This is a genomic window from Amycolatopsis sp. NPDC102522, assembly GCF_055584485.1.
The window spans coordinates 1-51,615 of the sequence record NZ_JBVJLY010000024.1; the positions used below are offsets into that span (position 1 = coordinate 1).

A 51,615-nucleotide genomic window follows, 5' to 3' on the forward strand; every position below is an offset into this window, starting at 1 on the left:
ACCCGTGTTGTGGCACTCCACACACCACCCCCCCCGACCGGGGGGGGGGGGGGGGGGGGGGGGGGGGTTCGTGTGTGCCCTGTGTCTCAACCCCCCCCCCCCCCCCCCCCCCCACCACCCCTGCCTCACCTCATCGAGATGAACCCGGAATTGATTACCCCATCCGGGGGACATCGCGTGACGACTCGGCATGCGCGCGTGTCCTGGTCGGTGAGAGCGTAGGGACCGCCGCGCGCGCAGGTCGCGCGGCACAGGTGCGAGAAGGAGCGAACTTCATGGCACAGCCGAGCGCGAGCAAGCCCGACACCCCCGTCGCGGGGTCGTCGCTCAACGAGGAAGGAGCCGCCGGCAAGACCACGATCTCGTCGGTGGTGGTGCAGAAGGTGGCGGGTCTCGCCACCCGTGAAGTCACCGGGATCCACGCGCTGGGCGGCGGGGTCTCGCGGGCCTTCGGCGCGATCCGCGAGCGCATCCCCGGTTCCGGCACGGTCACCACGTCCGGTGTCTCGGTCGAGGTCGGCGAGAAGCAGGCGGCGATCGATCTCGACGTCGTCGTCGAGTACGGCGCGCGCATCGTCGACGTGGCGCGCGCGGTGCGCCGCAACGTGATCGGCCAGGTCGAGCAGATCACCGGCCTCGAGGTGATCGAGGTCAACATCGCGGTCAACGACATCCACCTGCCCGACGAGAACGGCGGCGAGACCGAGTCCTCGCGGGTCGAGTGATGAACGGGACCCAGACCGGCCTGCTCGCCGGCCTCATCCTCGGCCTCGCCGCGACCCAGGGCTTCACCGCGTTCCTGGTGACGCTGGCCGTCGGCGTCATCGGCCTCGTCCTCGGCCGCGTGCTCGACGGCGAACTCGACCTCGGCGACCTGTTCGGCCGGGGCCGCGACAAATGACCCTCCCGCCCGAACCGGAGGATCGCGGCACCCTCACCATCGCGCCGTCCGTGGTCCGCAAGATCGCGCAGCACGCCGCGGACCAGGTCGACGGGACCACGCGCGCCGAGCGCCGGATCGCCGGGCTCGGGCTGGGGACACACGGCGCGAGCGCGAAGGTCGGCGGTGAGGGCAACGACGTCGACCTCGTGCTCGACGTGGCTTTGCACTACCCGGCACCGGTGCGGCGGATCGTCGGCGATCTGCGCACCCGGGTCACCGAAGAGGTCGAGCGGATCACCTCGTACCAGGTCCGGGACATCTCGGTGACGGTTTCCGCGCTCCTGCCCGACCTCGCGCCCCGCGTCCGCTAGAAGGAGCAACTGGCATGCGTTTGTTCGTCCGCCTGCTGTCCGCCCTGATCGGGCTGGCGCTGGCCGCCGCCGGCGTCCTGCTGGCGCTGGAGGTCGGCTGGGGCTGGTGGCGGCCGGGGCGGGGGCCGCTGTTCCTCCCCTGGGACGACTGGCGCGACAGGCTCGCGGAGCTGTCCTGGAAGACCGACGAGGTCCGGTACCTCGCGATCGCCGTCGCGGTCGTGGGGCTGCTGCTGATCCTGGCGTCGGCCTCGGCCGGGCGGCGCGCCATCCGGCTGACCGATCCGGCGAACGAGGTCAGCGTGACCACGTCGCCGCGGTCGCTGGCGAGGCTGGTCGGGGTGACAGTGCGCGCTCAAGACAACGTCGCGGGCGCGAAGGTCACAGCCACCGCGAAGAAGATCCGTGTCCGCGCGACGAGCAGGCTGGAAACCGAAGGCGAGCTGCGGCCGCGGCTGCTGGAGACGGTCTCCGGCCTGCTCGACGACGTCCCCCTGGTGCGGCGGCCGAAGGTGTCCGTCGTCGTCGACTCCCCGAAGGACCGCCGATGACCCGTTCGGTCTCCGCCAAGGCACTCGGCCGGTCCACCGGCACGGAACGCACCCTGACCGTCCTCATCGGACTCCTCGCGGTACTCGGCGGGGCCGCGGCGATCGTGGTCGGAGCGGGCTGGCTCGGCACGTACCGCGCCGGACGTGCGCTCATCGACCCGATCGCGCTCGACTGGCTCGCCGCGAACGCCCTCGCCGCCCGGATCGGCGCGATCGTGCTCGGTGTCCTCCTGCTGTGGCTGGGTCTGTGGTGGTTCTTCCGGTCGCTGCGCCCGGAAGGCCGCCCGGACCTCGAACTCGACGACGACCTCGTGGTGACCTCCTCGGCCATCTCCGAAGCCGTCCGCCTCGACGCCGAAACGATCGACGGAGTCGGGCGCGCCAGGGTCCGCGCGGTCGGCGACAGCGAGAACCCGGCGCTGCGGGTCACGCTCTGGCTGAGCGAGGGCACCGACCTGAAACGGGTCTGGGAACAGCTCGATCTCACCGTGCTGGCCCGCGCGCGGGAATCGCTCGGGGTGACCGTGTTGCCCACCGCCGTCCGGATCGAACTCGACACGGCAGCACCGCAACGGGTGCGCTGACAGCGCCGATGAGGCAAGAATGGCCGTCATGTCGCTTCCCTTGACGCCGCCGGTCAAACCGATGCTCGCCAAACCGGCGAAGGCGATCCCCGACTCCGGCGGGTTGTTGTTCGAGCCGAAGTGGGACGGTTATCGCTGCCTGGTGTTCCGCGACGGTGACGAGCTGACCCTGCAGTCACGGTCGGAGAAGCCGCTCAACCGGTACTTCCCCGAGGTCGTCGAGCGGCTGAAGGCGACGCTGCCCGAGCGGATCGTGCTCGACGGTGAGCTGGTGGTCGGCCGGGACGGGAAACTGGACTTCGACGCGCTCACCGACCGGATCCACCCCGCCGAAAGCCGGATCAAGCTACTGGCGGCGCAGACCCCGGCGGAGTTCGTGGCGTTCGACCTGCTGGCGCTCGGCGACGAGTCCTATCTGGACGAGCCGACGTCGAGCCGTCGGGAGCGGCTGGAGAAGCTGGCCTCGGACGGCATCCACCTGACCCCGGCCACCTCGGATCCGGCGATCGCGCGGCACTGGTTCGAGCTGTTCGAGGGCGCCGGGCTCGACGGCGTGATCGGCAAACCGCTCGACGAGCCGTACACCCCTGGCAAACGCGTGCTGCTGAAGTACAAGCACTCGCGCACCGCCGACTGCGTGCTCGCGGGACTGCGCTGGCATGTCGACGGTGAAGAGGGCGAGATGGTCGGCTCGTTCCTGCTCGGGCTCTACGACGAGGACGGCGTGCTGCACCACCCCGGCGTCGTCGGGTCGTTCCCGGTCACCCGGCGGCGTGAACTGGCCGAGGAGCTGGCGCCGCTGATCACCGACGGAGCCGATCACCCCTGGCTGGGCGACAACGTGCGGGAGAAGCAGCGGATCCCCGGCGGGGTCACCCGGTGGAAGTCCAAGGAAGCCCCGTGGGTGCCGCTGAAGCTGGAAAAGGTGGTCGAAGTCGGCTACGAGCACACGGAGGGCGGATATCCGTCGCGGTTCCGCCACACCGCGCAGTTCAAGCGCTGGCGTCCCGACCGCGAGCCGGACTCCTGCACCTACGCCCAGCTCGACGAGGTCGCCCGCTACGACCTGGACGCGGTGTTCCGCGGCGAGGTGAAACGCACCCGCTAACCGGGGCCTGACACGTCACCTGCGAAGCTCACCACGAGCTTTTGTCATGCCCGGAAAGTGAGGACCAGCCCGTGCGCCCCGCCAGCACCGTCCGCCGCAGGCCACGGCTGATCCTGATGACGACCGTGGTCACGGCCGTGCTCGCGGGCTGCACCGCCGGACCGTCGGTACGACCGGCGGTGATCGACAACGACGGCAAGCCCGATCCCGGCTCGTCGACGACGGCCCAGCAGGTACCGCTGCCGCCGCTCACCGAACCGCAGTCGCCGTCGATCAAATGGGAGGACTGCGACGAGGCGACCCGGCAGCGGCTGGGCCAGCCGTCCGTGCCGGACACGCTGAAGTTCTCCTGCGCCAGGGTGCCCACGACGCTCGACGCGCCGGACCTGCCCGGCCGCGGGCTCTCGCGGCTGTCGGTGGTCAAGACCGGGGGCGGGCCGATCCCGCTCGTCGTGGTCAACGACGTCGACGGTGAGCCGGGCTCGCTGTACGCCGCGCGGCTGGCCGCGACGCTGCCTCCCGAGTTCCTGCAGAAGTTCTCGCTGATCGGCGTGGACCGGCGCGGGACCGGGTCCTCCGCGCCGGTGCAGTGCGTCCCGGCGGAGATCCGCACCGACCTGCTCGGCGGCGACCCGGCGGGCGGCGATCTCGAAAGCGTCGTCGACGCGGCGCGCAAGGCGGGCCAGCAGTGCGCCATCGAACTGGACGACTCGCAGGTCGCGATGGACAGCTGGCGGGCCGCGGGCGATCTCGAAGAACTCCGGAAGCAGCTGGGGCTGGACAAACTGCACGCGCTGGGGCGCGGTGACGGTTCGAAGGTCCTCGCCGAATACGCCGTGCGATTCCCGGCGCAGGTCGGCCGGGTCATGCTCGACGGCCTGCCCGACCCCGCGCCCGACGCCGCCGCCGTGCAGGAGTCCGTCGCCGCGAGCGCGCAGGCCACCCTCGACGCTTTCGGCGCCGACTGCATCGCCAGGGGCTGCCCGATCGGCGACGCCCGGTCTGCCGTGACAGCCGTCGCCGACAGGCTCCGCTCCGCCTCCGCGACGACCACCGACGGCGCGGAGATCACGCCGGGGATCGCGCTGTACGCCGTCTACTCCGGCCTCGCACAGCGCTCACGCTGGGTGGAACTGGCCGAAGCACTCAAGGCCGCGCAGACAGGCGACGTCACACCGCTGGCCGCGTTCGCCGAACCGGTGCTGAAGGACTCCCGGGCACGGCCGTCACGGCTGGACGGCACGCTCGCGACCAAGTGCAACGACAGCGCGACCCGGCTCTCGGCCGAAGAGCTCACGCGCGTGACCACGACCCTGCGCGACAAGTACCCGCAGTTCGGCGTGTTCGCCGCGCAGCAGCTGGCATGGTGCAGCCCGTGGCCCGTGCGCCGCGAACCGCTCCCGCCCGCAGGCGCCCCCGGTGCCCCGCCGATCCTCGTCGCGGGCACCGCGACCGACCCGGTCACGCCGGAACAGGGCACCGGCCGGGCCGCCGACCAGATGCCGAGCGCGGTGGCGATCACCTGGCAGGGCGCCGGGCACGGCGCGCTGAGCCTCTCCCCCTGCGTCGCCGACGCGACACGAGCTTTCCTGATCGACGGGAAGATCCCCGTCGACGGCACGCTCTGCCCGGCCTGAGGCTACTGCCGGTAGGACTCCACCTCGGAGATCGGCCGCGCCGAAGCCCCGTCCGGGTCCTCGTCGAACTCGACGCGCGCCCGCCGCTGCCGCAGCAGGTCCCAGCACTGGTCCAGGTGCTGCTCCACACTCGCGAGCCGGGACCTGTCGTCCGAGCTCAGCCCGGCGCCGATCGCCCGCGAACGGAGTTCGTGCTCCTCGCTGACCAGCTCGTCGATCCGGCTGAGAATGTCCCCGTCGGCCATGCGGACCTCCTTCTGGATTGCTCCATCCGAAACGCTACGCGCACTCGCGGGAATGTGCGTGGAACCCGATTCGTTACGCCGGGCATGAGCACAGTGGAGCTGACCGCCGCGAACTTCGACCAGGTCGTGTCCGAGAACGACTTCGTGATCATCGACTTCTGGGCGGGCTGGTGCATGCCGTGCCGTCAGTTCGCACCGACCTACGAAAAGGTGTCGGGCAACCACGACGACATCGTGTTCGCGAGCGTCGACACCGAGGCCGAGCAGCAGCTGGCCGCCGCCTTCGACGTGCGCTCGATCCCCACGCTCGCGGTGATCCGCGACAAGACGGTCATCTACGCGCAGCCCGGCGCGCTCCCGGAGAAGACGCTCGAAGACCTCATCCAGCAGGCGCGCGACATCGATATGGACAAGCTCAAGGAAGAGGCCCAAGAAGCCTGAGCCCCAAGAAGAAGGGGCCCTTCGAGACGGATTTCGTCTCGAAGGGCCCCTTTGTACTTCAGCGGAACCGTGCCACCAGGGACCGGGTCAGCCCCGGGTGGCGAGTCCGCGCAGGAAGAACGCCAGGTTCGCCGGGCGTTCCGCCAGCCTGCGCATGAAATAGCCGTACCATTCGTCGCCGTAGGGGACGTAGACGCGCATCGTCTTGCCGTCGCCCGCGATCCGGCGCTGCTCCTCGGGACGGATCCCGTACAGCATCTGGAATTCGTGGTCGCCGGGCTTGCGGTCCGCGTCCATGACGAGCTTCTCGGCGATCGCGATCATCCTCGGGTCGTGCGAGGCGACCATCGGATAACCCTTGCCCTGCATCAGGATCTTCAGGCAGCGCACGTAGGACTTGTCCACTTCGGACTTGTCCTGGAACGCGACCTCCTCGGGCTCGGCGTACGCGCCCTTGCACAGCCGGACGCGGGAGCCCTCGCCGGAGAGGTCGCGGCAGTCCTGTTCGGTCCGCCGCAGGTAGGCCTGCAGCACCGCGCCGACCCACGGGTACTCGGTGCGCAGCTCCCGCAGGATGCCCAGCGTCGAGTCGGTGGTGGTGTGGTCCTCCATGTCGAGGGTCACCGTGGCACCGACCGCTTCGGCCGCCGCGCAGATCTTGCGGGCGTTCTCCAGCGCGACCTTCTCGCCGTCGGCGGGCAGGAACTGGCCGACCGCGGACAGCTTCACCGAGACGTCCGCGCCGAACGCGAGGCCGTCGGCCGCCAACGCGGACAGCAGTTCCTCGTAGGCGCGGACGGTCGTCGCGGCCTGCTCGGCGTCGGTGGTGTCCTCACCGAGGTGGTCGAGGGTGACCCGGAGGCCGTCGTCGGCCAGCTCGCGGACCACCCGTGCGGCGTCGGGCGTCTTCGAACCGGCGACGAACCGGCTCACCACCGATCGGGTGGCGGGGACGACCTCGACCAGCTTGCGCATCCGCCGGGATCGGGCGGCGGCGAGCAACGGGGCACGCAACATCACGAACTCCTGATTCTCAGCCCTGGTGGGGATAACGGACGCTGGTGGGCGCTACGAACGTCTCCTTGATCGAGCGCGGGCTCGTCCAGCGGAGCAGGTTGAGCACCGAACCGGCCTTGTCGTTGGTGCCCGACGCGCGGGCGCCGCCGAACGGCTGCTGGCCGACGACCGCGCCGGTCGGCTTGTCGTTGACGTAGAAGTTGCCGGCGGCGAAGCGCAGCGCCTCGGACGCCTTCGCGACGGCGGTGCGGTCGTTGGCGATGACAGCGCCGGTGAGCGCGTAGTCGGCGGTCTCGTCGATCAGCTTCAAGACGTTGTCGAAGTCCGCGTCGGTGCCGTCTTCGTAGACGTGGATCGAGAGGATCGGGCCGAAGTATTCGGTGCGGAAGATCTCGTGCTTCGGGTTGTCCGAAACCAGGATCGTCGGGCGCACGAAGTAGCCGACGCTGTCGTCGGCGGTGCCACCGGCGATGACCTCGACCTCGGCGTCTTCAGCGGCGCTCTTCAGCACGGCGGCGTGCTTGTCGAACGCGCGGCGGTCGATCACGGCGCCACCGAAGTTGCTCAGGTCGTTGACGTCGCCATAGGTGATGGCTTCGGTCTCGGAGACCAGCTCGTCCTTCAGGCTCGCCCAGAGCGAGCGCGGGACGTAGGCGCGGGACGCGGCCGAGCACTTCTGGCCCTGGTACTCGAAGGCGCCGCGAATCAGCGCGGTGCGCAGGATGTCGACGTCGGCCGACGAGTGCGCGAGCACGAAGTCCTTGCCGCCGGTCTCGCCGACCAGGCGCGGGTACGTGCGGTAGCCGGAGATGTTGGCGCCGACGGTGCCCCACAGGTGCTGGAAGGTGGCGGTGGATCCGGTGAAGTGGATCCCGGCCAGGTCGCGGTGGGTCAAGGCCACGTCGGAGATGGCCTTGCCGTGCCCCGGCAGCAGGTTGATCACGCCCGGCGGCATACCGGCCTCTTCGAGCAGCCGCATCAGCAGGTGCGCGGCGAAGCTCTGCGACGGCGACGGCTTCCACAGCACGACGTTGCCCATCAGCGCGGGCGCGGTCGGCAGGTTGCCGGCGATCGCGGTGAAGTTGAACGGGGTGATGGCGTACACGAAGCCCTCGAGCGGGCGGTGCTCCATCCGGTTCCAGATACCGGGCGAGCTGACCGGCTGCTCGGCGAGGATCTGACGGCCGAAGGCGACGTTGAAGCGCCAGAAGTCGATCAGCTCGCAGGCGGAGTCGATCTCGGCCTGGAAGGCGGTCTTCGACTGGCCGAGCATGGTGGCGGCGTTCAGCCGGGCGCGCCACGGGCCCGCCAGCAGGTCGGCGGCACGCAGGATGATCGCGGCGCGGTCGTCGTAGGACAGCGCGCGCCAGCCGGGAGCGGCGGCCTTGGCCGCGGCGATCGCGTCGTGGGTGTCCTGCGCGGTCGCGCTGTGGATGACGCCCAGCACCGCCTTGTGGTTGTGCGGCTGGACGACCTCGATCTTCTCGCCGCCGCCCTTGCGCTGCTCACCACCGATCGTCGCGGTGATGTCGATGGGGTCGGCGCCACCCAGCGACTTGAGCGCGCCCTCGAGTTCAGCGCGCTCGGCGCTACCCGGTGCGTAGTTCAGCACCGGCTCGTTCTTCGGGGCGGGGGTCTGGGTCACGGCGTCCACTGACTGCTCCTGACTTCACTTCGCCGGGTAGAGGTCTCACCCCGAACGGTAGACCGGACGACTCCCCTGCGGCTTGTCCGACTGGCTAGAATCAGGGTGACCATCTTGTCCGATCGGCTTAACTCGGTGATGACTGCGACTACTGAAACAAGCACAGGCGCTTCCTTGCGGCATGTCCTCGCCACGCTCGGGGAACCGCTGGTCAGGGTGCTCGCGGCACCGGGCGGACTCGGCGTCCAGGTGGAGGACGTCGTCATCCACGATCCGGAGGATCCGCCCGACGCCCATCCGGGTGATCTCGTCCTGGTGATCGGAGCCCGCGGGCGGTCGGCCGCCGGGGCGATCCGGGCGGCGGGACGCTCCGGCGCGGCCGCCGTCGCGGTCAAGAACGGCATGGCCGTCGTGAACGTCGCGGCCGACGCCGGGATCGCGCTGATCGAGGTCGGCCACGAGGCCCGCTGGGAGCAGGTCGAAGCACTGGCCAGGGGTGTCGTCGACGCGGCGCGCGCGGGTGGCGAGGCGGACAGCGGCGAGGTGCTGGGCGACCTGTTCTCGCTCGCGCAGACCATCGCGACGCTCACCGGCGGCCTGGTCAGCATCGAGGACACCGCGAGCCGCGTACTGGCCTATTCGCGAGCGGGCGACGAGGTGGACGAACTGCGCAGGCTCTCGATCCTCGGCCGTGAAGGCCCGGAGCGGTACCTCGCGATGCTCCGTGAATGGGGTGTCTACCAGCGGCTTCGCGCCGGAGAAGGCATCGTCCGCATCGACGAGCGGCCCGATCTCGGCATCCGGCGGCGGATCGCGGCCGGGATCCACGCCGGATCGCAGCCGCTGGGCACGATCTGGGTCCAGGAGGGCGCGCATCCGCTCACCGAAAGCGCGGAAGTCGCGTTGCTCGGCGCGAGCCGGGCGCTCGCGCCGCAGCTGATCCGGCATCGGACCCTGCCCAGCCCCGAACTCCGGCTGCGCGAAGACCTGCTGGCGGGGCTGCTCGACGGCCGTCTCGACGTCGAATCCGTCGCCGACGACATCGGCGCGGATCCCGGGAAACCGGCCATGGTGCTGGCGTTCTCGCTCCCCCGCGACCGGGCGGCGACCGACCGGCAACTGCGCCGCGCGGAGCTGGTGCACCTGATCACCGTGCACACCGCCGCGTACCGGCGGAGCGCGCTGGTGAGCGTGATCGGCGGCCGGGTCTACGCGCTCCTTCCCGACCTTCCCGAGCACGCCGAGACGCGGATCCTGGCGCTGGCCAAGGAAATCGTCGGCACCGCGCAGCGGCATCTCGACGTCCGGGTGCGCGCGGCGCTGGGCGGTGTCGTGCCCCGTCTCTCCGACGCGGCGGCCTCGCGTGGCGACGCGGACCGGGTGCTGGCGACGATGGCGCGCGGGCACGGGACCGCGGACGTCGCCTCGCTGGCCGACGTCCGCGCCGAGGTCCTGCTCTCGGAAGTCCTCGCGTTCCTCGGGGAGCAGCCAAGGATCCGTGATCCTCGGCTGACCGCGCTGGTCGCGCACGACACCGAGCACGGCGGCATCCTGGTGCCCGCGGTGCTCGCCTACCTCGACGCTTTCGGCGATGTCCGGCGCGCGGCGCGCGAGCTGAACATCCATCCGAACACGGTGCGATACCGGGTGCGCCGCGCCGGCGAGGTGTCCGGGATCGACCTGGACGACCCCGCGCAGCGCGTCCTGACCCAGCTTCTGCTGCGACTCTGAGCCCGATGTCCAGCTTGTCCAGCCGCACGGCCACAGCCGCACCGGCGGTGAGCGGGCCGGTTCCGCCGACGGTCGGCAGCAGCCCCTCCATCCCTTGGGCCACTTCGACGAACGCGCCGAACGGCAGCACCCGCGTGACGACACCGTCCAAGACGCCGCCATCGACGTGGGCCACGACGAACTCACGCCAGTTTTCGTTGGGGGACATGCGATTCACCTCCTCTCCGCGCATGGTCCACAACAGGACACGCACGCGGAGGCGGGCTGCGGGCCCGCCCGGAGATCAAGCGGCGGCCGGGGAACCCGTCCGCTCACGGCACAAGGCCGACCCGGCAGTCATGGCCGTGACACTAGCAAAGTCACGACACCGCGGCGAAGGTCCGCAGTCCGGCGACCTCGGCCAGCCCGCGATAGGAGTCCAGCCGCTCGGCCTGGTCGAAGGTGCTGGTGGTCACCAGGATCTCGTCGGCGCCGGTTTTGGCGACGAGGTCGGCCAGCCTGCCGCCCACCTCGTCCGGGGTACCGGCGAACTGACCGTCGAGCGCCCGGTCCAGCCGCTCCCGGTCGCGTTCCGAAAGCGGTCCGGCGAGGATCTCCTCCACCGGCGACAGCGGCGGGAAGACGCCGTGCGCCCGTGAGTAGACCGTCGACCACGCCTCGGGGATCAGCAGCCGCCGGGCCCGTTCGGCCGTCTCGGCGACCGCGATCGCCGTGGACACCACGACGTACGGCCGCGAAGCCTGCGAGGAAGGACGGAAGCCGGTGCGATAACCCTCGATGGCTTCGAGCAGCGGGCCCTCACCGCGGACCGGCGCGATCACCAGCGGCAGTCCGAGTTCCGCCGCCAGCCGCGCGCCGGCACCGGTGGCCAGCAGGAACGCGGGCACGCTCAGCCCTTCCGCGGGGATGGCGTGCACGCCCGGATACGCCGTCTGCTCGCCCGCGAGGAAGCCCAGCAGCTCCCGGACCTGGTCGCCGAAGCGGTCGGCGTCGTCCTTCTCGTGCCCGAGCGCCTGCCGGACCCCGCCGGTGAACCCGACCGACCGGCCCAGTCCCATGTCGATCCGGCCGGGGAAGAGCGATTCGAGCACGCCGAACTGTTCCGCGACCACCAGCGGCCGGTGGTTCGGCAGCATCACACCGCCGGTGCCGACGCGGATCCGCTCGGTGGCCGAGGCGACAGCGGCCGCCAGCACCGTGGGCGCCGATCCGGCGACGCCGGGCACGCTGTGATGTTCGGAGACCCAGAACCGGTGATAGCCCAGCGCTTCGATGTCCCGCGCGAAGGCGACCGTGTCCCGCAGTGCGCGGGGCGCGCCGCCGCCGCGACGGGTCGGGGACCGGTCCAGTACCGAAAGCGTGATCACCTCCGGGTCAACGCGTGCGGACCCGGCGGGCATTCCCCGGTCAGGGGCGCCAGCGCTCGCTGTAGTCCGAGTGGTCGGCGAACGGCAGGGCCAGCAGCCGCAGGGTGAGGCACCAGTTCGTCCCGGCCTCGTCGGCGGGCACGTGGCACGTCTCGCACCAGTACTCGTTGCCGTACAAGGGGAACCCCGGGACCTTCTCCGAAACCGTGGTGCGGTGCGCCTGCAGGAGCCGCCGGGTCGCCTCGATCTCGTTGATCATCTGATTGATCGCGTCGAGTTCGATGTCGTTCAGCGAACGGATCTTCTTTTCGATGACGACCTTGGTCTCGCCACGATTGAGCGATTCACTGATCTCGGTTTTCTTGACCGCCTGCATGATCAACGCCTGACGTTGCCCCACACGCGCGGCGAGAAAGGCGATCAAGTCGTCCACAGGTACTCCTTCGTCTCCCCCAGCCTAGTGTTCGGAGGGAACTGTCGCTGGCAGGAAGCTTGCCGTTACGGCAAGGTCCCGTGCGTCACACAGTCTTGTATCGGTCCGCCGCGGAGCGGTAACAGGTTTCTAGATCGACACGAAAGCGCAATCACTCCGCGAGCAAAACGAAGAAGAGACGGATGCCGAGCACGAATTGGTCACCGATACCACACGCGTCGTCACGAAATGCGTTCCCGCTCGTGGCCGGGCTCGTCGTCGCGCTCACCTTGGGCGCGGGCGTCGGAGTGGTGGCGGCCACTTACCCGAGGGCGCTCGCGGCGCCGTCGGCCCCCGCGACGGTGACCGTCACGGCGGAAGCCGCGCCCGCGCCGACCGTGACCGTCCCGGCGCCCCCGGCCACTTCGGGACGCGCCGCCGTCGCCACCCCGGCGGACCGGTTCGCCGACGGGACCTACCTGGTCGGCACCGAGGTCGAAGCGGGCTCGTACCGCTCCCCCGGACCGGTGTCCGGCGGCAACGGGCACTGCTACTGGGCTCGGCTGCACGCCGACGGCGCGTCGAAGATCGTGGCCGACCAGCTGACCACCGGTGCCGCCCGGTTCACCACCCGCAAGGGCGAGTACGTGCAGGTCGCGGGCTGCGAGTTCGCCCGGAGCCGGTAGATATACAGTCTTGGTTGCGCAGTTTGAACTGCGGAAGTTAGCCTGCGGGCATGACCGAGAACGCCGCCGCGTCGAGCGCCCGCGCGGCCCACGAGATCCGCTTGGCCTTCAGCAGGCTCCGGCGCCGCCTGCGGGAGAACTACGGCAGCGGCGACCTCACGCCGTCCCAGACGTCCGTGCTCAGCAGGCTCGACAAGGACGGCGAAGCGTCGGTCAGCGACCTGGCGGCCATCGAAGGCATCCGGCACCAGTCGGTGGCGACCACGGTCGGTGTCCTGGTCGAGCGGGGGCTGGTCGCCCGCCGCCCCGACCCCGAGGACGGACGGCGCCAGTTGGTCTTCGTCACCGAGAGCGGCCACGCCTTCCTCGAAGAGCGCCGCCGCGCCGGGGAGGGCTGGCTCGCCCAGGTCCTGGAGACCCGGTGCACCGAGGCGGAACGCCGCACGTTGATCGAAGCGGCGGCGCTCCTGGAACGGGTCGTGCGCCGATGAGCACCGCGACGGAAACGGGCTTCGACCGGCGGCTCCTGCCCCCGATGATGCTGGGCGCAGCCCTCAACCCGGTCAATTCGTCGATCATCTCCGTGTCCCTGGTGCCGATCGGCGCGGCCTTCGGGGCCCCGCCCGCCGAAACCGCTTGGCTGGTCTCCGCCCTGTACCTGGCCACCGCGATCGGCCAGCCCGTGGTGGGACGGCTCATCGACCTCTTCGGCCCCCGCAACCTCTTCCTGGCGGGCGCCGCGCTGACCGGGATCTCCGGCGTCGTCGGCATGCTCGCCCCCGGCTTCGGCGTGCTCGTCGCCTCCCGGGTCCTCCTCGGTTTCGGCACCTGCGCCGGTTATCCGGCGGCGATGCACCTCATCCGGAGCGAGGCCCGGCGCACCGGGAAGGACAGCCCGGCCGGAGTCCTCACCGCGCTCGCCATCACCACGCAGACCATCGCCGTCGTCGGGCCCAGCCTCGGCGGCCTGCTGATCGGGATCGGCGGCTGGCGCGCCACCCTGGCGATCAACATCCCGCTCGCCTTGGCCGGCTCGTATCTGGGTTTCCGCCGTCTTCCCGCGACACCGGCCACCCGCCGCGACGGCCGCCTCGTCCGCGGACTCGACCTGCCCGGCATGGGCCTGTTCGCCGCGGCCCTCGTCTGCCTGCTGCTGTTCCTGATGGACGTGCGAAGCGGCGACTGGTGGCTGCTCGCCGTGACCGTCGCGGCCGGCGCCGGATTCACCTGGCGCGAACTGCGGACCCGGCAGCCGTTCATCGACGTGCGCCTGCTCGGCGGCAACCTGCCGCTGCTGGCCACCTACGGCCGGGCCCTGCTCAGCTTCGTCGTCAGCTACGCCTTCCTCTACGGCTACACGCAGTGGATGGAGCAGGGGCACGGGTTGTCCGCGTCGGAAGCCGGACTGGTGCTGCTTCCGCTGTTCGGCGTCGGGATCATCGCCTCAACCGTCACCGGACGCAGCAAGGCCGTCCGCGGGAAGCTGCTGATCGGCTCGCTCGGGCAGGTCGCCGCGTGTGCCCTGCTGCTGTTCCTGAACGACGGCAGTCCGGTGTGGATGCTGCTGGCCGTCGTGATCGTCCTCGGGGTGCCGCAGGGGCTGAACAACCTCGCGCTGCAGAACTCCGTGTACCACCAGGCCCACGCCGAACGCATGGGCTCGTCGGCCGGGTTGCTGCGCACCTTCGGCTACCTCGGCGCCATCGTCGCGTCCGCGGCCAACGGCGCCTTCTTCGGCCGGCGCGCCGACAGTGCCGGGCTGCACCACCTGGCCGCGTTCATGCTCGTGGTCAGCGTGCTGTTCCTCGCACTGACCGTCGCGGATCGCTCGCTGGGCCGCGTCGGGCGGGCCTGAAGCGCGGCTGGGCCGAGACCGCGCTTAAGTGTCGTCGCGCGCCTTGCTGGGCTGGACCCGCTTCGGCTCACCCGGCATCTTCGGGTTGCCACCCACCTCGACCTTGTGCTCACCTGCATATGTCGAGGCTGGTCAGAACCATAATGCGCCACATTGCCGGGCGAGTTTTCAAGGGCCGATTCCCCCAGAATCAGCCCGAGCGCGCCACCTGACCATACGGCCCCAACACGGCGTGAGCTTCACCACACGGACGCCTGAGGCCCCGATCGTGGGTGGTCTCCGATGACCGCCGTCGCCACCCGCCGAACCGCCTACCGCACCCCGCACACCGCCCGCCGGATCCAGGCCGCCCGCTACCCCGGCGACCCCGAACGCTGGCGAGTCTCCTTCCTGCCCGACCAGCTGCTCACCGCGGCCGACGCGCGCCTCGCCCTCGGACTCGCCGAACTGCTCTTCGACGGCGCGCCCCCGCTCCACTCCGCACGCCGGCGCCGCCTCGAGATCTTGGCGTCCGGACTGGACCTCACCCTCGACCGGGCCGCCGAGCTCGTCGCCGAGCCGCCGCACCAGTTGGACCGGCGGTTCCACACGATGTCGCTCGACTGCTGGTGTCGGCCGCGGCCGACCCTGGACGGCGCGGTTCACGTCGACCCGGTGGGCGTGCCGGTGTTCGCCGCCACCGACGCTGACCCCATCCTCCTCGACGGTTCAGCGATCGAGGATCACCGATGAGGCGCCGGACGCCGGCGCGGAGGCTCGCGGTCTACCGGGCGTGGCTGGCGGCGCTCGTCGCGTGCTCGGTCGTGCTGATCACGGTGGGTCCGGTGGCGGTCATCAACCGCGGCGAGCTCGGCCTGGACGCCGTGCACGATCCGTCGCTGGTGATCCCGGCGGTCGCGCTGCTGCTCGCCTGGTGGGGCAGTCTCGTCGGTGCCTGGACGAACTACGACCGGCTTCCCCGCGAGGCGTAACGCCCTGCGGGTCACGCGCGACGTGTCCTTTCGTCTCACCTTTCGTGAGACGTTGCCGACCGTGGGAGTACCGCACATGAAGCCGCGCATGATCGTCGTCCTCGTCGCTGCCGCCGCGGTCGTCGGCGCGCTGATCTGGCTACTGGTTCCCGTTTCGGCGGCGTCGCCGGGTGGCCGGGCCCTCGACTGCGGTAACGGTTTCGCTTCGGGTGACCTCGAAGGAGGCTGGGCTGAGCTGGTGACGAAGTCGATGCAGTCGAAGGAGGGAGAAGCGGCCCTCGTCGCGGAACTGCAGCAGGCGCAGAAGGACACGAGGTACTCGACGATGTTGGAGGGTTACCAGGCAGCGTGCGGCGATGCTCTGACTGTGCGGCGCAGCGTCGGTTTCGGGGTCGCCGGCGTCGGCGCGGTAGTTCTGCTCGGCGCGCTGCTGGTGCGGCGGTCGCCCCGTCAGTCTGGCGTTTCGAGTTCGCCTCCCCCTGCTGCCTGAGCCCGTTCGCCTGACTCACAGTGTCGCCCCGGTTTCCCTCGGTGCCGGGGCGTTCTGCTGTTCGAGGGCTGGCCGGTAGGCTGACACCTGTACCTCTTCGCAGAGGACCGCCCCCGGGTAGCTCCCGGGGGCATGCGGAGAGGCGACTCTGCGAATGAGGGTGGTCTTTGATGACCGATTTGCCTGCTGACGCGTCCATTGGTGCGCGCATCCGTTACTACCGCGACCGGCGTGGCATGTCCCGACCAGTGCTTGCCGGGCTCGTCGGCGGAAAGTCCGCTGAGTGGGTCAAGGCCATCGAGACCGGGAAACAGCACGCGCCGCGGCTGGCTCTCCTGCTCCGGATCGCGCAAGCCCTTGAGCTTCCCGACCTCGCCATGCTCACCGGCAACGGGCACGCGGTACCGGTGTCGGTGTTCGCGGGTCCGCGGCACGCCACGCTGTCGGAGGTTCAGGCAGCGCTCACCGAGTACCGGGTGTCTCTGCGCGCGGAACCGGTCTCGGTGCCTCACCTCGGCGAGCGCCTTCGGTTCGCGTGGGCGGTCCGGCATTCGTCTCCTGATCACCGGACGCAGCTGGGTTCGTTGCTGCCAGGCCTGATCCGCGATGCCCAGGTCGCTGTGCGGATGCTGCGCGGCGACGAGCGCCGTGCCGCGCGCCGGATTCTGGCGGGCGTGTACCAGCTCGCGGACTTCTACGTCGCCTACCAGCCCGCGCCGGAGCTGGTGTGGATGGTGGCCGACCGTGCGATCACCGAGGCGCAGGAGGCCGACGATCCGTACCTGATCGCGGGCGGGGCGTGGGCCATGGTGCAGGCGATGCGCGATGACACCCGCTGGCAAGAAGCCATCGAGCTGGCGACCGACGCGCGGGACGAGCTCGCCCGGTACCTCGACGACGCCCCAGACGATTGGCGCGGCATGGTGGGCGCGCTCAACGCGGAGATCGCCTACGTGTACGCGCGCCGCGGTCGGCACGGCCCGGCGTGGGCGCACTGGGAGCGGGCCGACGAGATCGCGCGCAGCCTCGGCCCCGACTACCGGCACACGCAAAGCAGCTTCTCGCAGAGCGTGATGTCCGCGCACGCGACCACGCTCGGTGTCGAGTTGCGCCGCACCGGCGAGGCCTTGCGCGCGGCGGCCGCGCTGGACCCGGTGACGATCCCGTCTCTTGCCCGGCGAAGCCGACACCTGATCGAGGTGGCGCGGGCGCACTCGCTCGACGGGGACCACGCCGCGGTGTTGTCGCTGCTCGACCGGTCGCAGCACGTGGCGCCGGAGACGATCAGCTACAACGGGTTCGCCAGGGACATGCTGATCGGCCTGCGGAAGAACCCGCCTGCAGGGAAACGAGCCGAGGTCCTTCAGCTGTGCAACCGGGTCGGAATCGCTGCTTAGCCTGATCGAGTGAGGGTAGGAATCGTACCCATCACCCCTGTCGATCACTCTTAGCTTCGTCCCCGTGACAAATCGGGGATGGCGGGACGCGCGGGTGATCCGCGTTGCGGATTCGAACGGTGAGGCCGTCGACCTTGTCGTCGGCCTGACAAAGGACCAGCACGGCAGACACCACCGTGCACTCGGCATCGGGGACGGGCCCACCGCGCTGCTCACCGCCGACGTCATCCTCCAGCTGAACGCCAACCTGGCCGATGCCGAACGGGACCTGCGTCGCGTCGAGGGGCTCCGGTGACGGCGGCCGTGCTCGCGATGACCGACGCCGACTACGAGCCGCAGTACTGCCCGAACCGGATCCTCGGCGGCGGTCAGGTGCACGACTTCCTGACGGTCGAGCTCGCCGACGACTCCCTCTCGTGGCTCATTCCGCGGTGCCAAACAAGCGCGTCGAAACCGGACCTGCAACCGCGCCTCCTGATGCGCACCGAGATTCCCGCGAAGGCCTGCATTTGCGACGCGTGCGCATCGTTGCGGCGCCGCGACCGGATCGTCCGCTGCCCGCTGATCTGGCGGCGATGACGATGGTCCTGCCCTACAACGACTCGCTGCCCCCGATCCCTGCCGTGGTCCTCAACGGCGGCCAGATGGTCAAGCAAGCCGGTGCCCTGTACGTACCGGTCCGGGGCGGCGACGGCCGCGCCCACTGGGCCTATGAACCGAAGCTCCGCGTGCAGCGCATCGACCTGTGGTGCCAGGAGGGTCGGTTCGCCGACGCGCCACGCGACGCGGCGTACGGCGTGACCACATCGCTCGGATTCGCGTCGGCGTGCGAGTGGTGCACCTGCCTGGCGCCGCTGCCCACTCGTGAAGCAAACGAAGGAACGGGGACCTGAGCATGGAGCCGTTGGAGTTCAACCGCGATCACCGGGCCGTCCTCGGGAAGCTGGCGCTCGGCCGGTTCCTGCTTCTGCCGTGGGAGCTGGCCGAAGACCACGACGACTGGGGTCTCGAACTGGTCGACCTGGGCATCGATCTTGGTGTCGACGTATGGCGGGAGCCGATCAACGCGAAGAGCCTCACCGTGATCCTCAACGGCGACAATCGACCGCCGGACGAAGCCATCCACACCGGGATCCGGCGAGTCGAGCACCGGCGGTTCATGCGCCGCGACGAGCGGAAGCTGATCGTGTCGGGCTACCGCGTCACTGCCGGCGGGATCGTGATCCCGCACACCTGACCCCCGGTCGGCGCGGGGGTCCCGATCCGTCGCGTCGACCGGGTCACCACACCGTCCGCCGTACCCCGCGCCCTGTACTTGGCCGGCCGGGTGCGCGGCCCCCTTGCGGTGGACGGGTCGGCCTCGCCGGTTCTCCCAGTGATCGCGGCGAGGCACCGGGGGGCGGGGATACAGGGCCCCGCCCCCCGGCTTCTACCAACCGAAAGCTCCCGGTCGATGTGCCTGTCCTCCCCCTCGCTGGCATGTCGGCCGGGTCTCAGAACTTCAGGCGTACGCGCGCCATTTCGGACGCACCATTCGCATGACCCTCATGCGGACCGACAACCCGTAGGGATCCGGCACCTGATTCCCGGGCTTCACCCCAGAACGAAAGGATCCATTGTGGCCGACCGAGTCGAACAGACCGAGGCGATGAAGAACGAAGCGCTGGAAAAGGGGAACCTCGGCGGCGCAATCGTTGCAGCGAACCTGCACAAGTGGGCGAAAGAGGCAGAGGCAGAGAAGGCCCCCGAGAAGGGCTAGCCGACAAGACCCCGCCTTTCGCTATCAGGCAACAGGAAACCCCTACCGATCATTGACCACTATGGACACAATTGAACAATAGTCGTTGCATCAGAAGGGAAACCTGTGCCTCCATTGGAAGTCATCCCCGGCCTGATTCTCACCGATGACATGTTCGAACTCGCAGCCGCCGGGGTCGCCGAGCACACACCCGATGTCGGCCCGCTGACCCGAGCACAGTGGACGGATCCGAGCAGATGGGTCCACGTTCCGGATCTCGACGGCGAGATCAGCAAGAGCGAGCTCACACTCGTGACCGGCCTCGACCGCACGGTGAAGCTGAACGTCTGGTTCAGACCGGACACACGCGGCGGCGACGAGGAGCAGATCCCGCACAACCACAGGTGGCTGTCCTTCACCGGGCACCTGTTGCGCGGCGCGTACGGCGAGATCAAGTGTCGACGCACGAACATCGACGACGAGACCGGCCGCGCGGACGTGGTGTTCGAACCGAGAGTGACGCACTCCAGCCCCGGCGCGAACGTCGTCACACACGACGATTTCCACGAGGTCGTCGCCGTGTACGAACCCGGGACCATGAGCCTCATGTCGTGCGGTTTCGGGAAGTTCGGCGACTGGTGCCACCTGGACGTGCACACAGGACGGACCCGGCGGGATCAGCCCGTCGCCGGGTTCGAGGCGATGTTCGCGAAGCTGAACCCGCACCGCCAGCCGAAGTAGTTGGCAGCGCAGCACTTCCATCACACGCAGAAAGGTCCCCGCACCGGTTGGTGCGGGGACCTCGCGCTGAGAACCCTGGTCGTCAGTCGACGTCGCCGCCGCGCGGCGGCGGTGCGGGCGGCAGGCTCGTCACCACCGGCGTCCCGTCCACGCTCACGCCGTAGCTCGGCGGCTGGTTCGAACCCAGCAGTACGCGGGTGAGCCACGGCGGGAGCTTCGCCTCGATGGCGCGCAGCGCCGGGTACACGATCGCGAGCGCGGCGGGGATCAGCACCATCTGGCCGAGCCCGTCCACCGCGCCGGTCACGGAGTCCGGCAGGCCGAGCCCGGCCAGCCACGCAATCCCCGCCGCCCACAAGCCGGGCACGATCGTGCGCAGCCACGACACCAGCCGATCACCGAGCTGCCCGCTCATACGGCACCTGCCTTCAGCTTGTCCGCAACCTTCGCGAGCACGCGGTCCGCGATCGCGTCGGCCTGCTCGGCGTTGTCGCCGTCGAGCGCGTCGGCGACCTCCTGCCGCACGACCGGGCCGATCTTCGCGACGAGCAGCCCTTCGAGCGCGGCCGCGAGGTTCGCCGGGGTGACGTCGTTCAGCTCGTTGTCGACGATCAGCTTCGTCTGCGCGTTGAGCGCGACCGTGAGGCCGTTGACCTGGCCGCCCATGTCCTTGATGAAGGCGGCGAAGTTCCGCTTCGTGGCGTCATCGAAGACGTTGCCCCACATGAAGCGGCTGAAGTCATCGGGCGTGAACATCTCGTCCTCCTCGGGTTGGCCGCCCATGCGGGCGGCGAGTTGTGCGCGGGTGCCGCGGAACGCGCTGGCGTCGAGCGGCTCGTAGCCCGCGATGCGGGCCGAGCTGGTGAACTGGAGCAGCGCGACGGGCAGCCCGCCGTAGCCGTCCCAGTAGTGGGCGGGCACCTCGGCCCATTCGGATGCGAGGGTGCCGACGCGGTTGTTCGGGTACCGCGAGGACCACAGCGGCGGCAGACCGACGAGAGACGGTGAACCGATCTGCTGCCAGTACCAGCGCGGGATATACAGCAGCGGCGTGCTGTAGCCCTCGGCGTTGAGGAGCCGGATGATGTCGCGGGTGAGCGCGACACCACCGGAGTTCGCCTCGACGTCGAGGATCACCGGCACGTCACGCGGAACCACCTGCGTGATCTTCGCGACGTGCGCGGCCGCCGACGCGTTCGCACGCTGATACCAGTACGCCCCAACCAGCTGGCCGGCCGCGCGGGCCTCGGCCAAATTCGACGCGAAGTCCTCGTCGACGAAGGTGCTGCCCTCCCCCGCTTTCATCAGGCAGAGCTCGCAGCCGTCACGGCGGGTCTGCGCGAGGTCGAGCCGCTTGTCCTGGTGGTGGGAGATGTCGATGACGAACGTGATCGGGTCAGCCATCACACACGCTCCGGCCAGTGCCAGGTGCCGCCCGCGTGCTCGTCTTCGCTCTGGCTCACGTGCTCGTTGAAGAACTGGCCGGTCGGGTTCAGCACGCACAGCGAGACGCACCCGTCGTGCTCCGGGTCGCTGTCAGGACATACCTCGGTGACGACCGCCGCGCGGCACTGCGAGGTGTACTCGCCGCCCGGCGTGCCGTAGCTGACGTAGTGGACGATCCGTCCGACGGACGGTTTCTGATCGGTCATGCTCATCCTCCGGGGATCGGGAGTGGTGGGTCGCTGCTCGGCGACGCCGAGCGGGTGCACTCGTAACGCGGGCTGGCCGGATCGAACGGAGTCGCACGCGTGCAGGTCTCGGTCGTGCCGTCCGGGTAGTCCGTCGTCCAGCCCGCCGGCGGCTGGCCGTCGGCGCCGCTCCGGCCGTCGGCGCCGCGGCACTGCGCGGACTCGGCGAGGCACGGCGGTGATTGGCCGTCCTGCCCGTTCGTGCCGTCGCGTCCGCGGCATGGGTCGCTGGGTTGTCCGCAGTAGGCGGCGACCGCCGCGACCGCATCGCCGTCGCGGCCGTCGGTCCCGTCCTTCGGCGGCGGGATCCGCGCGAGAACGGTGGTCACGATCGCGTTGTAGTCCGGGGCCGCACCGTCCGGGCCGCGGCATCCGTTGCGGCCCGTGCAGTAGTCGACGACCGCGCTGAACGCGGCCTGCCGGAGCGCGCCGTGGTCGATCTGCGGTGCATCGGCCGCGACCGCGGGCTGTTCCTTCACCTCGACGGCTTTCGCGCACGCCGTCCCGAGTTCGGCTGCGGCGTCGCCGCCTTTCGCGCACGCGTCGGCGACCTGGTCGGCGAGGCCCTTCGCCTGCGATTGCACGGCGGCTGCGTCCTGCCGCACGGTGTACGGCTCCCACACCGCGTATCCGGCGGCGAGGAGAGCGAATACGGCAATCCCCGTGGCGATCCAGTTAGTTCGGCTCATCTAGATCACCGGCCTTCCGGCGGGCGCGGGCTGCGGTGTCCTCGGCTTTCCAGCGGCGTTTGCGTTCGGCATCAACGAGTTCGGCGTTCCGGGCGCGTTCCTTGTCGAGCTGGTCCTGTAGCCGGGTCGCGCGTCGTTCGGCGCGGAGCCAGAACCAGCCGACCACGATGATGACGACGAGCAGCGCCGCCGAAGGACCAGCGGACTGTAGGAGTTGGCCGATGTCCAAAGCACCCACCGTCACCTCTTTTCTGATCGTGCACGTTGACTGTCCACTGTGGTCACGGGTTGATGTCCTCGACGAGCAGTTCCCGTTCGACGGTGCCGCCGTTGAACGTTTGGGTACCGGTGGATGCTGATGCTGATACGCCGATGGTCACCAGGCCGGAGAGTCCCGTGATGGTTTTGTATCCGCAGAATTCACCGTTGCCGCCGGTGGCGGGGAACGCGAAGCCGCGGATCAGGGTGCTCGACGTGGCGATCGGCCCGGCACCCGCGACCCATCGGAGGTTGCAGGCGACGGCGGATGGGGTGGTGGCGGTGCCGACGCTGTTGGAGTGCCGGGTGCTGTAGGAGATTTTGTAGCGGTGGGACGCGATCGCCATGAACGTGACCGTGTCGTCGGGGAGGACGGCGTGGGCGGTGAAGGTCGCGTTCGTGGACGGGTTCACGGACGTGACGTATTTGGTGAGCATCGCGGCGGTGAGGGTCTGGCCAGCGAGGTACGGCATCAGGTCCTCCTAGAGCGCGATGGCCGCGGGTCGGGCGAGCGACACGGGGGCGCCGATCGCGTGGGGTTTGACGATTCCGTTGGTGGAGCGGGTGACGGTCATGCGTTGCGCGTTGCCGTCGAGGACGATGACGGCGCCGCGGCTGATCGCGGAGGCGCCGCCGGTGACGGTGAAGCTGCCGGCCGCGATGTTGGCTGGGGTGGTTTGGATCCTGTAGTCCCAGACCATTCCGGCGTCGTCTCCGGCGGTGGAGGATGGTTCGCCGATTTCGGTGGCTCCGGCGATGGTGGCGACGCTGGTCCAGTCGTCTTGTTTCCAGCCGAGGTAGAGGACGACGCAGTTGAGGCAGGGCACGGTGACGGCGGGGTAGGCGATGTTCTGTGCGCTGCCGTTCAGTTGGGATTGGGAGTTGGTGAACACGCGCGGTGACACGCCACGGAATGCGGCCATCTGCGCGATGGTGTCGGCGTTCGCGGCGCCGTTGACGAACGTCACGGTTGGTGCGACGTCCCCGGTCTGGTGGATCCGCCACAGCAACGCGATGTTCCCGAACCCGAAGATCTGTTCCCACCCGGGCGGGAACGCCACGAACCCGGTGCCGGAGTTGCGGATGCTGACGAAGATGAGCTTGAGGTCACCGACCTGAAGTCCAGCGGGGTGGGTCGGGTTGAGCGACGCGTTGTTCCCCGTGACGGCAGCACTGGAGGCCACAAAGGACGGTGCGATCGCGGAGATCGCGGTGACGCTCATTTCCTCGCCGCCGACCACGATCGGGATCGGCATCTCGGCGGCGTCGCTCGTCCAGCCGGGGCCGGGGAAGTCGGAGACCAGCAGCTGTGTGTCTGCCGATCCGGCCGCGCCGAGCAGCACCGTGGTGTCGGTGTCGATCTTCCCTTTGGCGGTGTCGTCGAGCACGAGCACGTCATACGGGGACGCCGGGGTGCACTGGAACGTGATGTCGTGCGTGAGTCCGGTGATTTCCTCGGTGTAGCCGCGAACGAGCTGCGAGATGTCTTCCGGGGCGAGGATGACGGGTTTCGGGTTGTCGATGACGATGCGGTCGTCGAGGTTCACCATCAGCGTGTCGAGCGCGAGAGTGGGCGCGACCTTCGCGAGCTTCGCGACGTTGACCGCGATCGAGGGGTAACGGGCTTCGTCGACGACGCCGAGGTGTACCCGCCATGAGGCGGCGTCGGCTGTCTGTGCGTCGTAGGCGAGGTTGAGGGTGACGGCGGTGTCGTAGCGGCCGACGCCGACACCGGCCGAGGGTTCGGTGACGGCGAGCGGGCCGGTCGTCTGCTCGATCTGGGAGGAGCTGCCTCCCTTGCGGGTGACCGTGACGTCGTTCCGGAGCGCCTGGTCGTCCTCGACAGGACGGAATGGGGGTGCGAGGTGCCCGGCGTCGTAGTCGAGTGTGACGGCGGCACGCTGGTTGTAGAGGCTGTTCCCCAGCCGGTAGATCAGACCAAGAGCGTTCCGGCTTTCGGAGATGCTGCCCATGTCGGCGTCGGCTGCTTCGCTCATCAAAGTCAGGAACGAATCCCTGCCTTGCGCTCCAACACGGTTCGAAAGTGTTCCTTGTCCGTCGTTGTAATCCGCGAAGGAAACCGCGCTTTCGGAACAGACACGAGCCATTCTCGTCTGAGAAGTTTCGCCAGCGTAGCCGCGAAGCTGGGCCCCCAGGGGGGTCAGGTTCCCGTAGTAGTTGCGAACCATGACATGCCCGAACGCTGTGCCGACACACTGCCTGTATGGGTTGACCATAACGCCAAGACAGGACCCGATGGTGACACTTGGAATTGTGCCACTTCCCGAAACAAAAGGACCCACTAGTGGAATATTGACGATGGCCCAGTCGACGTTTGCGCCGTTCTGGACCAGTTCGACCGACACTTGCACTGGCCTGTCGTTGACGTCGAAACTGATGGGCGCAGACGTATAGATCGTCACTCGGTCTTGGTCATAGGCGCGAAGCTTCAGCGACCCACCCGTGCCGTAAATGAGGTCCCAGAATCCAGCCGTGCCCGAACTGTTGATCCGAAACAAGGTGTCTTGGTCGTCTTCGCCGGTGCTCGGAACGTGCATAAGGAACACGGCTTGCACCGTGCCTGTCGCAGGGCCCCACACGTCACCGACCCACTGACTCTGCTTGGAAACCGGGATCGGCGCCGAACCTGGAAAGGCAGAGTTCGTCGCAAAATCGGTCACGCCTGCGTTGACCTGCATCGGCAGGCCACCTATCCCAGACGCGATGGCAGTGGACTCACGTAGATCTTCGGCTGGCCAGTAGCCAAGGGGCGCCGGTGAGATCGTCGAGAACCCGCGATAGAGCGTTGACCGAAGCGACGCGTCACCCTGCCCAAGACGCCGAAGGATCCCCGCCGCTTCGATCTCGGTGTAGACGTCGTTCCCTGACGTGTCCCAACCGGACGGCCAGTTCGCCACCTCACCGAAGAACCTGTTCGACCGCACCTCGAAGTCGTCATACGAGAACACGACCGGAGTGTTCGTGTTGCCCGACCCGACACCCGAACGCACACCGACCCAGCCCGCCGCCCGATTCGCGAGCCGATCCGACCGGCCCTCCACGCTCCACGCGATCGGCTCCGCCGAGCTCGCCGCCCACACCTTCGCGCGCAACGTCTGCCCGTCCACCTGGAACCGGGTACGCAACTGCTGACCGGTGTACGTGAGCCCAGGGACGGTCGTGTCAGCCATGACGACGGTACCGTCAAAGTGAACAATCCCGAGCGTTACCACCTCGGCGGTAGAAATCTTCACCTGCGCAAGGAAATAGTCCGTTGTGGACAAGCCACCGGCAACGAGCGTTGCGGGCTCGACGTTCCCGCCCGTCACATTCGAGAACGGCATCGACACCGTCACCGAGACATCGACGTCTCGATACAACTGGGATCCCAGATAGTTCATGTGGTACAGGGGTGCCAAGGACAGCGAGTGCGTCGCCACGCCCGCTGCCACCGCGAAATCCGTCGACGGCGTACCGACCGTGGTCCATGCCCCGCCGACGTCCGCCGTCCCCCAGCCGTTCGACACCGTCCGCGTGAACGCGTCCTTCGCCGTCCGGATCCCGATTCGGATCGGCGTGTTCCGCCCCAACGACCCATACCACGGGCCGACAGGGTTCCGAGGCGAATACGTGCCACCCCGGTTGTTCAACGTCAACGTGCACGACGACGGCGCCACCGACGTCGCTTCATTCTGCCGACCACGCGTGATCCGGATCCCATCCCGCTGATACACGTGCGACGTGATATCCCGCCACCCGCTGTTCACATACAGCTCGACCGCCAAATCCCTAGGCGCATCAGGAAACACCGGTGCCGTCATGACCCCAACACCACCTGAACATTCCCACCCCGGACACGCACATACTTCCGGGCCACCTCCATAAACAAATCCTCCAACGGGGAACCGCCACCCGCGAACACCAGCTCCACACGCGCCACTGCCCCACCCTCGACCCGCGCACCACCAGCGGACTGCGCCACCGGAGCGGCATACGCCGAATCCACACCGACAGCACCACCGCCCGCGAACCCGTTCACACCAGCGTTGATGTCCTCCAACAGCGGCCGCCACTTCCGGGTCTGACTCGCCCGGATGACCATCTCCCCATCGGAACCCGCAATCGGCCCACGCGACGACAACGCGAGAATGCTGTCCGACGTCCCCGTCCCCGACCCGCGCATGACACCGCCACCGCGGATATCGAGCATGCCGCCCCCAGCAGCGAACCGCGGCACCGAACGGACTTCCCCGCCCGTGGCGTAGCCGACCAACCCACCCTTCGCATACCCCGGTGCCGGCCGGGCACCGTAGCCGGTGCCGCTGTTGAACTGGGCATTCACGGTGATCGTCGAGGTGCGGTTCCGGGCAGCCTGATTGATCTCCGCATTCGCGCGGGTCGTGTTCGCATCGACGATGATCCACGACACGGTGCCGTCGGCATTCCGCTTGGCCTCCAGCACCCGGTTCTTCGCGGCCTGGATGAACCCGTCGATCGTCAAGAACCCCTTGGCGCCATTGGCGTACTGGACAGCGGCCTCGATCTGGTTGTTCGCCGGGTTCCGTTGCGCATCAACAGTGACAACACCAGTCGAACCATCCGCGTACTGCACGACACTGGAGATCTGATTGGTGGCACGGTTAATATCCGCGGTCACCGACACCGCACCCTTGGTGTTCTGCGCAAACTCAGGGAGCGCCGCGATCGCGTCCTTCCCCTGCTTCGTATCAGCGGTGACGTAGGTAGTGATCTCCTTCGGGATCAGCCCGTACTTGTCGGCCAGGTCCTGCGCTGCCTGGCCCTGGATTCCCATCTTGTGCGCGATCTCGATGAACCGGTCCCGCTGTGTCTGCAGGCTGCCGTTGACCTTCTGCACGGCCTCGTCGAACGGCATGCCCTTCCGGACCATCTCGTCGATCGACGTGCCCGCCTTCGCGAACGACGACTGCAGCCCAGTCGCGAGATCCTGCAGCTGCGACCCGTTGGCAGTGAACGTATTCAGCGACCCGTCAGCGTTCAGCAACGACTTACCGAACCCATCGGCCTTGTCCATGCCGTCCTTCAGGCTGGTCTCCATCGCACGAAGCGAGTCATTCCCCGCCTGGACCGCCTCCTCGAACGTAGCGTTCCGCCCCTCCAGAATGTTGAGGACATCCACCAGCGCCGACAGCTTCTCCTCGCTGCCCGACGCGGCGTCCTTCATCCCGTCCATCGCCGACTCAAGAGCGGTCATGGACTTCGCGCTGGACTGCGACGCGACACCGAGCGCCTTGTTCGTCTCCGCCGCTTTCCCGAACTCGCCGCTGGAGCTCTCGACAATGTCAGCCAGCTGCTTCGCGGCGAACCCGGTGTCGTCCATCGCCGTGACCGTGCCGCCGACACCGATCCCGAGACGCTCGAACCTGGTCGTCAGCGCCTCCGCGCCACCAGCCACATGCGTGTGTGCTTCGGTGACGCCACGCAGCTGCGTCACGAGCTGCTTGCTCGCCTCCGCGTTCCCCAAATAGCCGGTCGTCAGCAACTGCACACCGCCCGCCCCAGCGAGCTTCTGCGTGTCGACGAGCAGGTTCCGGGTGCCGTCGTGCAGCTGGAAATTCGCGAGCTTGTCCGCAGCCTTCGCACGCACGGACTCGGTGATCGCACCCTTCGACTCCCGCAACGCCGACGCGAGATCACGCACCCGCGCCGCCTGCGCCGACGCGTCACCCGCCGCGTCCTGGTGCTCCTGCCCAAGGATCATCAGGCCCGCGCTCAACGCAGCAACCGCCAAGGTCGCAGGAGACAGCGCGGCCCCGGCCAGCGCACCCACCGCAGTGCCGGCCTTCGCGGCGCCCCGCTCAATCCCGCTGAGATCGTTACCGGCTGCCCGGACCTTGGCTCCGATACCTTCGAAGTTCCGTCCGATGTCGAGCCCGAACTTTGAAGCGATCATCGACACGGCCATCAGCGAGCCACCGAACTGGCTCACGCCCTGCGGCAACGCGTTCAGGACGGTGATCAAGGCCGAGAGCACCGACATCGCACCAGCGCCAGCCGACCCGAACCCGTTGAGGAATCCGATCGCGGCCCCGCCCTGGGAGGTCAGGTCGAGCAGCGAATTCGTCGCCAGGTCGAGGATCACGTGCAGCTGTGTCAGCGGCCCCGACGATCCGTTCGCGAGGTTCGCGAGCAGCGTCCCCAGCCGGGCCTCGACCATCCGGATCGTGCCGCCGAAGATCGCCATGCCCTGGCCGGCGCCCGCCGAGCCTTTCGACGCGTTCGCGAAGAATTCCCCAAGGCCCTGGCCTGCTTGCCCGGCGAACGATCGCACCCCGACGAGCGCCTGGTGCGAGTTCTTCAGCCCGATCACCATGCCCGGCAGCGCGCCCTCGGCGAGATCAGTGACCGTGCCGGTCAGGACCTTCACCTCGGCCGCGCTCGCGCCGAACGCCTCGTGTGCGAGCGGCTGCAGCCGGTCCCACGAATCGTGCAGGTCCGACGAAGCACTGACGAGCGGGCCGACCATGACCTGCGCCATGCGCGTCGAGTCGTCGACGATGTCGTTCGCGAGCTCGCTGTAGGAGCCGGACACCTTTTCGTTGGACCGAAGAATCAGCGCGCTGACGGCAACCATCGCCGCTCCCGGCAGAGCCAACGCGGTCGCCACCCCGGCGGCGCCGACCGCTGCCGCCGCGGGAAGCCCGATCGACAGACCAGTGAACAGCAAGGCATCGAATGCCTTGTTCGCACGGCTGGCCACACGGGACATCTCGCTATCGACAGCGGCGCCACCCCTCCGGGCGCCGCCGCGCATACCCTCTTCCAGCCCGCGCCCGGCTACCTGTCCGACGGCAGCCCCAGCCCGCTCGGCAGCGGCACCATCGACCTCGACGGGAACATGCGCCTTGACCCCGGCTTCAGCCCCGGCAACGAGGACCTCAAGCTCCTCACGGAACTTCGCCGCATCACCCGGCTCAACCGGGATCTCCGCATTCAGCAGACCAGCAGCACGGGAGAGCGACGCCTCGAGGTTCTTGCGGAACTCGGCGGTGTCCGGCGTGGCCGGGATCTTGATGGCGTCGGCCGCGGTGCGCTTGATCGACGCCTCAAGCTGCCTCCGCCACGCCGCGTCGATCGGGTTGGCGGCCTTGACCGGCAGCTTCGCCGGGCTCTTTTTCGTCTCCTTCTCGAAGCCCTCCGTGGCCTTTCTGGCCGCCTCTTCCCCGGCTTTGCCCAGCTTCCCGGAGAAGGATCCGGCGAACTCGTCACCGGCCGCGCTGCCAGCTTTCTTGGCCTTCGCCTTCTGGGCGGCGACGAACTTGTCGCCGTCGCTGTCGTTCCACCGAACGTTGATGGTGACGTCGTTCGACACCTAGCTCGCCTCCTCCCTGAACGCGTACTTCTCGATCTCCAGCAGCTGCAGCAGACGCTCGTCTGCGTCGAGCACGGCGGTCGGCGACATGCCGAACCGCTGCGCCGTCTGCAGCACCCATTGCACGAATTTCAGCTCGCGAGGGGCGCCATGGTCATCGAGGCCTCCAGCTCCGGATTCCTCGTCTCCGGCGGCGGCGCGGACTCGATGTCGCCACGCGTCGATGGCTGTTCTAAAGGGGCGGTCGGGCGGCGCGCCTCCATCCATGCCTGGAGGATCGGCAGCAGCACTGTGTCTTCCAGGCTGGTCATGCCCTCGACGGTCATCGGCACCGGAACACCGTCGAGCTCGACGTTCCACTCGACGAGGACGCTCACGAAGATGGCCAGGCGTTCCTGCCATTTCTCGGCGTCGTCGTAGTCGTTGCGCAGCTGGACAGAGCCGCGGCGTACACGAACCTTCAGGCCCTGAAGTTCGGGGTGGTCGAACTTCAGGGCGTAGATGGTGGGGCTTCCGTTGAATCCCATGTGGACGGTTCTCCGATCAGGACCAGGTGGGCACGGTGCCGTCGGCGAGTGCGAAGGGCACGGTGCAGGTGAGTTCGCCGGATGCGGCGCGTTTGGTCGAGTAGTCGGTGAGGACGCATTCGTTGTTGAGGGTGACCCCGTTGAGCGTCATCGCGACGGTGCGGACGACGGTGGTTGAGGACACGGTCTTGGCGATGTCGTGGAGCCGGTCGGTGGACGGGTTCATCACACCGTTGAGGGAGCCGGAGAAGTCGGCGAGCAGCAGCAGCCGCTCACGCGCCGACTTGTCCACACCGGTCACGTCCTGCTCCGCGCGCGGGGTCGCGAAGTCAAAGTCGGTGATGTCGTTCCTGATGTCCTTCGCGACGCCCGCCGCGTTGTCCACGGAGAACGTGGTCATCCCGAGTCCGCTGCTCTTGGCCATGGTGGTGCTCCTATCCTCGTTTGATCAGCTCGGCGAGCCGGGCCTGGTTGGTGTTGAGGTCGTCGACCCATGCGTCCGGGCCGGAGTGGCGGGTCACGGTCTGTCCGTAGGGGTTTTGGACGAGGTACAGCTCCGGCTTGTCGATCGGCACCCGGTGCTGCCGGAAACATTTCTGCCCGGCCTCGAACTTGAAGACCGTCTGGACGACACCGTCCACCAGTTCGCTGGTCTCCACGTACCGACGCGACTTGTCGCCGCGAATGTGCGCTGCCTGCTCCGCGCCGAGCGACGTGAACTCATTGCAGGTGGTGCGCCACCCGTTCAGGTACCACGGGCAGTGGTCCTCTTCGCACGTCCCGACCCGGAAGTGTGTGTCCAAAGGGGACGAGATCCGGTAGTGCTTGATGGTCATGGCGGGCTCCTAGAAGAAGGTGGGGGCGTCGTTGCGGTTGGCGACCACGGCGAACACGGCGTTGGAGAACGTGCCGACGGTGACCGCACGCAGGTAACGCTCGACGGTCTGGCCGCGCACCGTCTCGATCCGCTGCGTGGTGATCCCGGTAGCCGCGGTGAACCCGCCGCCGACGACGTCGGCCCACGCGTCGCCGACGCCGTTGTCGCTGGACTCCTGCAACTTGACCGTCACCGAGGTGCCGGTGAACGCGAACACATGCAGGTACGCCTGCAGCCCGTACACCGACGGGCCCGTGCCGGACGAGCCGACACCGAAGTCCACACCCGTACCGTTCGTCGCCGCGGTGTCGGTGCGCTGCCCGGCGGTGAGCTGATTCCCCCACTCCAGCCCGAATGCGTTCGCGACCGAGGACACGTCAAACGTGACTTCGCCCTCGGCGCCCCGCTTCGGGTCGTAGTTCAGCTGCTTCGACACCAGGCATGCGGCCGGCGCGCCGAGCGTGGTGCCGCGCCCGTAGGTGACGATCTGATCCGTGGTCGGGAGCAGCGACAGCCGCTCGTGCACGGACTTGAGCTGGCCGATTCCGTTGGTGGGGTTGAAGAACGTGGTGGCGTCGATCTTCCCGTCGCGGACGCCGAGGATCCGTTCCATCGCGCCCTTGTTGATGCCGGTGACGTCGATCGGCGCGGCGCCGCCCTGGATCTCGTTCAGCTGCTGGATGTCGCCGGACAGGTCGTAGCCGGAGATCCAGAGCGCGTCCCCGAGTCCGCTTTGCTTTGCCACGTCAGGCCTCCTGGTCCCACACGTCGTTGATGATGATCGGGACGAGCACGTCCATCGCCCGGTACTGCTTGCCGTCCTGTGGCACGTATCCCGACCGGGCGGAGAGCGGGATCCCGTGCGCGCCAAGGAGATCGACGAACCGGGCCTCCCCCTCGACCTCGAAGTCGGCGGACACCGACGCCATGAACTCTCCGGCCGCGCTCACGATGCGCGGGTCGATCCCGTCCTGCGGGTCGCCGAGCATGTCGGTGCGGATCCGGACCTTGATCCCGAGCCGCACTGAGGTCGCGGCGAGACCGGACCGCGCCGGGTCGATCGAATCGGTGAAGATCTCGCAGTGCACGCCCAAACCGGGACCGTTCTTCATCTCGTGCCCGGCGACCTTGTCGAACAAGCCAGTGCGCTTGGCGTGGTCGATCAGGCTCTCCTGGAACACGCCGTAGTCGAGGCCGCTCATCCGTTCAGCCTCCCCACGGCCATGTCGACCAGCGGCACCAGCAGCTGATCGGCCTGTGCCTCCAGCTGCTGCGTGGCGAGACGCCAGTGGTGGTAGCCCTTGAACCGGGTCGTCGCGTTCCGGGAACCGACGCCTTCCAGCCAGGGGCCGTAGTTGATGCCGCGGTCGTGGACGATCTGGTCGTCGCCCTGCCGTTCGGTCATCAGCTGGGTCTCGTAGTACGGCGTCGGGTTCCGCAGGGATGTGTCGAGCAGGGCATGGACGTTCGAGAGCGCCTGCCCGCCGAGCCTGTTCAGCCCGTCGTCCTCCAGCTGCCGCATCGCCGCCGGGTTCCGCTCGTCGAAGAACGGACCGGTGATCGTGACGGTGGCCATCAGCCCACCACCCTGATCCGGGCTTTGCGGCCGTGCGCGTCGTACACCTGGTCGCGCAGGTCCTGAATGGACTGCGCCATCTTCATCGCCGACTCCCCCGCGCGGATCTGCTGCCCGTAGCCGCCGGTCTCCTGGCTGAGAGTGAGGATCGCTTCGGCGATGTTGAGCTGCCGCACCAGCGGCGGCGCCACCCACGCCGACAGGGGCCCGGCGCTGTGCTCCGCTGCGATCGTGCCGACGACACCGCGGTCGACGACCAGCCGCCGCGGCGAGTAGATCGTGGCCCCGGTGAGGTGGCTGTCGAGGACGCTGCCGTCAACGGCGCGCGTCACGATCAGCGTGTTCCCGGCGATGTCGTCGATCCGGATCCGTTCGCCGCCGATAAGGATCAGCTCACCGGCCGCGAACCCGGCCCCGTTGGCCACTGTGACCGTGTTCGACTTGGACTTGTCCGTGAGGTCGACGGCGAGGGTCTGCCCGGTCGTGACGAGGATGCGGCCGGTCACCAGCAGCCGCTCCTCACCGGCGCGCAGCAGCGACCCGACACCCACCACCGAGCCGTCGGTCACGTCGATCGTGCGCAGCGTGGCGTCCACGCCGGACGCGAGCACGCCGGCGTCGGCCGCCTCGTCGCTGTAGCCGTACCAGCCGGTGGCGGAGATCGCGCGCTGCCGGGTCGCCCCAGCGCTGAAGCTCGCCGCGGTGCTGTCGTCGGTCTCCAGGCGGGTGAACGGGGGCCCGTCGTCCGGGCGCAACAGGATCGACGGATTCGGGATGGTGACGCCGCCGGATGTCGCGGAGGTGATGGAGATCAGCTCGTTCGCGTCGAGCCACAACCGGTTCGGGGTCGGCGACTGCGAGTTCGGCCAGTCGAACGTCATCGTCCGCAGCTCGGGGAAGAAACGCCGGTGACACAGGCGATCCACGGAACGCGCACCCGCGACGATGGCGCGGTCGACCTGCGGATTACGCCGCGCGGTCTCCGCCACGTCCAGAGCGGACTTCACGTCCTCCCTGGTGCAGTAAGGGATCTTGCTGTCCATCCTGTGCCCTTGCTTTCTTGGCCGTGCCGCCCGTGAGCGGCAGGGGTGGAGCGGTATTCAGTTGTGCCCTGGCCCTGTGGTCAGGGTGGGAAGCTCGAACCCGCGGTGACCGGGCGCGGCGGCCGGAACCCGCGCCGCCCACCGGTCTCCCACGTCGTGCCGTCGAACCGGCAGACCCGGAACCCGGCGCTGTCCTCGGTGAGCGGCTCGCCGCACTGCGGGCAGGCCACCGTTTCCCGGGCTTCGTCCGCGTACCGGAGGTCGGTGTAGTCGCGGAGGATCTCGAGCAGCCCGTTCCAGCCGGAGCCGGGCGGGCTGGTGCCGGCGCTGATGGTGTGGACGGTCGGGTTGTGCGCGGCCCCGGTGCCCGCCGCGCGCTGGGCGGGGACGAACACGGCTCCGGCGGCGGTATCGACGGACGCGGCGCCCGCCGTCCCCGTCGCGGCGGCGGCCTCGGCGCGCGGCGCGACCCCGGCGGCCGGCGTGTCTGCCGTACCGATTCCTCCGGCGGCGGCTGCTGCCGGGCCGACGGCGGCGCGCGGCGTGCTCGCCGTTCCGATACCGCTGGCGGTGGTGGTCGGGGCGGTGACCGCCGTAGACGGTGTGGCCGCGGCGCCGACTCCTGTGGCGAGTCCGGCCTGCGCGGTCCCGGCGCCGGTCGAGGTGACCGTCGGGTTCCAGCCCGCGCCGGTACCACCGGCGGGCGCGGCGTTGGCCGACACGGCGGGGCTGGTCGCCCCGGCCGTGCCGGTTCCGGTGCTCTGGCCCGCCGCCAGAGCAACGCCAGGTGTGGGGGCGGCCGCGGCGCCGCTTCCGCTCGCCGCCCCCGCGACCGGGGAGATCGCCGCGCTCGAGGTCCCGGCCGTGCCTGTGCCTGCCGCGATGGCGGGCCGTGGGGAGATGGTGGTGGTGGGGTTGCTGGCGCTGCCGGTTCCGGTGGCGCGTCCGGCGGGTGCGCTGGTTTCGGTGGTGAACGTGGACACGGTCGCGGCGGGCGCGGTGCCGGTTCCTGCCGCGGCTGTAGCGGCTGGTGCGATCCGGGCCGATGCGCTGCTGGCGGCTCCAGTGCCCGTTGCCTGGCCTGCCGGGAGCGCGATGCGGGCGGCCGCCGAGTTCGCTGTGCCGGTGCCAGTCGCCGCGCTGGGCGCCGGGCTGACCTTCGTCGTCGGCGCGCCTGCCGCGCCCGTACCTGCCGCGTTCCCGGCGGGAGCGTTCGTACCCGTGGTGACGTCGGCGGCGGCGAAGTCGTCGAACCGGATCGCGTTGGTCGACTCGGAGCGGAACCCGACGCTCGTGCCGGTGGTGACTGCGGTGTCGGTGACGGACACGCGGACGACGCCGTTGACGTAGCCCTTGATCGCCGAGCCGACGGCCTCCACTTTCGCGACGTCGCCGGGGGCCGCCGCGGCGGCGTAGGAACCGATGGAGGTGAACGAGCCGCCGACGACGGAGAACAGCGCCCACGAGGTGCCGTCGTTGCGCCACAGGTAGCCGGAGGTGATGTTGCTGTTGCCCCGGCACCACACGCCGTGGCTCGCCGCGATGGTGGCGGCGATGGTGGCCTGGGCGTAGTTGTCGTTGCCCGCCATGGCCCCGGCCGCGCGGAGGATGACGGTCCCGCCGCTGTTTCCTGCGGAGAGCTGGTTCGACACGATCGACCAGTCGCCGGACACCTCGACCCAGTTCGCGCCGAGGTTGGTGCTGTCGGCGCGGTTGAAGTCGTCGGTGAAGCTGGTCATGCGGGTTCACCTCCCTCCACATCGGACGGTCACGGGCTGGGGTTAGAGCGTGAGGGCGAAGATCCCGGCGGCGTTCCACACGACGGTGAACGTCCCGGCGGTGACGGACTGGGTGCCGCCGAAGTAGTTGAAGCAGACACCTTGGTCGGCGACGGGAGTGGTGAGCGTGTCGTCGTAGACGAGGCAGCCGAACACTCCCGCGAGCGTGGCCGCGCTGCCGTTGGCGGTGTCGGCGGCGTCGAACGTGTACACGTTGGACGCGAACCCCGAGGTGATCGAGCCGAGCGCGACACCTCCGGCGGCCCAGCCGCCGTTGGACTGCTCGTTCGCGACGGCCCACTGCCCGGCGTTGTAGGCGAAGCTCGCGGCCGCGGCGGTCTGGTCCGGGGTGATGCTGTTGTTGTAGAGCGCGGCCTTGAATGCGTCCGAGTTCAGGTCGAACGCGTTGGTGCGGTTGAGGGCGTCCGTGAGGAACGCGGATGAGATCTTGCTGTTGGACCAGGCCATCGGGTTCTCCTACTGTGCGTTCCCGCGCGCCGTCGGCGCGAACACGGTGACGTCCTGGCCGTCGTCGCGGACGGTCGAGACGCTCATGACGGGCCTGCCGTCGTGCAGCTGCACCTGCTCGTCGCCGACGTAGTCCTCCCGCTCGTGCACCCGGAGTTCGGCGCGGGTGCCGGCGGGGACGAGCGGGACGGTGAGTCCCGCGAGGCCCTGGCACGCGTGCATGCGCGTGTGGGGGCGGGCCTCGCGGGTCACGTCGGTGACGGTGCAACTGGGGTGAGGGCATTCCCACCGCTGCTCCGGCGGGGAGAGCAGCGGGACGTTCACGACGAAGCGCCCGCTTCGCCCGCGCCTTCGGCTGCCTCGGCCTCGACGGTCGTGTCGCTGGTGTCGACCAGCTCGACGATCTCGGCCTTCGTCAGCGACTCGACGCCCTCACGGTCGTGACCGAGTCCGACGGCATAGTCGACCCAGTCGGCCTTGCGGGCGTTGGCGTCAGGCCGCTCCGGGGCGCCCGCCACGGTTTCGTCGGCGACGACCTCGGCCGGTTCGCCGTCGATGGTCGGTGCGCGATCTGCGTGGATCTTCGGCATGTTCTGCTGCCTCTCCAGCCTCAGCTGCTCGTCTTCCATGATCGGGTTGTTGGTGCCGCACTGCGGACACGCCGGAACATCCACCGCGTACGCCGCGGTGCAGTCCCGGCAGATCCACGCCGACATCAGGCCCCCATGGCCGGGAGGTTCGCCGGCGCCCTGCCCGCGCGCAGGTCACGGGTCACCGCGTTGACCGTCCCGGCGCCGGTCGAGGTGAGCTTCACGAAGCAGTAGGTGTCCGAGAGCTGCGTGCCCTCGACCTCCACGACCATCGCGTTCTGCGTGGCCGCTGCCGCCGTGACGACCGTGGCCGCCGCTGCCTGCGTGCGGCGGGTCCACGCGTCCGAGCCGTTGCCGGTGTTCGTGTGGTACTCGGTGATGCACGCCAGGTTCTGCGCGCCCGTACCGGCCGAGTCCTTCGCTTCCTGCAGCGTGTACGTGTCGCCCGCCGCGCCGGTGAGGAAGCAGAGGAACGCGACCCCTCCCGCGTTCTTCGCGTTGATCCACACGCCATCGGCGGCCGGGGTGGTGTTGAACAGTCGGCCCAATGCCTTCTGCGCCATGAGCTTTCTCCTGTCTCAAAGGGATTTCGTGCCGGGGCGACACTGCCGGCCCGGATAGAGGCCGCCGTCGGGGTGTGAATGCCGACGGCGGCCGGTCGGGGTCAGAGGAGTTCGACGAACGGCGACAGCTTGTTGCTGGAGCCGTTGGCGGGGGTGATCGCGGACTGGAGCCACGGGGTGCCGTCGACGCGCTGGATGATCCGGTACGTCGTCTTGTCGGAGCCGAAGTTGTAGTCCGTCGAGCTGTCGGCGGACATGGTCTGCCGGTCGCCGACCAGGTAGTAGGACAGGTCGCAGAACGCGAGGTCGCCGCGGGACCCGAGCTGGCCGCCCTTCTCGGTGATGATCAGCGGGCGGCCGAGGATGCTCATCGGCATCCCAGCCGCGGCGTTGACGACGAACACAGAGTTGCCGCCGGTGCCGACGGTCAGCGACATCTGCAGCAGCTGCGGGATGGCGTCCGGGGAGCACATCCACACCGCGTTGTTCAAGCTGCTGGGGAGCATGCGGGCGAACATCTTCGTGATGTCCACGTAGCTGATCTGGTTCGAGTTCGCGCGCGTGACGGTGACGGCGGCCGAGTTCCCGGCGCCGCGGAACCCGAGCGGTTCGCCGTCGCCGGAGCCGACCTGGAACGCGGTGTCCTCGGAGAACGCGATGGCCTTGGGCCACAGGGTCTCGATCAGCGCACTGAAGGAGATGATGGAGTCCTGCAGCAGCTCGTTCGGCACTGCGGAGAGGCCGGTGAGTTTCTTCGCGTCGAGGGTGATGCGACCGAACTTCGGGTTGCTGTCGGTGAGCGCGGCGCCTTCTTCACCCCAGAACGCGATCATGCCGCCGAACACCGAACCGACGTTCGTGGTGGTGTCGATCATCGGGAACGGGACACGCGCCGAGTCCATCGGGACGACGGTGGCCAACGGCCGGACGATGGCCTGCTCGAGCGCGATCTGCAGCAGCTGGCTGCGCAGCGTCTCCGGGACGAGGAACCCGCCGTCGGCCGGGGACACGGAGCCCGCCGCGTTACGAAGCGTCTCCAGCTTCTTGTTGTCCGGCTTCGGGTTCTTGTGCCAGATGGTGCGCGCGTAGTCGAGGCTGTTGTCGAAGTGCTCGTCGAGGATCGCGCCGGGCGCGTCCGGGTTGTGGGCGGTGGCCTGCTTGTGGCTGGTGAGCATGCTGCCGCGCTTGGCGGTCGGCGACAGGTTGAGCCGGTTGATCTGGGCGGCCTGCTCCTCGTCGACCTTGTTGTTGATCAGGAAGTCGCGAAGGCCCTTCTGCACGAGGGCCTGCAGCTCGACGTCGAGGTCACCGCCCGTGGGCTGAGCCTGGTCGCGGTAGGCCTTGATGAACGCCGCGAGCGTGCCGGTGTCCTTGAGGACGTCCTTGGCGCGGGTGGCGTCGTTGAGGATCTCGTCGAGTTCCTGGTCGTTCTTGGGGATCGGCGGGGCGGTGTTCACGATCCGGCCGATTCGCTGGGCGGGGATGCCGAAGCGGGCGAGGCGGTCGCGCTGCCCAGGGGAGAGCGTGGCGGTGGTCATGCCGAGGTTCCTTCCTTCATCAGGGCGTGCAACAGCTCGTCCACTGTGGACGGAGCAGGTTTGAGGAGTCCGCCGACGAGAGCGGACCAGGTGTCAGCCGGGCCCGGCGGGGTCTCGACCGGGCCAGGCTGACTTTCGGAGTCCGCCGACGGGGAAGGTTCGGCAGGCTCCGGCTCGGTGGGCACCTCGAGTTCGGGCGCCGGGGCGGCGGGTTCCGGCGCGGGCTCGGCGGCCGGCGCCTCCGGCTCGACGGCAGGCTCGGCCGGTACGGACTCGTTCGGTTCGGGCTCGGTCGTCTCCGCGACCAGCGCGGCGACCGGTTTCGGCGCCGGAGCTTGATCACGGCCCTTGTAGTGGTAGGCGAACACGGTGAGGTCGTAGGACTTCGCCATCAGTGCGTCGACGTCCTCGTCCTCGCCGGGCACGACGGACTCTTCGGCCGGTGCGTCTTCGTCGGCGTTGTTGACCTCGTCGCACAGCCCGGCGGTGAGCGCTTCGGCGCCGGTGTACCAGGTCTCCTCACGCATCGCCGCACGCCAGGCCTCGACGGTCCCGCCCGCCTGCTGCAGGTAGATGTCGGCGATGTTGTTGGAGGCCTGGTCCAGGACGTCGACCATCTTCTGCATGTCCGAGGCGTTGCCGATGCAGATCCCGCTGGCGTCGTGGATCATCATGGTGGCGTTGCGCTGCATGATGATCCGGTCTCCGGCCATCGCGATGAAGCTGGCGGCGGAGGCGGCGAGACCGTCCACACGCACCTCGATGGTGGCGGAGTGGTCACGCAGGGCGTGGTAGATCGCGAGCCCGTCGAACACGTCGCCGCCCGGCGAGTTGATGTGGACGATGATGTTGTCGACGCGCAGCGCCATCAGCTCGCGGACGAAGTCCGATGCCTCGCAACCCCAGTAGCCGATCTCCTCGTAGAGGTAGATGGCCGCGGTCGACGGCTGGTCGACCAGGTTCCGGATCTGGTACCAGGTCTTGCCGTCGGTGATCTCGTCGGCCTGTTGCTGCGTGACGCGCAGACCCTGCAGGTTCCGCTGCGCGCGGAGCCGGGCGCTCTTGGACATCACTCGCCTCCCTCGGTGGTGTCGGGGCGCCAGACACCGACGACGGTGCCGCGGCAGCGCCAGCGGCCGAGGCAGTCGATGTAGCCGCCGGCCGGGTAGAGCTTGTTCAGCGGGCCTTGGTCGTCGGTGTTCGCGATCCACCGGCCATGGATGTCGCGGCATGGGGCGCAGGTGTTGGAGTCCATCTGCTCGGAGGCGTACAGCGCGCCGACCGGTCCTGACGCGAAGGTTGAGACGCGGGCCTGGTTCTGCGCGTCGGTGAGCGCGGAGCCGAGCGCGGCTTCCGTTGGCGCGTCGGACAGTTCGTCGAGGTACGTCTTCATGTGCTCGGCGACGACGTCCTCGTCCGGCTCAGGCCCGGCGACCCGCGCGGCTTCGCGGCCGGCGGTGAGCGAGTACCGGCGGGCCTCGAAGTCCGCGATCTCCCGGGCGGCTGCTTCGAGGTCGTCGGCGGTGGGCCAGGTCGGTGTGAGGTCGATGTCGTTCGCGGCGGCTTCGTCGACGACGTGCCCGGCGGCGGTCTCTCCCATGGCGGCCATGGCGTCGGCGAGGAGCGTGGTGGCGTCGGCGATGTCGACGGAGAGCGTGCCGAGGTCGGCGCGGGTGCCGTCCCCGCCGAGCGCCGTCTTGATCGCGTCGATCAGCGCGGTGATCCACTGGGCAACGATCGTGGTGTTCCATGTTTCGACCAGCGCGGCGAGCGCCGCCGTCCATGCCTCTTGCACCGGCGCGAGGTCGACGGCATCGACAGCGTCCTTATCGGACTCCGGCCACCCGGGCGGCGGCTCCAACGGCGGCGCGTTCCGCACCGGCAGCCGCTCGGTGAGCAGCTTCGCGAGCAGGTTCCCGACGCCGGCAGGCTCGGCGGGCAGCGGGGGTTCGGTCGTGGCCGGTTCGGGGGCGCCCGGCTCGGCGGGGGTCGGGACCGGGCTGGGCGCGTTCGGAGGCTGTGGCGCCGGGTCGGGGGCGCGTTCTTTCCATTCCAGACCGGCGGGGAGCTCGTACGCCGTCGCCGCGCTGTTGCCGTCGAATCCGACGTTCACGAGCGCGGCGACCGCTTGTGCGCGGGAAGCGCGGTCCGCGTTCTCCGCGGCTTCGTCCTGCGGGACCGGGGAGTCGTAGTCGACTTCGAGGCCGCTGGTGGTGTCGCCGAACAGCGGCAGCAGCTTCGTCTGGAGCGCGTTCCGCCAGCGGTCGGCGCGCGGGACGGTGAGCCACTTCGCGAAGATCCGCTCCCCGGATTCGCCTTGGGCACGGTTGACGTCGTCGGTGATGCCGAGCATCCCGCGCGGGAACCCGAACGCTTCCATGATCGCGTCCCGGCTGACGCCACGCAGCTCCGCGAACTGCATGTCGCGCTGCGTGTACTTCCGCTCGACCCACTTCGCTTGCTCGAGGATCGCGACCCGGTGCGCGCGGGAGACGCCGCGGTGCTGCTCTTCCCAGCGGGTGCGGAGCTGGTCGAACTCGGGGTCGCTCAGGGACTCGGGGACTTCGATGATCCCGCCCGGTTCGGCGCTGTTGCGGAAGAAGTTCGCGTTCCATTCGGCCGCGTACTGGGAACCCATGACGTCGGTGAGGACGGTCTGCACCGGGCCGAGGCCACGGTAGGGCTCGGTGGGGTGCGGCATCCGGACCTGGATGACTTCCTCATTGAGCAGCGGGACGCGTTCGCCGTCGGGTGAGGTGTAGATCCACCCGGCGAGGTAGGCGTAGGGGTCGGGAACTGGGTTCATGCGGTCCGGCCGGACGGGCCAGAGTTCGAGCGGCAGGTTCTTGAACCGTTTGTCGCGGCCGACGACGAGGAACGCTTCGCCGGTGAGGTCGACGTGCTGCTGCTCGATCTCGAACAGTTCCATGCCGGACATGAACGGGTTCGGCTTGCGAACGATGTCGAGGAACGCGTGTGTGGTGACCGGGGTGCGGTCTTCGTCCTTTCCGGACCTCGCGGGCTTATACAGGTTCCAGTCGATCTTCGCGAGTGCGGTGGAGGTGCGGTTGACGATGCCGAACACGGTGCCGTTGGTGGCCATGGTGTCGAGCTCGCCGACGGCGTCGCGGCGGTTGAACCAGGTGGAGGCGCCGGTGGCGGAGCGGCCGACGATCGGCACAGGGGCCTTGTTCTGCATGGCGGCCGGGCGGCGGACTCCGCCGAGGAGGCTAGCCACGCTCGCCGTCCTGGTCGGCCTTGCGCTGGCGGATCTCGGTGTCGATGCGGGCTTCGAGGAGCCACAGGGCAACGCCGGTGGCGGCGAGCCCCGTGGTGAGGTTCCAGCGGTAGGCGGCGATGACCAGGAGGACGAGGCCCGCGAGGGCGAGAATGACCATGCCGAAGCTCTTGCCGAAGGGCGCAAGGAGCGCGGCGAAGGTCTTGAACATGGGCACAATGTACAGCCAGTCCCGATCAAGTGGACACATTGCGCAGGTCTTCGACCAGCAAGTATAGACGGATCAAACAGTCTTTCGTGGACTAGCTGTACAGTTTGCACACCATGTAGATCAGGGAGACCAGGAGTACACAATGGACGGTCAAACTGTGACCCTCGACGACATCCGGCAATGGCCGCCGACCGCCTCAATGGAGGACGCCTCGCGCGCGCTCGGGATCTCGAAGTCCCACGGCTACAAGCTCGCGAAGTCCGGGAAGTTCCCGTGCCAGGTCGTACCCCTCGGCGAGGACCGCGTCCGGGTCGTCACCGCCAGCCTGCTCAAACTCCTCGAAGGCAGCACGCAAACCGCCGAGGGGAGGTGAGCACCGTGTGCAGGTGTAACTGCAAGTCCGGCCAGAGTGGCATCGAGAAAGACGAGGGCGCGACGCCAGTCCAGGGTGGCGACATCGACTGAACGACGAAGGGCCCTCGGCGCGGTGGCGTCGAGGGCCCTTCTTGCTGGCCGCCAGTCCCGAAACCGGCGCCAACTGCTGCACGACGAAGCCTACAGCCAACGCACGCGCGACCGAACCTTCGACACCAGCAGCCGGTTCAGCGCCTGCGACATCGGGTCCACCTGGTCATCGTGCGTACCGTTCGGGAACGCCGCGCACTCCTCAACAAACCCCGCCACCCACGGCTGAAACGACGGATCGCCCGGATTCAGCGACGGCAGGTACGCGTTCCCGGACTCGACGTACGGCGACACCGCCGACACCCGCGCTTCCTTCGACTCCGTCGGGTTCACCGCGATGATCCCCCCGACCGTCGACTTCAGCTGCGCGATCACCGCCGTCCCGTTCGCCTTGTCCTCCACCAACTTCGCGTTCGCCTGCGGCCAACGCCCCGACAGGGCCAGCATCGCCCGGCACGTCGCCGGGAAATCCAGCCGGCCACGGACCTGGTCGAGCAGGAACACGTCCGCGCCGCGTTGCGCCCACACCTGCCCGACGACGTAGTCGGCTTTCTTGGTGTCCTTGAACGTCATGTCCCACGACTGAATGATCTTGTCGAAGCCGTCGGCCTGCATCGTGCCGTCGTCCAGTTCGATCGCCTGCGGTGCCGTGTAATGCCGCCACCATCCGCGCTTGAGCATGTCGCCGTCCGCCGGGGACGGGGAGCCTTGGTAGAGCGCGCCCCACACCCGGGGGCCGACGTCCCGCTCGATCGTCTGCCACTCCTCCGGTGTCCGGCCGCGCGACGACGTCAAGTACTCCCCCGGCTCACGGCCCAACGGATCGTTCTTCTCGGCCTGGGCGGGGACGTTCACGACCTCCCAGTCGCCGGTGTCGATCAGCCGCCCGGCGAGGTCGTCCTCATGCCACCGGGTCAAGATCAAAACCACGGGGGTACCCGGCGCAAACCGGGTCCGGGCGACGTTCGTCCACCAATCCCAGCACGCTTCCCGCCGCACCTCGGAGTCCGCTTCCGCGCGGCCCTTGATCGGGTCGTCGATGATCAGCAAATCCACCGGCCGCCCCGTCAGCGCACCGCCGATACCGACCGAGTACACGCCGCCGAGATGCCCGTCGAGCTGCCACTCGTGCGCCGCCGACGTGTCGTCCCGCACCCGTAACCCGAGCTCCGGATGCTCGGCCAGATCGTTCCGGATCTGCCGGCCCCACCGGCGCGCGACACCGAGCTCGTAGGACGCGATCGCGATCCGCAGATCGGGGTTTCTCTTCAGCATCCACGCCGGGAACCGGCGGCTGACGCGCTCCGATTTGCCTTCCTGCGGCGGCATCGACCAGATCAGCCGGGTGATCTCGCCTCGCGCGACCGCGGCGAGCTTCTCGTCGAGCAGGTCCAGCGCCGGGGTTTGCACGTTGGACGGGTCGACCATGCTGGTGAACGAGCCGAGCGTCTGCGCGGGACGCTCGGCTTCGGCGACCTGCTCCTCGAGGAGCCGCGCGGCGAGGGCCAGGCCGTCCACGGCTACACGACCTTGAGGTGCCGGGCCGCGGCGATCTTCGCCGGGCCCCGCTCCCCTGCTGGGATGCCGGCGGCGTCGAGCGCTGCCTCGATCGCGCCGAGCACGAGCTCGGCCTGCCGCTCGGCGAGTCGGACCTGGCGTTCGGCGAGTCCGGCGGCGATGGCCTTGGCGGCGAAGTTCGCGCACCGGTCGCGTTCGTCGGCTTCGAGTTTGGCGAGGCCGCGGATGGCTTCGCCGGTGGCGTAGATGCGGCCGTCTTTGGTGTCGGCGTAGGTGTTCCCGATGAGTGCGGAGACGCCGCCGGTGGTGAAGATCCGTTCAAGATCGGCGCGGGCGGCTTGGAGACTGGGGGCCTCGGGGAGCTTGTCGTCGCGTGGCCCGGGTTCGGCTTCGATGAGGAGCTGCTCGGCGTCGAGCGCGGCCTGAATCCGTTCGGCGGCGTCGAACGCGTCGGAGAGGAGTCCGGAGTAGAGCTCGGCGCGGGCGGCGGATTGGGAGACGAGGCGGAGGAGGACTTCGCCGGGTTCGATGGTGCTGTCGCCGAGTCCCCAGTTCATGAGTTCGGCGCGGACGGCGGCTTTGGCGCGGACTTGGGGTGCGCGGCCGCCGTGGGTCCAGCAGACGGTGCCGCCGGTGATGGCGTGGTTGTCGCATGGGCGGTCAAGGATCTTGCCGTCGGGGTCGCGCTGGATGGTGCCGTCGGCGTCGCGGATCTTGGAGCGGCCGGTGCACATCGGGTTCGGCGGCGAGCCCGGTGGTTTCGCGTCGCTTGGCCAGCGCGGCATCACACACCTCCAGTGTCTTCGTGGTCCAGCACGGCGGGCGTGGTCATACCCGCATTGTCACCCGCATCTGTCCGAACGCGACAGAGCCCGGCCGGACCGAAGTCCAGCCGGGCTTGTGCGCTCGCGGTCAGAAGGGCCAGTCCGCGTTTCGACCCGCTTCGAGGAGCGGGATCATCCGAAACGCCTGATCGGTCAGGCCGCCGAAGGTATGCCGGTTGCCGTAGCCAGACGTCGAGTGGCCGCGTTCATAGCCCGCGAGGTTCCACGTGTACAGCGCCGTGTCCTTGGGCACGGTCTGGTCGACGTTGCCGTAGGCGTGCTGCTCGTCGGTCAGGATCACGACCCGGTCGTGGTAACCGGGGCGCAGGTGCCGCTGGATCGCGCCGACGGTATCGGTGCCGGAGCCGATGAAGTAGCCGCCCGTCTTCCACCGGTCAACGGCGCGCAGCAGCGACTCGCCCCGCTGGAGGTCAAACACCTTCGTCGCTACGCCGGACCAGCCAGCCGCCGAGAACGACACGACGTCCGCCGTCTCGCAGCGCGCGCCGAGCGCGATCCCGAACACCGCGGCCGCGTCCCACCGCATCAGCGTGCCGTCCTTGCTGAAGGAGGCGTTCATCGAACCCGACGTGTCGACCAAGATCAGTGTCCGGCCGCCGAGCGGGGGCACGTTCGCCAGCGACCCCGCGATCGCCTTCTCCAGCGCATAGGACCAGCGCAGCGACGGAGCCGCCCGGTACGCGGACAGGAACCGCATCGGGAACTGCCGCGACTTCGCGATCTGCTCGGGGTCGGCCAGCCGGTCGGCGACACCGCGCGCGATCTCGTCGGACACGCCAGCCTCGTCGAAGTTGCGGAGGTTCCGCAGCTGCGCCATGTAGCCCATGGACGGGATCAGCGCCTCCCACAGCCGTGCCTTGTCGACGTCCGGCCCGGCCAGCGACAGCGCGGCCTCCCACGTCATCCCCGCTTCGCGCAGCAGCGCGCCGCCGTAGAGCGCCTGCGGGGTCTGCGCGGCCTGCTCGCGCACGAACGCGTTCACCCGCAGCGTGCCCAACGATTCGGGGATCTCGCCGGCGTGGCCGTGCCGGACGTCGAGCGCGTGCCGGTACAGGTCGGCCTGCCACGGCGCGGACGCGTCCGGGTGGGTCATGTTCAGCACGTCACCGAACCGAAACCCGCGCGCGGCCGAGTCGTACTTGAGGAACGACCGCTCGGAGTACAGGCGCCGGGCCGCGTCGGCGACGCCGCGCTTGACCGGCTTCGGGATGTTCTTGCCGTGCACCGAGGTCCAGTACGCGAGCATCTCGCCGGGCTCGTCGGGACGCTGGAGAACGGAGTCGATGACCTGGCGGGACATGCCGTCGAGGCCGGCGTCGCGGCGTGCCTTGGCGAACTCGGCCGCGCCGACGAGGGATGCGGTGCGCATGTTGCCGTCGCCGCGAAGCCAGGCGAGGAAGCGCGCGGTCCACTCAGGATCGGCGATCGTAGCGCGGCGGATGAGTTCGGCGTAGCGGGTGTCGCGCTTGTCGGCGGACTCGTAGAAGGTGTTCTCTCCCACCATGTTCGACACGGCAAGCAGGAACAGCTCGGACTTCGTGTCGCGCGTGTAGCCGTCGCCGCCTTCGAAGGTGACGCCGGTCGGGGCGCGTTCGCCGGTGATCGGCGAAGAGGTCGCCGGGCGGGTGCTGGTGGTGTTGAACTTGCTCATGGTCTGCCTGCGACCCTCTCGCGAGGGGAGGCACTGAAACGGGCGGGGGTCCGAGATCAAAGTCGGTAGCGGTCTTATTGCCAATGCTCTGCCTGATTGAGCTACCAGCCGCCCTGAAGCGGCTGGACGGGATTCGAACCCGTAACCCTTGGATCCGCTGAAGTAACCGCCGCCTGCGCACCGGACCTTCCGCACGTTGTGCCTCCCGAGATCAATGTTGCTGCGCGGCGGGTTTCAGTTCCAGTGAAGTAGCCGCGGAGCTTCGCACCGGGAGGTGCCTATGAAGTTGTGTGATGACCCGAGATCAAGTCGGATGCGGAACGTAGGTGCTCTGCCAACTGAGCTACCGCACAAGTGCGGACGGGACTCGAACCCGCGACCACCCGCTTAAGAGGCGAAGTAACCGCGTCCTGCGCACCGGGCCATCTGAAGTTGTTACTCCCGAGATCAAGTCGGCGTCGGGAACGTAAGTGACCTGGGCCGCTAGTCGACACCGGCCGGAACCGGTGGCGGGATTCGAACCCGCGTCTCTCCTGTGGAAGAGGAAGTATCCGATACCTGCGCACCGGGAGTGACGCTGACGCTAACAGATCAACTGTGTTGGGTCACACGGGTTTTCGGTGTGTCGACGAGTGGTCCGGTTCGGACGGGTCAGCGGCGGTCCTCGGTGGTTCGTGTTGACGGAAGCGGCGGCAGGGCTTTTGCCATGTTCGCCATGAGGGCGGGCGCGGCTTTCCGCAGCCCTTCGCCGTACTGCGCCATGGACAAGCCGATCGCCGCCATGTTGCGGCGCAGGCCCTCGACGGCGTCCGGGTCGAACTTCGGCATCAGGTCGGCGATGTCTCTGATCGTGGGGCGGTTCTGTTCGTCGGTCACGGGGTGTGGCCTTTCTGTTTGCCTTCAAGGAATTTGCGGCGGGTCTCGGCGCGGAGCTTGGTCTTGACCTTCTCCCACCGGGCGTGTTCTTCGTCGCGGGCGCGGTCGAGCGGGCCGGGTACTTCCTCGACGACGAACTCGTCACGGGGGCGGCTGCTGGTGCGGAGGTACCAGTCGCGTTCGTCGATGGTCTTGGCGAAGTACGGGGGCGGACTGGTGACCATGTCGATCCGGATCTCGTCCCGGAACCGGATCGCCCACACCGGAGGCACGTCGGTCACGGCCGCCACTCCTCGCGATAGTCGGGGTGATCGGCGTACGGCAGAGCGAGTAGGCGCAGCGTGTCGCACGGGTAGCCGATCCAGTCGCGGGGTGCCTTGCCTGCCTTCCACTTCGGACCGCACTCCAGGCAGTAGAGCGGGCCCTCGGGGTGATCGCGGCCGCTCGGGTGTGCCTCGATGATCTGCCGTTTGGCGGCGACGTCGGCCAGCACGAACTTCGGATCGTTGTCGGCGATGTGCTCGGCGACGTCTGATGAGAGCTCGAACGTGTCGGCCATGAGCGTCTCGCGAGGCTCAACGACGACTCCCCAGATCCTTGCTGGCTTCAGTCCGGTGCCGGGGATTCGCCGTTCGTACGGCTTGACCTTCCAGCGGAGCGCCGTGGCCGAGGTGATCGGGTGTGCGGCCCGCGCGGTCTTCTCGCGCTCGTCGAGTCTGGCGTTCAGGAACGCGATCAGGTTGTCGGGGTTGGGCCCAGTTTGACCAAGATCGTTCTCACCAAGATCAACGCCACCAAGATCATTACATTCAAGATCATCAACCACGGGACACCTCTCTCCAGTCCTCGACCAAGATCACCCTGCGCTGGAACAACTTCGAGCCCACGGCCGCCCTCTCCAAGATCGACTCCGACGGCGGCGTCCACCCCGCCTTCAGCAGAGCCGCCACCATCCGATCCGCGTCACCACGCAGGCCTGCAGGCGGTCCGCCGATGTACGACGTCAGCATCGCCCGGTGCGCCAGCTCGACCGCTTCGGCACGCTCACGCTCGTACAGCTCGACGCGCGGATCATTCATCGTCACCCCCGTCGTCGTACGTCGGCGCCGGGGCCGCGCGCACCTTCAGCCGCACAGGCTCGTCAGCCGAGACGGTGCCGTCCGCGACAGTGACCACAATGGAACGCCCGGCCTCGTGGTACACCTCAAGCTCAGCGCCCTCAACCAGGGTCCACACCCCGTGGTGTATCGCCTGCTTACGTGGCCCTTCGCTTCCGCCGAGCCCAGGGTTCGGTGCGACGATCGCGTGCCCGTACACGCCGCCGTCGGCGTCGACGAGCCGGAGTTCGTGGTGCCCGTCGTCGCGCCGGGTGTGCACCGGTTCGACCTGGACACCGACGGGGACGGTCTTCCGGAGCGTCAGGTGCCTCATCTGGCCGACGCCGAGGTCGACGAGTACCGCGGCGCTGACCTGTTTCGTGTCGTCGTCGAGCGGGAGCGTCGAGAGTGTGGGCTGGTTCGGGATCTCGGGTAGGTCGAATCCGGAGTCGCGGTTGTAGGCGCCTTGCGCGATCAGGTGCGCCAGTGCGGCGCCGTCCCAGTCAGGCATGGTCGGTCTCCTGTCGTTCAAGATCATTCGTTTCAAGATCGAATTGGTGTCGTTCAAGATCGACACCTGACCAAGATCATTCAGCGCGGGTCCGACTCCCCCGCGGGCTTGGCCGGCGGACGGTCTGGGAGGTCGTAGCCCGGTTTCCGGTTGTACCAGCGGATGAGGGCGACCACGACGGCGGTCCGGTTCCGCGGCCCGGCGGTTTCCTCCAGCTCCTCCCAGTCGTCGTCGGGGATGCGGAGCAGTTTTCCGCGGGTGTGGGTGTCCTTGACCATGACTCCTCCTGTGTATGTACACGGAGGCTAGCAGGGAATATGCCATGTATCTACATTGCCTTGAACTTGCCCCTTGCGTGTATCTACACGACCATGCTACCTTGTATCTACACGGAGAGCAGAGAGCAAGGAGAACCAAGTGACCGTCACCCCGAACGCCCGCCGCGAAGCCTTCATCCTCCAGACCATCAAGAACCTCCACGCCGAGCACGGCAGCGTGGCCTCCATGACCGACCTCCGCCCGATCCTCCTCGCCCGCGGCCTCAGCCGGGAAGCCCAGGACCAGAGCCTGAAGGCCCTCTCGATCACCGGCCAGGTGCACCTGATCCCGGAGTCGAACCGGAAGACCCTGAAGCTGGAGCACCACGACGCGGCGATCCAGCTCCTCGACGGCGCCTGCCACTACGCGATCCCGGCCTAGTGGTCTCGCCCCCGGCTCCGGCCGGGGGCTCCGCTCGACCGTAACCGTGTAGATACATTTCACCCCTTGCGTGTATCTACACTCTCTTGCTACCGTGTATCTACACAGAGAGAACCACGGAGGCCCCGATGACCAGCACCACCGCCACCACCACCCGGTGCACCCGCTGCGGCCGGGCCCTCCGCTCCCCCGCCTCCATCGCCCGCGGCTACGGCCGCACCTGCGGCGCCCGGATCGCCGCCGCCGCGAAGGCCTCCGCCCACAAGCTGACCCAGGTCGAGAAGGCGCAGGAGCTGATCGCCGATGGCGGCCTGGTCCTCCTGCGCCGGGGCCGGACCCGCGTGTTCCAGGTCGTCGCCTCCAACGGCGTGGACAGGTACCTGACCGCCGCGCAGGCCTGCACCTGCAAGGCCGGGCTCCGGGGCGCGGGCACCTGCTACCACCGGATCGCGGCCGAGCTCGTCACCGCCGCCTGAGAAGTACTTTCCGCGCAAGATATTTCACCTCCCGACCCATCGCCGCATGACCGTCCACAAAGGAGACACCATGTCCAACACCCTCGCCGTCCGTCGCGGCAACCGCGTCCTGTCGTACATGTCCGACTCGCTGGGCGTGGGCTACGTGGAGGGCATGAGCTACGACCCGACGTGGGGACTGGGCGCCGTGGTCCGCTGGACTGACGGCTCCGTCGGCACATGGGACGTGAAGCACGACGTACTGACGGTCATCGACGGCAACACCAGACTGGTGGACGACTTCCACAACAACGTCGGCCGCTACTGCTCGGTCGACAACGTGCACGGCCGCAGCTGGTGCGTCGTGGCCGCAGTGAGCGACGGCCGCTACCTGGTGGCACGTGCTCACGGGAGCTTGCCTGTCGACGACGCCGTGCGCATGGTCACGCACTGCCAGATGTCCAACCTGTACTGATCTTCCGCCCTCGCCGCGTGTAGGCGCCGCCGGTTCGTGACCGAGCGGGGGCACTCAAAGTCCTTTCCTCGCAAGATATTTCGATTGGAGACCCACCATGCCCATGTCCACCATCGTCCTCACCCACCGCGCGGCCGCGCTGGTCGGCGAGATCGCCATGGCCACCCGCGAAGGCTGGAGCCTGCACCGGATCCACGAACTGGAGGACGCCCGCGCCACCGCCTTGGAGGAGCTGCACGGCCACGCGATCGCCGAGGACATCGAGCGCGCCATCGTGCGGCACGACGACGAGTCGCTGGGGCTGGCCCTGGAGTTCGCGCTACTGCTCGACCAGGACGCGCCGCGGACCGTGATCGCGATCCGGATCTTGCGGGACCGGCTGCACAGTCGGGCGTTGGATCAGTGGTCGCGTGAACTCGGTCCCGTCAGTGCGCCGCACGGGAAGGGATGCTCGTGCTGCGGTGCTGGTGTCGCACAGTGGCGGTGATGCCTTCCGCGCAAGATATCTGTTGAGCTGAGCCGAACAAACAGGAGGAACAGTGTCCATTCAGGGCAACGCCGGACAGCTGAAGACAATCCCGCTGCCACGCGGGGAAATCCGGCAGGCCACAGCCGCACTTACCACTGCGCTACAGCAAGCGTGGTCGATCCTCGGGCAGGATGGCTCCGGCGCTCAAGAGATCGCCTCTGTCATCCATGCGGCCAGGAGCCAACTGGACACCGCCTACTCGATGATCGACCAGATCGAGCAGGTG

The 51,615-nt window shown here is 68.7% G+C and carries 67 protein-coding genes, 2 tRNA genes and 1 pseudogene (1 of these 70 only partly in view); 28 read left to right on the forward strand and 42 right to left on the reverse strand.

All coding sequences use genetic code 11. The features are described from left to right. The first annotated feature begins 275 nt into the window (after positions 1-275). The 7 genes from ACZ6YV_RS36300 to ACZ6YV_RS36330 all read left to right on the forward strand — a co-directional run bounded on the left by ACZ6YV_RS36300 (position 276) and on the right by ACZ6YV_RS36330 (position 5,134). Positions 276-725, forward strand: coding sequence for an Asp23/Gls24 family envelope stress response protein (locus ACZ6YV_RS36300; RefSeq protein WP_378237722.1), 450 nt, complete (start codon positions 276-278; stop codon positions 723-725). Beyond that, on the forward strand, positions 725-901 hold the full coding sequence (locus tag ACZ6YV_RS36305) for a hypothetical protein (protein WP_005157087.1): 177 nt from the start codon (positions 725-727) through the stop codon (positions 899-901). Before ACZ6YV_RS36300 ends, ACZ6YV_RS36305 begins: the two co-directional genes overlap by 1 nt. Beyond that, positions 898-1,254 (forward strand): Asp23/Gls24 family envelope stress response protein, encoded by a 357-nt coding sequence (locus tag ACZ6YV_RS36310; RefSeq protein WP_378237720.1) that lies wholly within the window; start codon positions 898-900, stop codon positions 1,252-1,254. Before ACZ6YV_RS36305 ends, ACZ6YV_RS36310 begins: the two co-directional genes overlap by 4 nt. Before the next feature lie 14 nt (positions 1,255-1,268). Next, complete coding sequence (locus tag ACZ6YV_RS36315) at positions 1,269-1,805, forward strand: DUF6286 domain-containing protein (RefSeq protein WP_465513916.1); 537 nt, start codon at positions 1,269-1,271, stop codon at positions 1,803-1,805. Then, a complete protein-coding gene (locus ACZ6YV_RS36320; RefSeq protein ID WP_465513917.1) occupies positions 1,802-2,389 on the forward strand; it encodes an Asp23/Gls24 family envelope stress response protein in 588 nt (195 codons plus the stop codon). Before ACZ6YV_RS36315 ends, ACZ6YV_RS36320 begins: the two co-directional genes overlap by 4 nt. 28 nt (positions 2,390-2,417) lie before the next feature. Beyond that, complete coding sequence (locus ACZ6YV_RS36325; protein ID WP_465513918.1) at positions 2,418-3,497, forward strand: ATP-dependent DNA ligase; 1,080 nt, start codon at positions 2,418-2,420, stop codon at positions 3,495-3,497. A gap of 71 nt (positions 3,498-3,568) precedes the next feature. Continuing rightward, positions 3,569-5,134, forward strand: coding sequence for an alpha/beta hydrolase (locus ACZ6YV_RS36330; protein WP_465513919.1), 1,566 nt, complete (start codon positions 3,569-3,571; stop codon positions 5,132-5,134). A 2-nt stretch (positions 5,135-5,136) separates the two neighbouring features. Here the strand turns inward: ACZ6YV_RS36330 and ACZ6YV_RS36335 are convergent, their stop codons facing one another. Next, a complete protein-coding gene (locus tag ACZ6YV_RS36335; RefSeq protein ID WP_465513920.1) occupies positions 5,137-5,379 on the reverse strand; it encodes a DUF2630 family protein in 243 nt (80 codons plus the stop codon). An 84-nt stretch (positions 5,380-5,463) separates the two neighbouring features. On the opposite strand from ACZ6YV_RS36335, the gene ACZ6YV_RS36340 reads away from it, so the two are divergent. Further along, positions 5,464-5,820 carry a thioredoxin family protein gene (locus ACZ6YV_RS36340; protein ID WP_020637318.1) on the forward strand — a complete coding sequence of 119 codons (357 nt, stop codon included), beginning with the start codon at positions 5,464-5,466 and terminating at the stop codon, positions 5,818-5,820. Between the two features lie 87 nt (positions 5,821-5,907). Here ACZ6YV_RS36340 and ACZ6YV_RS36345 read toward each other — a convergent pair whose 3' ends face one another. After that, positions 5,908-6,837, reverse strand: a complete 930-nt coding sequence (locus ACZ6YV_RS36345; protein WP_465513921.1) for a proline dehydrogenase family protein — start codon at positions 6,835-6,837, stop codon at positions 5,908-5,910. 16 nt (positions 6,838-6,853) lie between these two features. After that, the gene (gene pruA / locus ACZ6YV_RS36350) at positions 6,854-8,491 is read right to left on the reverse strand and encodes an L-glutamate gamma-semialdehyde dehydrogenase (RefSeq protein WP_465513922.1); all 1,638 of its coding nucleotides are present in this window, start codon (positions 8,489-8,491) and stop codon (positions 6,854-6,856) included. A gap of 129 nt (positions 8,492-8,620) precedes the next feature. Between pruA and ACZ6YV_RS36355 the strand changes: the two genes are divergently transcribed. After that, a complete protein-coding gene (locus ACZ6YV_RS36355) occupies positions 8,621-10,213 on the forward strand; it encodes a PucR family transcriptional regulator (protein ID WP_465513923.1) in 1,593 nt (530 codons plus the stop codon). A gap of 112 nt (positions 10,214-10,325) precedes the next feature. Here the strand turns inward: ACZ6YV_RS36355 and ACZ6YV_RS36360 are convergent. The 3 genes and pseudogenes from ACZ6YV_RS36360 to ACZ6YV_RS36370 form a co-directional block, all read right to left on the reverse strand. After that, positions 10,326-10,445, reverse strand: a pseudogene (locus ACZ6YV_RS36360) (hypothetical protein); the annotation flags it as partial. A gap of 127 nt (positions 10,446-10,572) precedes the next feature. Next, positions 10,573-11,580 (reverse strand): LLM class flavin-dependent oxidoreductase, encoded by a 1,008-nt coding sequence (locus tag ACZ6YV_RS36365; protein ID WP_465513924.1) that lies wholly within the window; start codon positions 11,578-11,580, stop codon positions 10,573-10,575. A gap of 40 nt (positions 11,581-11,620) precedes the next feature. Next, complete coding sequence (locus ACZ6YV_RS36370) at positions 11,621-12,013, reverse strand: DUF6221 family protein (protein WP_378237708.1); 393 nt, start codon at positions 12,011-12,013, stop codon at positions 11,621-11,623. A gap of 242 nt (positions 12,014-12,255) precedes the next feature. Here ACZ6YV_RS36370 and ACZ6YV_RS36375 point away from each other — a divergent pair, with 242 nt between their 5' ends. The 13 genes from ACZ6YV_RS36375 to ACZ6YV_RS36435 all read left to right on the forward strand — a co-directional run bounded on the left by ACZ6YV_RS36375 (position 12,256) and on the right by ACZ6YV_RS36435 (position 19,870). Continuing rightward, positions 12,256-12,678, forward strand: coding sequence for a hypothetical protein (locus ACZ6YV_RS36375; protein WP_465513925.1), 423 nt, complete (start codon positions 12,256-12,258; stop codon positions 12,676-12,678). Positions 12,679-12,728: 50 nt separating this feature from the next. Then, complete coding sequence (locus ACZ6YV_RS36380) at positions 12,729-13,169, forward strand: MarR family winged helix-turn-helix transcriptional regulator (RefSeq protein WP_465513926.1); 441 nt, start codon at positions 12,729-12,731, stop codon at positions 13,167-13,169. Further along, entirely contained in the window at positions 13,166-14,533 is a 1,368-nt protein-coding gene (locus tag ACZ6YV_RS36385; RefSeq protein WP_465513927.1) for an MFS transporter, read from the forward strand. Before ACZ6YV_RS36380 ends, ACZ6YV_RS36385 begins: the two co-directional genes overlap by 4 nt. A 282-nt stretch (positions 14,534-14,815) precedes the next feature. Beyond that, positions 14,816-15,265: a hypothetical protein gene (locus tag ACZ6YV_RS36390; RefSeq protein WP_465513928.1), complete on the forward strand. Its 450-nt coding sequence runs from the start codon at positions 14,816-14,818 to the stop codon at positions 15,263-15,265. Continuing rightward, complete coding sequence (locus tag ACZ6YV_RS36395) at positions 15,262-15,504, forward strand: hypothetical protein (RefSeq protein ID WP_465513929.1); 243 nt, start codon at positions 15,262-15,264, stop codon at positions 15,502-15,504. The genes ACZ6YV_RS36390 and ACZ6YV_RS36395 overlap by 4 nt, the downstream gene beginning before the upstream one ends. 76 nt (positions 15,505-15,580) lie before the next feature. Beyond that, a complete protein-coding gene (locus ACZ6YV_RS36400) occupies positions 15,581-15,994 on the forward strand; it encodes a hypothetical protein (RefSeq protein ID WP_465513930.1) in 414 nt (137 codons plus the stop codon). Between the two features lie 170 nt (positions 15,995-16,164). After that, positions 16,165-17,391, forward strand: coding sequence for a helix-turn-helix transcriptional regulator (locus ACZ6YV_RS36405; protein WP_465513931.1), 1,227 nt, complete (start codon positions 16,165-16,167; stop codon positions 17,389-17,391). A 64-nt stretch (positions 17,392-17,455) separates the two neighbouring features. Beyond that, the gene (locus ACZ6YV_RS36410; protein ID WP_465513932.1) at positions 17,456-17,686 is read left to right on the forward strand and encodes a hypothetical protein; all 231 of its coding nucleotides are present in this window, start codon (positions 17,456-17,458) and stop codon (positions 17,684-17,686) included. Continuing rightward, on the forward strand, positions 17,683-17,970 hold the full coding sequence (locus tag ACZ6YV_RS36415; protein ID WP_465513933.1) for a hypothetical protein: 288 nt from the start codon (positions 17,683-17,685) through the stop codon (positions 17,968-17,970). The genes ACZ6YV_RS36410 and ACZ6YV_RS36415 overlap by 4 nt, the downstream gene beginning before the upstream one ends. Further along, a complete protein-coding gene (locus tag ACZ6YV_RS36420) occupies positions 17,967-18,284 on the forward strand; it encodes a hypothetical protein (protein ID WP_465513934.1) in 318 nt (105 codons plus the stop codon). The genes ACZ6YV_RS36415 and ACZ6YV_RS36420 overlap by 4 nt, the downstream gene beginning before the upstream one ends. A gap of 2 nt (positions 18,285-18,286) precedes the next feature. Beyond that, complete coding sequence (locus ACZ6YV_RS36425) at positions 18,287-18,628, forward strand: hypothetical protein (protein ID WP_465513935.1); 342 nt, start codon at positions 18,287-18,289, stop codon at positions 18,626-18,628. A gap of 381 nt (positions 18,629-19,009) precedes the next feature. After that, on the forward strand, positions 19,010-19,150 hold the full coding sequence (locus ACZ6YV_RS36430) for a hypothetical protein (protein ID WP_465513936.1): 141 nt from the start codon (positions 19,010-19,012) through the stop codon (positions 19,148-19,150). Positions 19,151-19,300: 150 nt separating this feature from the next. Beyond that, a complete protein-coding gene (locus ACZ6YV_RS36435) occupies positions 19,301-19,870 on the forward strand; it encodes a hypothetical protein (RefSeq protein ID WP_465513937.1) in 570 nt (189 codons plus the stop codon). Positions 19,871-19,952: 82 nt separating this feature from the next. Here ACZ6YV_RS36435 and ACZ6YV_RS36440 read toward each other — a convergent pair whose 3' ends face one another. The 25 genes from ACZ6YV_RS36440 to ACZ6YV_RS36560 all read right to left on the reverse strand — a co-directional run bounded on the left by ACZ6YV_RS36440 (position 19,953) and on the right by ACZ6YV_RS36560 (position 42,268). Next, complete coding sequence (locus ACZ6YV_RS36440; RefSeq protein WP_465513938.1) at positions 19,953-20,285, reverse strand: hypothetical protein; 333 nt, start codon at positions 20,283-20,285, stop codon at positions 19,953-19,955. Next, complete coding sequence (locus ACZ6YV_RS36445; RefSeq protein ID WP_465513939.1) at positions 20,282-21,274, reverse strand: glycoside hydrolase family 25 protein; 993 nt, start codon at positions 21,272-21,274, stop codon at positions 20,282-20,284. The genes ACZ6YV_RS36440 and ACZ6YV_RS36445 overlap by 4 nt, the downstream gene beginning before the upstream one ends. Beyond that, positions 21,274-21,522, reverse strand: a complete 249-nt coding sequence (locus ACZ6YV_RS36450) for a hypothetical protein (protein ID WP_465513940.1) — start codon at positions 21,520-21,522, stop codon at positions 21,274-21,276. Before ACZ6YV_RS36450 ends, ACZ6YV_RS36445 begins: the two co-directional genes overlap by 1 nt. Before the next feature lie 2 nt (positions 21,523-21,524). Then, positions 21,525-22,250, reverse strand: coding sequence for a hypothetical protein (locus ACZ6YV_RS36455; RefSeq protein ID WP_465513941.1), 726 nt, complete (start codon positions 22,248-22,250; stop codon positions 21,525-21,527). Continuing rightward, on the reverse strand, positions 22,237-22,488 hold the full coding sequence (locus tag ACZ6YV_RS36460; RefSeq protein WP_465513942.1) for a hypothetical protein: 252 nt from the start codon (positions 22,486-22,488) through the stop codon (positions 22,237-22,239). The genes ACZ6YV_RS36455 and ACZ6YV_RS36460 overlap by 14 nt, the downstream gene beginning before the upstream one ends. Positions 22,489-22,531: 43 nt before the next feature. Continuing rightward, positions 22,532-22,981, reverse strand: a complete 450-nt coding sequence (locus tag ACZ6YV_RS36465; protein WP_465513943.1) for a hypothetical protein — start codon at positions 22,979-22,981, stop codon at positions 22,532-22,534. A 9-nt stretch (positions 22,982-22,990) separates the two neighbouring features. Then, the gene (locus ACZ6YV_RS36470; protein ID WP_465513944.1) at positions 22,991-26,329 is read right to left on the reverse strand and encodes a hypothetical protein; all 3,339 of its coding nucleotides are present in this window, start codon (positions 26,327-26,329) and stop codon (positions 22,991-22,993) included. After that, positions 26,326-29,859: a hypothetical protein gene (locus ACZ6YV_RS36475; protein ID WP_465513945.1), complete on the reverse strand. Its 3,534-nt coding sequence runs from the start codon at positions 29,857-29,859 to the stop codon at positions 26,326-26,328. Before ACZ6YV_RS36475 ends, ACZ6YV_RS36470 begins: the two co-directional genes overlap by 4 nt. Next, positions 29,860-29,985: a hypothetical protein gene (locus ACZ6YV_RS36480; RefSeq protein WP_465513946.1), complete on the reverse strand. Its 126-nt coding sequence runs from the start codon at positions 29,983-29,985 to the stop codon at positions 29,860-29,862. A gap of 5 nt (positions 29,986-29,990) precedes the next feature. Further along, positions 29,991-30,386 (reverse strand): hypothetical protein, encoded by a 396-nt coding sequence (locus ACZ6YV_RS36485; RefSeq protein WP_465513947.1) that lies wholly within the window; start codon positions 30,384-30,386, stop codon positions 29,991-29,993. Between the two features lie 16 nt (positions 30,387-30,402). After that, positions 30,403-30,810, reverse strand: a complete 408-nt coding sequence (locus ACZ6YV_RS36490) for a hypothetical protein (RefSeq protein WP_465513948.1) — start codon at positions 30,808-30,810, stop codon at positions 30,403-30,405. Between the two features lie 10 nt (positions 30,811-30,820). Then, entirely contained in the window at positions 30,821-31,222 is a 402-nt protein-coding gene (locus tag ACZ6YV_RS36495; protein ID WP_465513949.1) for a hypothetical protein, read from the reverse strand. A 9-nt stretch (positions 31,223-31,231) separates the two neighbouring features. Continuing rightward, positions 31,232-32,008 (reverse strand): hypothetical protein, encoded by a 777-nt coding sequence (locus ACZ6YV_RS36500; protein ID WP_465513950.1) that lies wholly within the window; start codon positions 32,006-32,008, stop codon positions 31,232-31,234. Between the two features lies 1 nt (position 32,009). Further along, positions 32,010-32,465: a hypothetical protein gene (locus ACZ6YV_RS36505; RefSeq protein ID WP_465513951.1), complete on the reverse strand. Its 456-nt coding sequence runs from the start codon at positions 32,463-32,465 to the stop codon at positions 32,010-32,012. Continuing rightward, a complete protein-coding gene (locus ACZ6YV_RS36510) occupies positions 32,462-32,839 on the reverse strand; it encodes a hypothetical protein (RefSeq protein ID WP_465513952.1) in 378 nt (125 codons plus the stop codon). The genes ACZ6YV_RS36505 and ACZ6YV_RS36510 overlap by 4 nt, the downstream gene beginning before the upstream one ends. After that, positions 32,839-33,882: a hypothetical protein gene (locus ACZ6YV_RS36515; protein WP_465513953.1), complete on the reverse strand. Its 1,044-nt coding sequence runs from the start codon at positions 33,880-33,882 to the stop codon at positions 32,839-32,841. Before ACZ6YV_RS36515 ends, ACZ6YV_RS36510 begins: the two co-directional genes overlap by 1 nt. Positions 33,883-33,962: 80 nt before the next feature. After that, the gene (locus ACZ6YV_RS36520; RefSeq protein ID WP_465513954.1) at positions 33,963-35,621 is read right to left on the reverse strand and encodes a hypothetical protein; all 1,659 of its coding nucleotides are present in this window, start codon (positions 35,619-35,621) and stop codon (positions 33,963-33,965) included. 42 nt (positions 35,622-35,663) lie between these two features. Next, positions 35,664-36,128: a hypothetical protein gene (locus tag ACZ6YV_RS36525; RefSeq protein ID WP_465513955.1), complete on the reverse strand. Its 465-nt coding sequence runs from the start codon at positions 36,126-36,128 to the stop codon at positions 35,664-35,666. Between the two features lie 9 nt (positions 36,129-36,137). After that, positions 36,138-36,380 carry a hypothetical protein gene (locus ACZ6YV_RS36530; protein WP_465513956.1) on the reverse strand — a complete coding sequence of 81 codons (243 nt, stop codon included), beginning with the start codon at positions 36,378-36,380 and terminating at the stop codon, positions 36,138-36,140. A gap of 68 nt (positions 36,381-36,448) precedes the next feature. After that, positions 36,449-36,844 (reverse strand): hypothetical protein, encoded by a 396-nt coding sequence (locus ACZ6YV_RS36535; protein WP_465513957.1) that lies wholly within the window; start codon positions 36,842-36,844, stop codon positions 36,449-36,451. After that, on the reverse strand, positions 36,844-37,281 hold the full coding sequence (locus ACZ6YV_RS36540; protein ID WP_465513958.1) for a hypothetical protein: 438 nt from the start codon (positions 37,279-37,281) through the stop codon (positions 36,844-36,846). Before ACZ6YV_RS36540 ends, ACZ6YV_RS36535 begins: the two co-directional genes overlap by 1 nt. 101 nt (positions 37,282-37,382) lie before the next feature. After that, positions 37,383-38,819 carry a phage major capsid protein gene (locus ACZ6YV_RS36545; protein WP_465513959.1) on the reverse strand — a complete coding sequence of 479 codons (1,437 nt, stop codon included), beginning with the start codon at positions 38,817-38,819 and terminating at the stop codon, positions 37,383-37,385. Beyond that, positions 38,816-39,889 carry a head maturation protease, ClpP-related gene (locus ACZ6YV_RS36550; RefSeq protein ID WP_465513960.1) on the reverse strand — a complete coding sequence of 358 codons (1,074 nt, stop codon included), beginning with the start codon at positions 39,887-39,889 and terminating at the stop codon, positions 38,816-38,818. The genes ACZ6YV_RS36545 and ACZ6YV_RS36550 overlap by 4 nt, the downstream gene beginning before the upstream one ends. Further along, the gene (locus tag ACZ6YV_RS36555; RefSeq protein WP_465513961.1) at positions 39,889-42,057 is read right to left on the reverse strand and encodes a phage portal protein; all 2,169 of its coding nucleotides are present in this window, start codon (positions 42,055-42,057) and stop codon (positions 39,889-39,891) included. The genes ACZ6YV_RS36550 and ACZ6YV_RS36555 overlap by 1 nt, the downstream gene beginning before the upstream one ends. After that, on the reverse strand, positions 42,050-42,268 hold the full coding sequence (locus ACZ6YV_RS36560; RefSeq protein ID WP_465513962.1) for a hypothetical protein: 219 nt from the start codon (positions 42,266-42,268) through the stop codon (positions 42,050-42,052). The genes ACZ6YV_RS36555 and ACZ6YV_RS36560 overlap by 8 nt, the downstream gene beginning before the upstream one ends. A gap of 142 nt (positions 42,269-42,410) precedes the next feature. Between ACZ6YV_RS36560 and ACZ6YV_RS36565 the strand changes: the two genes are divergently transcribed. Further along, positions 42,411-42,641, forward strand: a complete 231-nt coding sequence (locus ACZ6YV_RS36565; protein ID WP_465513963.1) for a helix-turn-helix transcriptional regulator — start codon at positions 42,411-42,413, stop codon at positions 42,639-42,641. A gap of 182 nt (positions 42,642-42,823) precedes the next feature. Here the strand turns inward: ACZ6YV_RS36565 and terL are convergent, their stop codons facing one another. The 11 genes from terL to ACZ6YV_RS36620 all read right to left on the reverse strand — a co-directional run bounded on the left by terL (position 42,824) and on the right by ACZ6YV_RS36620 (position 49,509). Further along, positions 42,824-44,251 (reverse strand): phage terminase large subunit, encoded by a 1,428-nt coding sequence (gene terL / locus ACZ6YV_RS36570; RefSeq protein ID WP_465513964.1) that lies wholly within the window; start codon positions 44,249-44,251, stop codon positions 42,824-42,826. Positions 44,252-44,253: 2 nt separating this feature from the next. Next, positions 44,254-45,036 (reverse strand): hypothetical protein, encoded by a 783-nt coding sequence (locus tag ACZ6YV_RS36575; protein ID WP_465513965.1) that lies wholly within the window; start codon positions 45,034-45,036, stop codon positions 44,254-44,256. A 127-nt stretch (positions 45,037-45,163) separates the two neighbouring features. Next, a complete protein-coding gene (locus ACZ6YV_RS36580; protein ID WP_465513966.1) occupies positions 45,164-46,747 on the reverse strand; it encodes a vWA domain-containing protein in 1,584 nt (527 codons plus the stop codon). Positions 46,748-47,099: 352 nt separating this feature from the next. Continuing rightward, a tRNA-OTHER gene (locus ACZ6YV_RS36585) sits at positions 47,100-47,166 on the reverse strand. 82 nt (positions 47,167-47,248) lie between these two features. Next, positions 47,249-47,317 (reverse strand) — tRNA-OTHER (locus tag ACZ6YV_RS36590). An 81-nt stretch (positions 47,318-47,398) separates the two neighbouring features. Continuing rightward, positions 47,399-47,623: a hypothetical protein gene (locus tag ACZ6YV_RS36595; protein WP_465513967.1), complete on the reverse strand. Its 225-nt coding sequence runs from the start codon at positions 47,621-47,623 to the stop codon at positions 47,399-47,401. Next, on the reverse strand, positions 47,620-47,904 hold the full coding sequence (locus tag ACZ6YV_RS36600; protein ID WP_465513968.1) for a hypothetical protein: 285 nt from the start codon (positions 47,902-47,904) through the stop codon (positions 47,620-47,622). The genes ACZ6YV_RS36595 and ACZ6YV_RS36600 overlap by 4 nt, the downstream gene beginning before the upstream one ends. Beyond that, the gene (locus ACZ6YV_RS36605; RefSeq protein WP_465513969.1) at positions 47,901-48,449 is read right to left on the reverse strand and encodes a DUF6221 family protein; all 549 of its coding nucleotides are present in this window, start codon (positions 48,447-48,449) and stop codon (positions 47,901-47,903) included. Before ACZ6YV_RS36605 ends, ACZ6YV_RS36600 begins: the two co-directional genes overlap by 4 nt. After that, positions 48,442-48,702, reverse strand: a complete 261-nt coding sequence (locus ACZ6YV_RS36610) for a hypothetical protein (RefSeq protein WP_465513970.1) — start codon at positions 48,700-48,702, stop codon at positions 48,442-48,444. The genes ACZ6YV_RS36605 and ACZ6YV_RS36610 overlap by 8 nt, the downstream gene beginning before the upstream one ends. Continuing rightward, complete coding sequence (locus ACZ6YV_RS36615; protein ID WP_465513971.1) at positions 48,695-49,231, reverse strand: hypothetical protein; 537 nt, start codon at positions 49,229-49,231, stop codon at positions 48,695-48,697. Before ACZ6YV_RS36615 ends, ACZ6YV_RS36610 begins: the two co-directional genes overlap by 8 nt. A gap of 80 nt (positions 49,232-49,311) precedes the next feature. Then, on the reverse strand, positions 49,312-49,509 hold the full coding sequence (locus tag ACZ6YV_RS36620; RefSeq protein WP_465513972.1) for a hypothetical protein: 198 nt from the start codon (positions 49,507-49,509) through the stop codon (positions 49,312-49,314). Between the two features lie 139 nt (positions 49,510-49,648). Here ACZ6YV_RS36620 and ACZ6YV_RS36625 point away from each other — a divergent pair, with 139 nt between their 5' ends. The 5 genes from ACZ6YV_RS36625 to ACZ6YV_RS36645 form a co-directional block, all read left to right on the forward strand. Continuing rightward, positions 49,649-49,930, forward strand: coding sequence for a hypothetical protein (locus ACZ6YV_RS36625; protein ID WP_465513973.1), 282 nt, complete (start codon positions 49,649-49,651; stop codon positions 49,928-49,930). Positions 49,931-50,058: 128 nt separating this feature from the next. Next, positions 50,059-50,406 (forward strand): DUF6011 domain-containing protein, encoded by a 348-nt coding sequence (locus ACZ6YV_RS36630; protein WP_465513974.1) that lies wholly within the window; start codon positions 50,059-50,061, stop codon positions 50,404-50,406. A 70-nt stretch (positions 50,407-50,476) separates the two neighbouring features. Next, positions 50,477-50,860, forward strand: coding sequence for a hypothetical protein (locus tag ACZ6YV_RS36635; protein WP_465513975.1), 384 nt, complete (start codon positions 50,477-50,479; stop codon positions 50,858-50,860). 97 nt (positions 50,861-50,957) lie between these two features. Next, a complete protein-coding gene (locus tag ACZ6YV_RS36640; RefSeq protein WP_465513976.1) occupies positions 50,958-51,347 on the forward strand; it encodes a hypothetical protein in 390 nt (129 codons plus the stop codon). A gap of 52 nt (positions 51,348-51,399) precedes the next feature. Further along, positions 51,400-51,615: the 5' portion of a hypothetical protein gene (locus tag ACZ6YV_RS36645; RefSeq protein ID WP_465513977.1), read on the forward strand. Its footprint extends 36 nt past the window's final position; the window shows 216 of its 252 coding nt (coding positions 1-216); the start codon lies at positions 51,400-51,402; the stop codon falls past the right edge of the window.

Bases quoted from the DNA above. Each gene is read 5' to 3' on its own strand.
- ACZ6YV_RS36445 (WP_465513939.1), bottom strand. From the start codon at position 21,274: ATGGCTGACCCGATCACGTTCGTCATCGACATCTCCCACCACCAGGAC.
- ACZ6YV_RS36640 (WP_465513976.1), top strand. From the start codon at position 50,958: ATGCCCATGTCCACCATCGTCCTCACCCACCGCGCGGCCGCGCTGGTC.
- ACZ6YV_RS36420 (WP_465513934.1), top strand. From the start codon at position 17,967: ATGACGATGGTCCTGCCCTACAACGACTCGCTGCCCCCGATCCCTGCC.
- ACZ6YV_RS36505 (WP_465513951.1), bottom strand. From the start codon at position 32,465: ATGAGCGGCCTCGACTACGGCGTGTTCCAGGAGAGCCTGATCGACCAC.
- ACZ6YV_RS36550 (WP_465513960.1), bottom strand. From the start codon at position 39,889: ATGTCCAAGAGCGCCCGGCTCCGCGCGCAGCGGAACCTGCAGGGTCTG.
- ACZ6YV_RS36325 (WP_465513918.1), top strand. From the start codon at position 2,418: ATGTCGCTTCCCTTGACGCCGCCGGTCAAACCGATGCTCGCCAAACCG.
- ACZ6YV_RS36390 (WP_465513928.1), top strand. From the start codon at position 14,816: ATGACCGCCGTCGCCACCCGCCGAACCGCCTACCGCACCCCGCACACC.
- ACZ6YV_RS36635 (WP_465513975.1), top strand. From the start codon at position 50,477: ATGTCCAACACCCTCGCCGTCCGTCGCGGCAACCGCGTCCTGTCGTAC.
- ACZ6YV_RS36610 (WP_465513970.1), bottom strand. From the start codon at position 48,702: ATGAATGATCCGCGCGTCGAGCTGTACGAGCGTGAGCGTGCCGAAGCG.
- ACZ6YV_RS36465 (WP_465513943.1), bottom strand. From the start codon at position 22,981: ATGCCGTACCTCGCTGGCCAGACCCTCACCGCCGCGATGCTCACCAAA.
- ACZ6YV_RS36455 (WP_465513941.1), bottom strand. From the start codon at position 22,250: ATGAGCCGAACTAACTGGATCGCCACGGGGATTGCCGTATTCGCTCTC.
- ACZ6YV_RS36495 (WP_465513949.1), bottom strand. From the start codon at position 31,222: ATGACCATCAAGCACTACCGGATCTCGTCCCCTTTGGACACACACTTC.
- ACZ6YV_RS36535 (WP_465513957.1), bottom strand. From the start codon at position 36,844: ATGTCGGCGTGGATCTGCCGGGACTGCACCGCGGCGTACGCGGTGGAT.
- ACZ6YV_RS36620 (WP_465513972.1), bottom strand. From the start codon at position 49,509: ATGGTCAAGGACACCCACACCCGCGGAAAACTGCTCCGCATCCCCGAC.
- ACZ6YV_RS36315 (WP_465513916.1), top strand. From the start codon at position 1,269: ATGCGTTTGTTCGTCCGCCTGCTGTCCGCCCTGATCGGGCTGGCGCTG.
- ACZ6YV_RS36400 (WP_465513930.1), top strand. From the start codon at position 15,581: ATGAAGCCGCGCATGATCGTCGTCCTCGTCGCTGCCGCCGCGGTCGTC.
- ACZ6YV_RS36435 (WP_465513937.1), top strand. From the start codon at position 19,301: ATGTTCGAACTCGCAGCCGCCGGGGTCGCCGAGCACACACCCGATGTC.
- ACZ6YV_RS36340 (WP_020637318.1), top strand. From the start codon at position 5,464: ATGAGCACAGTGGAGCTGACCGCCGCGAACTTCGACCAGGTCGTGTCC.
- ACZ6YV_RS36385 (WP_465513927.1), top strand. From the start codon at position 13,166: ATGAGCACCGCGACGGAAACGGGCTTCGACCGGCGGCTCCTGCCCCCG.
- ACZ6YV_RS36380 (WP_465513926.1), top strand. From the start codon at position 12,729: ATGACCGAGAACGCCGCCGCGTCGAGCGCCCGCGCGGCCCACGAGATC.
- ACZ6YV_RS36305 (WP_005157087.1), top strand. From the start codon at position 725: ATGAACGGGACCCAGACCGGCCTGCTCGCCGGCCTCATCCTCGGCCTC.
- ACZ6YV_RS36580 (WP_465513966.1), bottom strand. From the start codon at position 46,747: ATGAGCAAGTTCAACACCACCAGCACCCGCCCGGCGACCTCTTCGCCG.
- ACZ6YV_RS36395 (WP_465513929.1), top strand. From the start codon at position 15,262: ATGAGGCGCCGGACGCCGGCGCGGAGGCTCGCGGTCTACCGGGCGTGG.
- ACZ6YV_RS36520 (WP_465513954.1), bottom strand. From the start codon at position 35,621: ATGACCAGCTTCACCGACGACTTCAACCGCGCCGACAGCACCAACCTC.
- ACZ6YV_RS36515 (WP_465513953.1), bottom strand. From the start codon at position 33,882: ATGGACAGCAAGATCCCTTACTGCACCAGGGAGGACGTGAAGTCCGCT.
- ACZ6YV_RS36545 (WP_465513959.1), bottom strand. From the start codon at position 38,819: ATGACCACCGCCACGCTCTCCCCTGGGCAGCGCGACCGCCTCGCCCGC.
- ACZ6YV_RS36615 (WP_465513971.1), bottom strand. From the start codon at position 49,231: ATGCCTGACTGGGACGGCGCCGCACTGGCGCACCTGATCGCGCAAGGC.
- ACZ6YV_RS36565 (WP_465513963.1), top strand. From the start codon at position 42,411: ATGGACGGTCAAACTGTGACCCTCGACGACATCCGGCAATGGCCGCCG.
- ACZ6YV_RS36540 (WP_465513958.1), bottom strand. From the start codon at position 37,281: ATGGCGCAGAAGGCATTGGGCCGACTGTTCAACACCACCCCGGCCGCC.
- ACZ6YV_RS36425 (WP_465513935.1), top strand. From the start codon at position 18,287: ATGGAGCCGTTGGAGTTCAACCGCGATCACCGGGCCGTCCTCGGGAAG.
- ACZ6YV_RS36485 (WP_465513947.1), bottom strand. From the start codon at position 30,386: ATGGGATTCAACGGAAGCCCCACCATCTACGCCCTGAAGTTCGACCAC.
- ACZ6YV_RS36560 (WP_465513962.1), bottom strand. From the start codon at position 42,268: ATGTTCAAGACCTTCGCCGCGCTCCTTGCGCCCTTCGGCAAGAGCTTC.
- ACZ6YV_RS36355 (WP_465513923.1), top strand. From the start codon at position 8,621: ATGACTGCGACTACTGAAACAAGCACAGGCGCTTCCTTGCGGCATGTC.
- ACZ6YV_RS36300 (WP_378237722.1), top strand. From the start codon at position 276: ATGGCACAGCCGAGCGCGAGCAAGCCCGACACCCCCGTCGCGGGGTCG.
- ACZ6YV_RS36345 (WP_465513921.1), bottom strand. From the start codon at position 6,837: ATGTTGCGTGCCCCGTTGCTCGCCGCCGCCCGATCCCGGCGGATGCGC.
- ACZ6YV_RS36575 (WP_465513965.1), bottom strand. From the start codon at position 45,036: ATGCCGCGCTGGCCAAGCGACGCGAAACCACCGGGCTCGCCGCCGAAC.
- ACZ6YV_RS36335 (WP_465513920.1), bottom strand. From the start codon at position 5,379: ATGGCCGACGGGGACATTCTCAGCCGGATCGACGAGCTGGTCAGCGAG.
- ACZ6YV_RS36440 (WP_465513938.1), bottom strand. From the start codon at position 20,285: ATGAGCGGGCAGCTCGGTGATCGGCTGGTGTCGTGGCTGCGCACGATC.
- ACZ6YV_RS36320 (WP_465513917.1), top strand. From the start codon at position 1,802: ATGACCCGTTCGGTCTCCGCCAAGGCACTCGGCCGGTCCACCGGCACG.
- ACZ6YV_RS36310 (WP_378237720.1), top strand. From the start codon at position 898: ATGACCCTCCCGCCCGAACCGGAGGATCGCGGCACCCTCACCATCGCG.
- ACZ6YV_RS36490 (WP_465513948.1), bottom strand. From the start codon at position 30,810: ATGGCCAAGAGCAGCGGACTCGGGATGACCACGTTCTCCGTGGACAAC.
- ACZ6YV_RS36450 (WP_465513940.1), bottom strand. From the start codon at position 21,522: ATGACCGATCAGAAACCGTCCGTCGGACGGATCGTCCACTACGTCAGC.
- ACZ6YV_RS36470 (WP_465513944.1), bottom strand. From the start codon at position 26,329: ATGACGGCACCGGTGTTTCCTGATGCGCCTAGGGATTTGGCGGTCGAG.
- ACZ6YV_RS36630 (WP_465513974.1), top strand. From the start codon at position 50,059: ATGACCAGCACCACCGCCACCACCACCCGGTGCACCCGCTGCGGCCGG.
- ACZ6YV_RS36510 (WP_465513952.1), bottom strand. From the start codon at position 32,839: ATGGCCACCGTCACGATCACCGGTCCGTTCTTCGACGAGCGGAACCCG.
- ACZ6YV_RS36405 (WP_465513931.1), top strand. From the start codon at position 16,165: ATGACCGATTTGCCTGCTGACGCGTCCATTGGTGCGCGCATCCGTTAC.
- ACZ6YV_RS36525 (WP_465513955.1), bottom strand. From the start codon at position 36,128: ATGGCCTGGTCCAACAGCAAGATCTCATCCGCGTTCCTCACGGACGCC.